Annotated in this window: 48 protein-coding genes (1 of these 48 running past the window's edge); 31 read left to right on the top strand and 17 right to left on the bottom strand. The window is 69.6% G+C overall.

Annotated features, from left to right (window positions below; genetic code table 11):
- Together ACIBJB_RS21700 and ACIBJB_RS21695 are read right to left on the bottom strand one after the other, a co-directional pair.
- On the bottom strand, nucleotides 1–1,008 hold the 5' portion of the coding sequence (locus tag ACIBJB_RS21700) for a Dyp-type peroxidase (protein WP_398932741.1). Its footprint begins 327 nt before the window's first position; the window shows 1,008 of its 1,335 coding nt (coding positions 1–1,008); the start codon lies at nucleotides 1,006–1,008; its stop codon lies beyond the left edge, outside the window.
- Nucleotides 1,009–1,019: 11 nt separating this feature from the next.
- Entirely contained in the window at nucleotides 1,020–1,628 is a 609-nt protein-coding gene (locus ACIBJB_RS21695) for a hypothetical protein (RefSeq protein WP_398932740.1), read from the bottom strand.
- Nucleotides 1,629–2,290: 662 nt separating this feature from the next.
- On the opposite strand from ACIBJB_RS21695, the gene ACIBJB_RS21690 reads away from it, so the two are divergent.
- The 6 genes from ACIBJB_RS21690 (at nucleotide 2,291) to ACIBJB_RS21665 (ending at nucleotide 12,933) form a co-directional block, all read left to right on the top strand.
- Complete coding sequence (locus ACIBJB_RS21690) at nucleotides 2,291–4,177, top strand: ATP-dependent nuclease (RefSeq protein WP_398932739.1); 1,887 nt, start codon at nucleotides 2,291–2,293, stop codon at nucleotides 4,175–4,177.
- Between the two features lie 3 nt (nucleotides 4,178–4,180).
- Nucleotides 4,181–6,088 (top strand): UvrD-helicase domain-containing protein, encoded by a 1,908-nt coding sequence (locus ACIBJB_RS21685; RefSeq protein WP_398932738.1) that lies wholly within the window; start codon nucleotides 4,181–4,183, stop codon nucleotides 6,086–6,088.
- A 717-nt stretch (nucleotides 6,089–6,805) separates the two neighbouring features.
- Entirely contained in the window at nucleotides 6,806–7,354 is a 549-nt protein-coding gene (locus tag ACIBJB_RS21680; RefSeq protein ID WP_398932736.1) for a hypothetical protein, read from the top strand.
- Between the two features lie 36 nt (nucleotides 7,355–7,390).
- Complete coding sequence (locus ACIBJB_RS21675) at nucleotides 7,391–9,676, top strand: hypothetical protein (RefSeq protein ID WP_398932735.1); 2,286 nt, start codon at nucleotides 7,391–7,393, stop codon at nucleotides 9,674–9,676.
- 52 nt (nucleotides 9,677–9,728) lie between these two features.
- Entirely contained in the window at nucleotides 9,729–10,433 is a 705-nt protein-coding gene (locus ACIBJB_RS21670; RefSeq protein WP_398932734.1) for a hypothetical protein, read from the top strand.
- 592 nt (nucleotides 10,434–11,025) lie between these two features.
- Nucleotides 11,026–12,933 (top strand): TniQ family protein, encoded by a 1,908-nt coding sequence (locus tag ACIBJB_RS21665; RefSeq protein WP_398932733.1) that lies wholly within the window; start codon nucleotides 11,026–11,028, stop codon nucleotides 12,931–12,933.
- 190 nt (nucleotides 12,934–13,123) lie between these two features.
- On the opposite strand, the gene ACIBJB_RS21660 is transcribed toward ACIBJB_RS21665, so the two are convergent.
- Genes ACIBJB_RS21660 through ACIBJB_RS21645 form a run of 4 tightly spaced genes read right to left on the bottom strand, consistent with a single transcriptional unit; the run spans nucleotide 13,124 to nucleotide 19,279 of the window.
- Nucleotides 13,124–15,022, bottom strand: a complete 1,899-nt coding sequence (locus ACIBJB_RS21660) for a TniQ family protein (RefSeq protein WP_398932732.1) — start codon at nucleotides 15,020–15,022, stop codon at nucleotides 13,124–13,126.
- A gap of 14 nt (nucleotides 15,023–15,036) precedes the next feature.
- On the bottom strand, nucleotides 15,037–16,320 hold the full coding sequence (locus tag ACIBJB_RS21655; RefSeq protein ID WP_398932731.1) for a TniB family NTP-binding protein: 1,284 nt from the start codon (nucleotides 16,318–16,320) through the stop codon (nucleotides 15,037–15,039).
- The gene (locus ACIBJB_RS21650; RefSeq protein WP_398932730.1) at nucleotides 16,317–18,602 is read right to left on the bottom strand and encodes a transposase; all 2,286 of its coding nucleotides are present in this window, start codon (nucleotides 18,600–18,602) and stop codon (nucleotides 16,317–16,319) included. Before ACIBJB_RS21650 ends, ACIBJB_RS21655 begins: the two co-directional genes overlap by 4 nt.
- A complete protein-coding gene (locus ACIBJB_RS21645) occupies nucleotides 18,602–19,279 on the bottom strand; it encodes a TnsA-like heteromeric transposase endonuclease subunit (protein WP_398932729.1) in 678 nt (225 codons plus the stop codon). Before ACIBJB_RS21645 ends, ACIBJB_RS21650 begins: the two co-directional genes overlap by 1 nt.
- Nucleotides 19,280–19,631: 352 nt before the next feature.
- On the opposite strand from ACIBJB_RS21645, the gene argC reads away from it, so the two are divergent.
- From argC to ACIBJB_RS21620, 5 genes are read left to right on the top strand one after another with little or no spacing between them, the layout of a single operon-like run.
- The gene (argC, locus tag ACIBJB_RS21640) at nucleotides 19,632–20,660 is read left to right on the top strand and encodes an N-acetyl-gamma-glutamyl-phosphate reductase (RefSeq protein WP_398932728.1); all 1,029 of its coding nucleotides are present in this window, start codon (nucleotides 19,632–19,634) and stop codon (nucleotides 20,658–20,660) included.
- The gene (gene argJ, locus ACIBJB_RS21635) at nucleotides 20,657–21,808 is read left to right on the top strand and encodes a bifunctional glutamate N-acetyltransferase/amino-acid acetyltransferase ArgJ (RefSeq protein ID WP_398932727.1); all 1,152 of its coding nucleotides are present in this window, start codon (nucleotides 20,657–20,659) and stop codon (nucleotides 21,806–21,808) included. The genes argC and argJ overlap by 4 nt, the downstream gene beginning before the upstream one ends.
- The gene (gene argB / locus ACIBJB_RS21630; protein ID WP_007380785.1) at nucleotides 21,805–22,713 is read left to right on the top strand and encodes an acetylglutamate kinase; all 909 of its coding nucleotides are present in this window, start codon (nucleotides 21,805–21,807) and stop codon (nucleotides 22,711–22,713) included. The genes argJ and argB overlap by 4 nt, the downstream gene beginning before the upstream one ends.
- Nucleotides 22,710–23,897 carry an acetylornithine transaminase gene (locus tag ACIBJB_RS21625; protein ID WP_398932726.1) on the top strand — a complete coding sequence of 396 codons (1,188 nt, stop codon included), beginning with the start codon at nucleotides 22,710–22,712 and terminating at the stop codon, nucleotides 23,895–23,897. Before argB ends, ACIBJB_RS21625 begins: the two co-directional genes overlap by 4 nt.
- 19 nt (nucleotides 23,898–23,916) lie before the next feature.
- Nucleotides 23,917–24,462: an arginine repressor gene (locus ACIBJB_RS21620; protein ID WP_069761381.1), complete on the top strand. Its 546-nt coding sequence runs from the start codon at nucleotides 23,917–23,919 to the stop codon at nucleotides 24,460–24,462.
- 63 nt (nucleotides 24,463–24,525) lie between these two features.
- Here the strand turns inward: ACIBJB_RS21620 and ACIBJB_RS21615 are convergent, their stop codons facing one another.
- The 5 genes from ACIBJB_RS21615 to ACIBJB_RS21595 all read right to left on the bottom strand — a co-directional run bounded on the left by ACIBJB_RS21615 (nucleotide 24,526) and on the right by ACIBJB_RS21595 (nucleotide 29,403).
- Nucleotides 24,526–25,326, bottom strand: coding sequence for an FAD:protein FMN transferase (locus tag ACIBJB_RS21615; RefSeq protein WP_398932725.1), 801 nt, complete (start codon nucleotides 25,324–25,326; stop codon nucleotides 24,526–24,528).
- The gene (locus ACIBJB_RS21610) at nucleotides 25,319–26,122 is read right to left on the bottom strand and encodes an FMN-binding protein (RefSeq protein WP_398932724.1); all 804 of its coding nucleotides are present in this window, start codon (nucleotides 26,120–26,122) and stop codon (nucleotides 25,319–25,321) included. Before ACIBJB_RS21610 ends, ACIBJB_RS21615 begins: the two co-directional genes overlap by 8 nt.
- A 28-nt stretch (nucleotides 26,123–26,150) precedes the next feature.
- A complete protein-coding gene (locus ACIBJB_RS21605) occupies nucleotides 26,151–27,533 on the bottom strand; it encodes a ferredoxin reductase family protein (RefSeq protein ID WP_307073985.1) in 1,383 nt (460 codons plus the stop codon).
- Between the two features lie 78 nt (nucleotides 27,534–27,611).
- Nucleotides 27,612–28,040, bottom strand: coding sequence for an FMN-binding protein (locus ACIBJB_RS21600; protein ID WP_398932723.1), 429 nt, complete (start codon nucleotides 28,038–28,040; stop codon nucleotides 27,612–27,614).
- Between the two features lie 10 nt (nucleotides 28,041–28,050).
- Nucleotides 28,051–29,403, bottom strand: a complete 1,353-nt coding sequence (locus tag ACIBJB_RS21595; RefSeq protein WP_398932722.1) for a ferric reductase-like transmembrane domain-containing protein — start codon at nucleotides 29,401–29,403, stop codon at nucleotides 28,051–28,053.
- Between the two features lie 150 nt (nucleotides 29,404–29,553).
- Between ACIBJB_RS21595 and ACIBJB_RS21590 the strand changes: the two genes are divergently transcribed.
- Both ACIBJB_RS21590 and ACIBJB_RS21585 read left to right on the top strand, forming a co-directional pair.
- Nucleotides 29,554–30,294, top strand: a complete 741-nt coding sequence (locus ACIBJB_RS21590) for a response regulator transcription factor (RefSeq protein ID WP_398932721.1) — start codon at nucleotides 29,554–29,556, stop codon at nucleotides 30,292–30,294.
- Nucleotides 30,291–31,733: a sensor histidine kinase gene (locus tag ACIBJB_RS21585; protein ID WP_398932720.1), complete on the top strand. Its 1,443-nt coding sequence runs from the start codon at nucleotides 30,291–30,293 to the stop codon at nucleotides 31,731–31,733. Before ACIBJB_RS21590 ends, ACIBJB_RS21585 begins: the two co-directional genes overlap by 4 nt.
- Before the next feature lies 1 nt (nucleotide 31,734).
- On the opposite strand, the gene ACIBJB_RS21580 is transcribed toward ACIBJB_RS21585, so the two are convergent.
- Nucleotides 31,735–32,322, bottom strand: coding sequence for a pyridoxamine 5'-phosphate oxidase family protein (locus ACIBJB_RS21580; protein ID WP_398932719.1), 588 nt, complete (start codon nucleotides 32,320–32,322; stop codon nucleotides 31,735–31,737).
- Between the two features lie 121 nt (nucleotides 32,323–32,443).
- The gene (locus ACIBJB_RS21575; protein ID WP_398932718.1) at nucleotides 32,444–33,361 is read right to left on the bottom strand and encodes a hypothetical protein; all 918 of its coding nucleotides are present in this window, start codon (nucleotides 33,359–33,361) and stop codon (nucleotides 32,444–32,446) included.
- A gap of 198 nt (nucleotides 33,362–33,559) precedes the next feature.
- Between ACIBJB_RS21575 and argH the strand changes: the two genes are divergently transcribed.
- The 4 genes from argH to ACIBJB_RS21555 all read left to right on the top strand — a co-directional run bounded on the left by argH (nucleotide 33,560) and on the right by ACIBJB_RS21555 (nucleotide 38,307).
- Entirely contained in the window at nucleotides 33,560–34,984 is a 1,425-nt protein-coding gene (gene argH / locus ACIBJB_RS21570; RefSeq protein WP_398932717.1) for an argininosuccinate lyase, read from the top strand.
- 181 nt (nucleotides 34,985–35,165) lie between these two features.
- Complete coding sequence (locus ACIBJB_RS21565) at nucleotides 35,166–36,137, top strand: aldo/keto reductase (protein ID WP_398932716.1); 972 nt, start codon at nucleotides 35,166–35,168, stop codon at nucleotides 36,135–36,137.
- Between the two features lie 83 nt (nucleotides 36,138–36,220).
- The gene (locus tag ACIBJB_RS21560) at nucleotides 36,221–36,787 is read left to right on the top strand and encodes a TetR/AcrR family transcriptional regulator (RefSeq protein WP_398932715.1); all 567 of its coding nucleotides are present in this window, start codon (nucleotides 36,221–36,223) and stop codon (nucleotides 36,785–36,787) included.
- Nucleotides 36,784–38,307, top strand: a complete 1,524-nt coding sequence (locus ACIBJB_RS21555) for an MFS transporter (RefSeq protein WP_398932713.1) — start codon at nucleotides 36,784–36,786, stop codon at nucleotides 38,305–38,307. The genes ACIBJB_RS21560 and ACIBJB_RS21555 overlap by 4 nt, the downstream gene beginning before the upstream one ends.
- 82 nt (nucleotides 38,308–38,389) lie before the next feature.
- On the opposite strand, the gene ACIBJB_RS21550 is transcribed toward ACIBJB_RS21555, so the two are convergent.
- A complete protein-coding gene (locus tag ACIBJB_RS21550) occupies nucleotides 38,390–39,061 on the bottom strand; it encodes a lysophospholipid acyltransferase family protein (RefSeq protein ID WP_069761394.1) in 672 nt (223 codons plus the stop codon).
- Nucleotides 39,062–39,432: 371 nt separating this feature from the next.
- Between ACIBJB_RS21550 and ACIBJB_RS21545 the strand changes: the two genes are divergently transcribed.
- The 3 genes from ACIBJB_RS21545 (at nucleotide 39,433) to ACIBJB_RS21535 (ending at nucleotide 41,724) form a co-directional block, all read left to right on the top strand.
- On the top strand, nucleotides 39,433–40,599 hold the full coding sequence (locus ACIBJB_RS21545; protein ID WP_398932712.1) for a glycerophosphodiester phosphodiesterase: 1,167 nt from the start codon (nucleotides 39,433–39,435) through the stop codon (nucleotides 40,597–40,599).
- 75 nt (nucleotides 40,600–40,674) lie between these two features.
- A complete protein-coding gene (locus tag ACIBJB_RS21540) occupies nucleotides 40,675–41,181 on the top strand; it encodes a sigma-70 family RNA polymerase sigma factor (RefSeq protein WP_398932711.1) in 507 nt (168 codons plus the stop codon).
- A 45-nt stretch (nucleotides 41,182–41,226) separates the two neighbouring features.
- Nucleotides 41,227–41,724, top strand: coding sequence for a GNAT family N-acetyltransferase (locus tag ACIBJB_RS21535; protein ID WP_306984122.1), 498 nt, complete (start codon nucleotides 41,227–41,229; stop codon nucleotides 41,722–41,724).
- Nucleotides 41,725–41,787: 63 nt separating this feature from the next.
- Here the strand turns inward: ACIBJB_RS21535 and ACIBJB_RS21530 are convergent, their stop codons facing one another.
- Nucleotides 41,788–42,216: a hypothetical protein gene (locus tag ACIBJB_RS21530; protein ID WP_398932710.1), complete on the bottom strand. Its 429-nt coding sequence runs from the start codon at nucleotides 42,214–42,216 to the stop codon at nucleotides 41,788–41,790.
- On the bottom strand, nucleotides 42,197–42,556 hold the full coding sequence (locus tag ACIBJB_RS21525; RefSeq protein ID WP_359384205.1) for a hypothetical protein: 360 nt from the start codon (nucleotides 42,554–42,556) through the stop codon (nucleotides 42,197–42,199). The genes ACIBJB_RS21530 and ACIBJB_RS21525 overlap by 20 nt, the downstream gene beginning before the upstream one ends.
- 69 nt (nucleotides 42,557–42,625) lie before the next feature.
- Between ACIBJB_RS21525 and ACIBJB_RS21520 the strand changes: the two genes are divergently transcribed.
- The 9 genes from ACIBJB_RS21520 (at nucleotide 42,626) to ACIBJB_RS21480 (ending at nucleotide 54,961) form a co-directional block, all read left to right on the top strand.
- Nucleotides 42,626–43,276: an HAD family hydrolase gene (locus ACIBJB_RS21520; protein WP_398932709.1), complete on the top strand. Its 651-nt coding sequence runs from the start codon at nucleotides 42,626–42,628 to the stop codon at nucleotides 43,274–43,276.
- Nucleotides 43,277–43,600: 324 nt separating this feature from the next.
- A complete protein-coding gene (locus tag ACIBJB_RS21515) occupies nucleotides 43,601–44,632 on the top strand; it encodes a methionine ABC transporter ATP-binding protein (protein WP_398932708.1) in 1,032 nt (343 codons plus the stop codon).
- Entirely contained in the window at nucleotides 44,629–45,354 is a 726-nt protein-coding gene (locus tag ACIBJB_RS21510) for a methionine ABC transporter permease (protein WP_398932707.1), read from the top strand. The genes ACIBJB_RS21515 and ACIBJB_RS21510 overlap by 4 nt, the downstream gene beginning before the upstream one ends.
- Before the next feature lie 67 nt (nucleotides 45,355–45,421).
- The gene (locus tag ACIBJB_RS21505; RefSeq protein ID WP_398932706.1) at nucleotides 45,422–46,252 is read left to right on the top strand and encodes a MetQ/NlpA family ABC transporter substrate-binding protein; all 831 of its coding nucleotides are present in this window, start codon (nucleotides 45,422–45,424) and stop codon (nucleotides 46,250–46,252) included.
- Between the two features lie 146 nt (nucleotides 46,253–46,398).
- Entirely contained in the window at nucleotides 46,399–47,037 is a 639-nt protein-coding gene (locus ACIBJB_RS21500) for a GNAT family N-acetyltransferase (RefSeq protein WP_398932705.1), read from the top strand.
- Nucleotides 47,038–47,156: 119 nt separating this feature from the next.
- On the top strand, nucleotides 47,157–48,368 hold the full coding sequence (gene cbiE / locus ACIBJB_RS21495) for a precorrin-6y C5,15-methyltransferase (decarboxylating) subunit CbiE (protein ID WP_398932704.1): 1,212 nt from the start codon (nucleotides 47,157–47,159) through the stop codon (nucleotides 48,366–48,368).
- Between the two features lie 376 nt (nucleotides 48,369–48,744).
- A complete protein-coding gene (gene cobT, locus ACIBJB_RS21490) occupies nucleotides 48,745–52,671 on the top strand; it encodes a nicotinate-nucleotide--dimethylbenzimidazole phosphoribosyltransferase (protein WP_398932703.1) in 3,927 nt (1,308 codons plus the stop codon).
- A gap of 165 nt (nucleotides 52,672–52,836) precedes the next feature.
- Complete coding sequence (cobA, locus tag ACIBJB_RS21485) at nucleotides 52,837–54,078, top strand: uroporphyrinogen-III C-methyltransferase (protein ID WP_398932702.1); 1,242 nt, start codon at nucleotides 52,837–52,839, stop codon at nucleotides 54,076–54,078.
- A gap of 64 nt (nucleotides 54,079–54,142) precedes the next feature.
- A complete protein-coding gene (locus ACIBJB_RS21480; RefSeq protein ID WP_398932701.1) occupies nucleotides 54,143–54,961 on the top strand; it encodes a TrmH family RNA methyltransferase in 819 nt (272 codons plus the stop codon).
- Nucleotides 54,962–55,015: 54 nt separating this feature from the next.
- Here ACIBJB_RS21480 and ACIBJB_RS21475 read toward each other — a convergent pair whose 3' ends face one another.
- The gene (locus tag ACIBJB_RS21475) at nucleotides 55,016–56,431 is read right to left on the bottom strand and encodes a protein kinase (RefSeq protein ID WP_398933038.1); all 1,416 of its coding nucleotides are present in this window, start codon (nucleotides 56,429–56,431) and stop codon (nucleotides 55,016–55,018) included.
- A 196-nt stretch (nucleotides 56,432–56,627) separates the two neighbouring features.
- On the opposite strand from ACIBJB_RS21475, the gene ACIBJB_RS21470 reads away from it, so the two are divergent.
- Both ACIBJB_RS21470 and ACIBJB_RS21465 read left to right on the top strand, forming a co-directional pair.
- Entirely contained in the window at nucleotides 56,628–56,903 is a 276-nt protein-coding gene (locus ACIBJB_RS21470) for a hypothetical protein (RefSeq protein WP_057614212.1), read from the top strand.
- A 196-nt stretch (nucleotides 56,904–57,099) separates the two neighbouring features.
- Entirely contained in the window at nucleotides 57,100–57,282 is a 183-nt protein-coding gene (locus ACIBJB_RS21465; protein WP_028809711.1) for a hypothetical protein, read from the top strand.
- The last annotated feature ends 389 nt before the right edge of the window (nucleotides 57,283–57,671 follow it).

Genomic DNA, 57,671 nt, shown 5'->3' with positions numbered 1-57,671 from the left:
GATGATCCGGCGGATGTTGACGTCGGAGAGGACCGTCAGCTTCGTGTCGCGCGGGTTCATCCGGCGGATGTGGGAGCCCAGCGGGGTGCGCAGCCCGCGCGGGTCGGCAGCGTAGTCGAAGTCGTTGATCCGCTTCGGGTCCTCGCCGACGGCGGGGTCGTCGCGTTCGGGGGCCAGGGCCAGCGGGGCGCCGCTGCGCCAGCGGCCCACCAACTTGGCGGCCAACAGCTCGCGTTCGTCCTCGGTGCGGGCGTTGTCGTGCAGGAAGGTGTTGAAGGCCGCGACGTGGGAGTGGTATTTGCGGAAGACCACGTACGTGCCGTTGCGGCCGAGGACGTCCGGCGCCGGTACGGGCAGCGGAAGACCGGTCTCGCTCGGGTGGCCCAGGACGAACTCACCGGCCTTGATCGGCCTGCCGTCGCCCGGCAGCGGCTCGGCGCCGCTGCCCTCGACCACCGGCTGGCTGAACCCGTCCCGGTAGCCGAACACGTTGAACCCGTCGGCCGCGAAGTCCTGGTGCGACAGCAGCCGCACCCCAGGCACGTCACCCAACTCCTTCTCGTACGAGGCGACTTCGTGGCGCCAGTCGTCCTCGCTCGCGGCAAAGACACTGACCGCGACGTGCACCCGCGGGCTCCCGAAGGGGAACTCCCAGCGCTCCGGCGCGTTCGGGCCGGTGTCTCGCAGCCGCTCGGCGCGGGCGGCCATCCCGGCACGGAAGTTGGCCGGGAAGGAGGCCAGTGACGCCTGCGGCACGCCCAGCGCGACGAGTCCCTGGTAGCTGAGGGCGAGGGCGAGCCAGGACGGCCGGGGTTCGTCCCAGCGGGCCGCCGAGGTCACCCGCGGGGCCAGTCGGCGCAGGAGTTCCCTGCCCGCGGCCGGCTCGGTGATCTCCAGGATCGCGTGGGTGCCGAAGTAGGGCTCGGGCCGCGCCCGCAGCAGCGTCGCCTGGATGTCGTCGAGATCAAGGCTGGGGTGTCGGCGCAGGCGCCGGAAGGGGGAGGGCATGGTGCGGGGCCTCAGTTGAGCTCGGTGAGGAAGTCCTGCAGTGCGGCGTCCTGCCGCTTGAGCCGGTGGGCCTCGGCCACGGTGAGGCCGGGGTGGGCGACGAACCAAGCCTCGGCCGGGATCTGGTACTTGACGATGAAGTCCTTCACGTCGGGCGAGGTGATGCCCGGCCAGCCCTCGACGTTGCTGAACAGGTAGTCCATGAACTCGGGGATCTTGGTGGCGAAGTCGTCGATGTAGGGGTCCCACTCGCCGTCGAAGGCGGTCGCGAACAGCAGCTTCGTGTCGTTGTCGAGGAACACGAACCGCATGTTGTGCAGCGTGCCGACCTGGCCGGCGCCGACCAGATTTCCGCTCACCAGCTTGAAGAAGTGGCGCAGCCGCTCAGCGCCGCCGGGCTTCAGCGGCAGGATCGTCGTCAGCTCGGACACCTCGCCGCTCTTGGCGCCGACGCGCCCGGCGGTCGTCACGGCATGTTCGGCCGCCTCCTCCTTGTCGGCCAGAATCTCGGCGACACGGAGCTTGAGCGCGATCTTGGCGTCCCCCAGCGCGGAGTCGACCTTCTCACGGACGGCCTCAGGCAGCTTCTGGAATCTCGCGTGCACATCATTCTCGCTCATGGCACCTCTCCTTGGGGTCTGGCGCCCGCCTTGTCGGCCAGCGCCTTGCAGCGGCTCGAACGAGCCGGGCCGACGCGATCGTAATTATTTCATAACGCCCAAAACGGGCGTTTGATGCCTGCATGAGGCGCGATGACGCTCAGTTTCAGAGCATCTCCGCATAACTGATTGCATCATCAGTTTAATGATGCCGTTTGTCAACGCGCTCACTCGCGATCGACCGCACGGCCCAACCTGTGAGTCATCCACGTCCCACAAAAGGTTCGTGCCGCCTCTCACCCCAAGCGGTTCCCGATGGCGGAACACTTCTCCGGACGGGCCTTGCTGATCGGGCCCCGCGAAGGAGGTGCGCACGCACCGTAGAGGTGCTCACTCCGCACGGTGTCGACGCGCCCTGTGCGTAGGAGGCGCCCTGCTGTGGCACCTACCAGTCGTGAGGGTCCATCTCCCCCCCCCGCCGCTGTGCCGCAATGACGGTCGCGCACTGCTGTCTGAAGTTGGGCGACCTGACGTGTCCATTTCCAGCCATGGGGAGGTATTCGTCAAACGAGGCACCAGTGTCGCGGTGAATCGTATGATGCGTCAGAACCGCATGCGGGTGGGGCACTTGAGCGGTTACAACCGCCTGTGTCGTCGAGGGCGCGGGCCTCATCGCTCGGGGGATGTCGGTGTACCTTGCCTGTCTGTATGCGGAGAACTTCCGGATCTTCGGCGCGGCGCCGCAGAAGGAAGGCGACAAGGACGCCAGCCTGAGCCTGGACTTCGGTCCCGCCACGAACGTCCTCGTCGGCGAGAACGACAGCGGCAAGACGGCCATCATCGACGCGATCCGCCTGTGCCTGCTGACGACCGCGGCTGACTTCTACCGCATCACACGCGACGACTTCAACGTCGGGCCCGGCGGCCGCGCGGGCACCTTCAAGATCACCTGCGGGTTCAAGGACCTCACAACGGAAGAACAGGCCGTCTTCCTTGAGTTGCTCACCACGGACGAGGAGGGCAACGTCGCCCTCTACGTCACCGTCAAAGCGGAGTTGATGGACCCGCTGCGTCCCCACCGCGTCGCGATGACCACCCGCACCGGCCGCGATGGGCAGGGGCCAGCCCTGGACGGTGCCGCACGTGAACTGCTGAAGGCCACCTACCTGCGGCCCCTGCGGGACGCGGAGGCGGAGTTGCGCTCCGGCCGCGGATCACGGCTGTCGCAAATCCTGGCCGGCTACCCGGCCATGCGTGCACAAGGTGAGGACGACTTCGACGAGGAGAGCGGCAGCGCCTCCACCTTGGTCGGCATCCTGCGCCGCGCGGAACGGCACATCAGCGACAACGAGGCCATCAAGACGGCCCGGGACGACATCAACACCGGTTACCTGCAGAAGTTCTCCATCGGCTCCGACGTCCTGCGCGGTGAGATCGGCGTTGCGGGTGATGCGACGCTCGCCCGCGCGCTGGAGCGGTTGGAGCTCACGCTGTTCGCGGGTACGGGGGAGTGGACCAGACACGGTCTGGGTTACAACAACGCCCTGTTCATGGCGGCCGAACTGCTCCTGCTCGGCAACAGCGTCATCGCGCCCCTGCTGCTGATCGAGGAGCCCGAAGCCCACCTCCACCCGCAACTGCAGACCCGCATCATGGACCTCCTGCGGGATCGCGCCGAGACCGCGAACACAGTGGAGACGCCGCCGGTCCAGGTCATCCTCACTACCCACAGCCCGAACCTGGCCTCGGCCATCCCGGTCGAACACCTCACCCTCGTCGCCCGGGGATCCACCTTCCGCCTGGCCCCGGGCCTGACCCAGCTCGATGAGGGCGACTACGCCTTCCTCACCCGCTTCCTCGACGTGACCAAGGCCAACCTCTTCTTCGCCCGCAGCGTCGCCATCGTCGAGGGCGACGCCGAAGCCATCGTCCTGCCTGCCCTCGCACAGGCGGTCGGGCGGTCGTTCAGCGAATGCGGCGTCAGCGTCGTCAATGTCGGCGGCGTCGGCCTCTTCCGCTACAGCCGGATCTTCCAGCGCGAGGGCGAGCAGATACCGGTCGCGGTGGCCTGCATACGGGACCGGGACCTGGTTCCCGCCAGCACCTCCGCGGAGATGCGCAAGAAGCTGAAGTGCTCGGTGGAGATGACCAAGCAAGAGATCGAAAAGCACGTCGCAGGGTTGAAAGAGGAGGACAGCGGCCACGTACGCACCTTCGTCTCCGACCACTGGACATTGGAGTACGACCTGGCCGCCGGCTCCTGGACCATGGCGACCCTGATGCACCAGGCCGTTCGTGCCGCTGTCGCCTCCAAGACCACCTGGCCCACCGCGGACAGACTCGCCGACCTGGACCGACTGGCGCAGGAGGAGGTCGAGAAGTGGCGAGAGAGCAACGTTCCCCTGGAAAAGGCGGCCTTGGACATTTATGAGCCGCTGCGCATGGGCCGGGGCAGTAAGCCGATCGCCGCCCATCACGCGGCCCGGCTGCTGCAGAGCACGCCCGTGACCGATGAAGACCTGCCGCCCTACCTCGTGGCCGCCTTCACGTACCTGTGCAGCGAGGCCTGAGCGATGACCTCCCTGTACGCCCCCGACGCCTTCATCAAGGACAGGGTCGAAGCCCTCGCCCGGCAACTCGGCCTCGACCTGCCCCGCCAGGAACAGTGGTACTTCATCCAGAGCCTGGAATCCCTGGACCTCCAGGCAGCTCCCGGCTCGGGAAAGACCAGCCTGATCGGCCTCAAGCTCGCCCTCCTGGGCCAGGCATGGGCCTCGCCCACCCGCGGCATCTGCGTCCTGTCCCACACCAACACGGCCAAGGACGAGATCACCCACCGCCTCACCGTCACACCGGCGGGACGCCGCTTGCTGCAGTACCCGCACTTCATCGGCACGATCCAGTCCTTCACCAACACCTTCCTCGCCCTGCCCGCCCTACGGTCCCGGGGCATTGAAGTCCAGACCGTAGACGACCAGGCCTACGCGGACGAAGCCCTCCGGCTGCTCGAACACCACCCCCGGTTCCGGAAACTCAACACCGCACTCGGGCACCGCACGAACGGCCCCGCACTCGTCGCCGAGGCCCGCTACGTCTGCGACGCCGGAGACCTGATCGCGACAGGACCTGACGGCACCCCTCCCTTCAAAGCATCCAGCGACAGTGGCCAACAATTCGCCGCGTTCAAGGAAACGCTCACCGAGCGAGGCATCTTCCGCTACCACGACATGTTCGCCCTCGCCGAGCACCACCTCTTTCATCACCCCCAGCTCGCACTGGCCGCCGCCCACCGCTTCCCCTTCGTCCTCCTGGACGAAATGCAGGACACCAGCGACCTCCAGCAACGCCTGCTCGACAAGGTCTTCGGCCCGCCGGGCACGGTCGTCCAGCGCGTGGGTGACATCAACCAGCGCATCTTCGCCGACGCACCGGATGCCGCACAGCCCTCGTCGTTCCCCCTGCCGCACGCCGCCCAACTCCCCGTCAGCCGCAGGTTCGGCAGCAAGATCGCGGCACTCGCCAGTGACCTCACGGTCCACCGCCGCCAACGCATCGACGGCGCCGGCCACGACGGGACCGTCGCCCTCCTGCTCTTCGACGACGACACCGTCGCGGAAGTGGTACCGGCCTTCGAACGGATGGCAGCGGCCACGGTCCCCCGCCAGCTGCTGTTGGACAACCCGCCCCGCGTCCTGGGCGCCCGCCTCACGCGGGGAAGCGCCAAGGCCTTTCCGCAATCCCTCTCCTGCTACGTACCTGGCTTCTCGAGCACGCCGCTCCAGACAACCGGCAGTCTCATCACGACGGCACGCGTCGCCCAGGCTCAGCGGCAATCCGGCGACAACCACGCAGCGATCACACTCCTGTGGAACGCAGTCCGTGACGTAGCCCGACTCGCCAGTGTCGGCGGTCTGCCCCCGCTGAGGCGACTGGACCGAGACCCTGCCACCGCCGGAGGCAGGGCACGCCTGCTTCTGCACGATCTGCTGACGAGCCCTCTCAACAGCCACGTTGAATGGGCAGTTCTCACCGCCCGGCTTCTGCGGCTGCTGCCGGACCTGACTCAGAGCCCCTTGAAAGGTGTCGCCCGTCTCGCAGATCCCCTTGCCCACATCCCGTACATCGCCCAGCCAACGCCCGTGCTCGATGCGTCGGCTGATGCGGACCAGGGTGTAGTGGCATCGGTTGCAGGATCGATCCAGAGCGCCAAGGGCGAAACCCACGCGGCCACACTCATCCTCGAATGCTTGGAACGCAGCGGCAAGAAGCACGACGTGCACGAGGTCCTCGGACTCCTGAGCCGACAGCAGGACGCCTCCAAGGCCCTGGTCACCGTCCAGCGCGCGGCACAACTCGTCTTCGTGGGCGCCACCCGCCCCACCCACCTGCTCGCCTTCGCCGCGCACCGCACACGAGCCGAGCCGTACGTCGAGGCGATCACGGCCCGCGGCTGGTCTGTCCACGACATCCACGCCCACTGAGCGACTACTTGCTGCACCGCCGGGGCCGGGCGGGTGGCCAGGGCGCGGCGCCACCGCCCTCGCGGGCTGGCACGGGCCGGAATATGCCCTTGTGCCCCTCGGAAAGCCCGCTCAGGTATTCGCTTCGGATGCGATTTTTGGGGCGCTGCATGTCTGCCGTGAACGAACGGGAGGGTGCAGGGTGCAGGAGGAAAGGACATTGCTCGCCAATATCGCCATGTCTGGTTCGTGATGCCGGAACGTCCTGTGTCCCAAGAGTGCGCGAAAAGCGTCGGCCGACCGGAATCTGAGCGGCCACGCTGAACGGTATGCGTCTGACTCTCACGCGATTACTGCTGTCTCCTGTCACCAGCAGCCGTGCTGCCTGGGCGGCATCCAGGAGCCGCGGCCAGCTTTCCTTCGATGCTGCATGGCGCCGAGAACGCCTGGCCAGGCACCCTGATGAGCTGGTCTACCGCCTCCACGGACACCTCCCGCCACAGGGTCCAGAAGCCGGACGTGACGCAGGGCCTATACACGGACGACCGGGCGCAGAACCAGGCCGCGAATACGAGAAGTGAAGCCATAGCCGTGCGTGCATAGTGACTCCTGATACAGGAGAAACATGTGTGACGGAAGGGAATGTATGCCTTTCAGTCATGTTTTCAATGGGGCGATTTCACGGTCGGTGTACGAGTGAGAATTTCTGGATGAATCGACGCGAGCCAGGGGGAGTTCATGTCTGACTTCGGTGCTCTGTCCGCACTGCTCGGTGCCGGGCTGCCGGCCACCTTCACGTTTCTCTACCAGCGCCTTGAGAACCTGCTGGACCGGCGAGGCGCTCCTGAAACCGACTTGGCGTTACCTGTGCCGCTGCGGGGGGAGTTGGCGCTGCCGCTGACCGTCGGTGAGGAGCAACTCGCGGCGCATCAGGGAGAGTTGGAGCTGCTGCGCGATGCTCTTGGCGCGTACCACCGCGGTGCCGCGCCCGTCGACGCGGACAATCCCGAGCTCCTACGAATGCTGGGGCGGCTGCGCGGCAGGTTAGAGGACCTCTATGGGCAGCGGCTGACGTTCCAGGGGGAGGAGGACCGGCAGCCTTCCGGTCCCTTCTCGCGACAGAAGATCCACACTGTGCGCGGCCAGGTCACCGGCATGCATGCCGACGACACCATCAGCGGAAACGCGGAGACAGACCAGGACATCACCACTGTCGCCGAAGGCGCCACAGTCACCGGCATGCGCGCCCGGAACATCGGCAACCCGCCCAAGCGGTCCCAGCGCTGAACCTCACTGCCCCGACAGCCTCAAGAAGGACCGCCTGTGACCTCCAGCGCCCGAACGCCGCAAACACCGGACGCACTCCCGACCACTGTCCCATCCCCTGCGTCACATCCCCTCAGGGGTCCCGCTCCTGACACAACGACGGCGTCGTCCAACCCGCCCGAACCGAGCTGGCAGAAAGCCCCGCCCGCCCCCGACTTCCCCGACGACGCCTCAACATCACACACTCCGGAGGAAGCGGACGCTCCCGCAGAACAAGAAACCCCTGAAGACCAGGGCAGTTCCCAGGACGCCGACCTCCACGATGAGATCATTGAGCCCGGCTGGGCCGGACAGGTCAGCCAGCGCATCGGTACGAACCGCGGCACCGTCATCGGCACTCTCATCGAGCAAGGATTCCGCCGGCTACGGGGTATTCCACTGCCCCCTGCGGAAGTCGCCGCGCAGTTGAAAACCTACGTCCGTCACGAAGACGACGACCAGGCCATTCACAAGATCCTGGACCAAAGGCCGGTCGTCGTCCTGACGGGACAAGACGGTACCGGCCGCTTCAGCACCGCCCTGGACGTACTGCGCCGTCGCGTTGGCGACACCATCCGCCAAGTGCGCCGGGAACCAGATGCGCCGTTCCACATGGCAGGACTGCAAGAGCCCCATACCGGATGGATCCTGGACCTGCGCGCGGAACAGCCCCCAGCCGGCTTCGGCCGCGAACTGGTCGAGGACGCAGACAAGCTGCCAGAGGGGTCCTGTCTCGTCGTCCTGATGAGCACCACAGCCTGGGCCACATGCGGACGAGGAGCAGCGGAAATCGCCAAGCCCCTGGAAGGACCACCACGCAAGGACATCCTGGGCAGGCAACTCAAACAGGCGCCCTTCGCCATTGACATCAACGACTGGCTCTCATCCGAGCCCATCAGTAGAGGCATCGACTCCCTCCTGCCGGCGCAAGTGGCCGCCTGGGCGAACGCCATCATCACCACCGAGGACATCGAACGCCGCAAAGGCCGCCCCGCATCCGACGGATCGCCCGACACCGACTACTTCAAAGCCCTGGTCCGGGAAGTAGTCAAGGCGGCAGAAGACTGGCGCACCGAACTTCTCAACTGGCACAACACCCACAGCGACAGCGCCTACCGCAACTACCTCCTGGCGGCCGCTGTACTGGAGGGAGCGAGCTCGGACAAGATATACAAGGCATCCGGCAGCCTGGCCACGGCGCTCAACGAGAAGTCCGAGCCCCGCAGTGGCCAACAGGGGCTGGGCGTCGTCGCGCTGACACACACAGCCAACGCCGATCTGCAGCCCGACGGCACCATCCGCTTCCGGTACCACAACTACGCCGAAGCGGTCGTCGACTACTTCCTCGACGACCGACCCCACCTCCTCGAAGAGTTCACCCGCTGGACCGCTGCCCAAGTCACCAAACTGGGCGAAGCAGACCTGACCGCACCACTGGCCCAGCGTGTCAGCCACTGGACCGTGCACTACACCGCACGCCACCGTAGGACGAGCCTCCTGCGCTCCCTGGCCGAGCAATGGTCCTCCTCGCACGCCGACGCCGCATGCGACCTGCTGGTCCTCGCCGCAATCGACGACCACGCCGGCGCACTGGCCCGCAACGCCTACCGGCGATGGGTCAACGAGACGGACACGCTCAGCACCGACTTCACAGTCGTCCTCATCCGGGCCGTCCAGCGTCTCGCCGCTATCTACCCGACCAGCATGCTGAGCAGAATCGCTGAACTGGCCAACTCGGCACAGCAGAACGCTGTCCACAGCGACAAAGTCACCGCTGCGATCAGCCAGGCCCTGAACGTCCTGTGGGATCAGGCCGACCAACGATCAGCCATCCACAAGCAGCTCACCCAGTGGGCTGCTGACCACCGCAAAGCCCAGCAGGCGGCAGCGCAAGGCACGTTCGCTCACCTCGCCACCCGCGGTACGCCTGATGGACCCGCTCTCCTGACAGACCAGCGAACCACGACCGCATGGCTGGCCGACATGTGGCGCAACGCTCTGCCGACGACCACCTGGTCCCCGGTCGTAGCACAGGCATTCGCCTACTGGATGCAGACCGCCCTCGACACACCCGACCTCAGCCCCACCATTCAGCAGATCTTCCTGAACGCCGTACACCGCCCCACCGACCCCCACTACAGCGCGCCACGACTGCTCGCCATGCAGAACCTCCTCTTCAGCTGGGCCCCCGCACCGCCCTCGCCAGTACCCAGCGACGCCGCCCACCTGCGCGACCAGCTCCTGGCCCGCCTGAGGGCCGAAGACCCCGCCGCACCCCCGGGCCCTTATGCGCCGCAACCGTGACCGAGCTGGCTGGCCCGCCCCGCGGGCCGGCCACCTCACCGACAACGACACCATGTACGCGCTGCCCAGCAACGCCCCCGGCTACAACTTCCACGCACACCTGACCGGACGCTGGGAGGAAACACCCGCAGCCCGGCAACACCACGACCCCCGCGCGGCAGCCACCCACCACGCTCTCGAAACAGCCCGCGCCGTGGCACGCCTGTATCCCCTTACTGAACACCAGGCCGCTCAAGCCCACATCAACAGCCGACTCGGCACCTCACACGACCTCGGCCATGCGCCCGTCCGCCTCCTATGGGCCCGAGCGCAGCTGACCGCGGACACCACAGACATCGAGACGGTCGTCTGCATCCAACGCCGGATACACGACGAGGCACTGAACGAACAAACCAACCGCCAACGCCAGCACCAGGCGGAGGAACTGCACCGCGCCTTGTCCACAACACCCACACTGGCTCTCGCCCACTGGCTCATCCACCAGCCACAAGCCGCCGACCCGAACACCATCGAAGCCCTGAGCCGGCTGACGCGCGAAATCACCACCTACGCCCCGCACACCGCTTGGGTCCAAGTCGCCAACCTGCTCCAGACCTTCGTGCAGGACCTCGACACGCCCGCCCGCACAAACCTCGTCGACAGCCTCGCCCAGATCTTCACCCGCTACGACCAGCCAGAACTTGCCCACCGTCTGCGTTCCATCGCAACGCAGATGCAGTCCGTCAACGGACACTCGCCAAGCAGCCCGCCACGCTAACAGCGCCTCGGCGCGAGAAACGCGGCATTTGGTATGCCTGCGCCGACAGCCAGGGTCACATGGCTCACGGAGCTTCGCTGACGCGCCACCGACACGCTCGTCCATGCAGCCCCCGGTCGGCGTCGGCGCCAAGTGGCCATCCCCGGGTCCCAGCGACACTTCGGGGTCAGGCAGCCGCAGAAGACGTGTCGCTGCCCCGGGGGCGGGCTGCGCGTCGGGAAGAGCCGTTTCCGGTGAAGAGGGCGGACACTCGACGGCTCCCGTCTGGAGGGCGGCGTCGGCAATGAGACAACACCGCTGCCTGGCCGTTATGGGCGACTTCGTACAGGTTTGAACCGGATCTGCTGGGGAGTTCTGTGTTAAGTCGCCTGGCCCAGCAGGGGATGAAGGGGTGCCAGTTCCGCGCAATGCAGCGTCGGCTCGCGCTGAACCGTCACCGCTGACAGTGCTACCCCCTACGCTGCTGTAGTAACGGATGCCGCCCGCCGAAGCGGCTGGTCTCCTCCTATGACCCAAACTAATTCGAAGAGTTCGTGAATGCGCCGGCCGCGGCGGCCACGAACATCTTCCGCGCAGAGGGGAGCCCGAGAGCATGCGGCCGCTTCCCCGCAGCCTGGACCCGTTGCCAGGGGAGAGTCTGCCCGGCTTCCTGCTGCGGCTGTCTTACCGACTGGACATCGACCCACTGCATCTTGCCGCTCGCTGCGGCCTGGGAGGCAAGCTGTCGACAACATCCACTTTCTCTTCCCGGCACTTGCTCCAAGTCGATCCCGGCCTTGCGGAGATCGTCGCCAGCAGCCTTCGGCTCACCGTTTCGGAGATCCACAATCTGACCCTAGCCCATCAGGCCCCTGGATTCTCTCCCGTTCAGACCGATTACCTCGGAAAAGAACAATTCATCTCATCCGTGGTTCACGAGGGTTGGGTGTTCACACGTTTCAGTCGATACTGCCCTGAATGTCTTGTTGAAAGGGAGAGCCGCACTTTGGGCAGCGCTTGGCAGGGACGATGGCGACTTCCTTTCGTTTTTACCTGCCCGCTGCATCGTTGTTTCCTCGAATGGTGCTGTCCCGCGTGCGGCAATCCCGCCTTCTCGGCCGGAATCAGTGAGGCCGGGCGATGGCGGCCGGCTCATCTCATTCCCAACCCGCTAGCGGTTCTGCACCCCGCGCAATGCCGTAGCCGTTCCACCGAGAACGGCCGTGTCGGGCCACGAACGGCGCCGACCTGCGGCAACCGTCTCGATGTCCGCCACGGCCCCGTTGCGGTGCCCTCCACCGAGGTCACCGAGCTTCAGGACCGCTTGTCGCGTTTGGCAACGGCATCAGCCACGGCTCCCGCCATGTCGCTAGGCGAGCCGACCACTACTTCGGCCTTTTTCAACGATCTCCGCACAACCATGCTGGTGATCTGCGCAACCTGGCCCGTCGCCGCCGAACTGAAACCGAGTAGGCTGCTGCGGGAAGTCGACGCTATCCATATTGAAGATCAGGTGCGATCCTTGGGCGTCGGAAAGGGGAGTGGACGATTCGTTCTCCCGGCCCGTGCGCAGGCAGCTCCGTCGCCGGATCCGATCGCTGCCGCTGCTCTCATGGGCCTGGCTTCGAACATTCTCGGGGCACCAGAAGCAGCGGATCATCTCGGTTCGCTCGTGGCACACTGCACCAAGCTGTGGCCAGGGCGGGCCAAGCTCCTCGAACTCGAACCATACTGTTCCAACGGTTTCCGAACTGCCATAAAAGACCGTCTCGACGGTCTACGGCCCGGTCCTGATACTCGAGCGGTTTTCCCTCAAACCCCCACGCACCGCGACCGACTTGAAGCTCGCCGAATCCCGCAGCGGCTCCCGGACACGTGGTTCTCGTTGCTGGGAAGGCTTAGCTTTCCACCCAATGCCCTTCGGCGAGACGCCGCGATACGACTCGTCGAGATGGCGGGAGGCTCCACTCGCAGAGCGGCAGCACTCTACCTCGGATTCCATGACGGCACGGAGCTCCGCACCGCTACCCTTCTCCGGAAATGGCAGCACAACGGCGACAACGCCCAGAAATACAGTCGTGCCCTCACCGCGCTGGCCGACAAGATCACCGCTGATCCTCACGGCGTCGACTATCAACTCCGTCGCGAGCAGCTCCGCGCGTGGGTCATCCCGCCAGACGAATGGGAGGCGATCACCGAGAAAGTGACTCAACGCCAGTTGCCGACGATCCGTTCCCTCACTTGCTGGAGTCCAGGCAGGCATCTCGCCGCGTCAGCCGTCGTCTGGGCTTGGGCCACACAGGGCTACTACTGGCTCGCGCCAATGCTCCACCACCAGCGCCACCGCCTACCCGCACCGCAAATGAGTGAGACGAGGCGCGAAGCCGCACGCCTCATCCGCCCCGAGCCCCGCGATGGACAGGGCAGCGTCCGACGGCTTCTAAACGAGACACTGTGGGACTGCTACAGCAGCCTCACCGTACGCATCGACGCCGGACTGCCTGCAACAGGCCCGCCCTAGAGCAGCCTCCCGGGCGGACAACAGTACCTCCTGAAATTCGCCTGGAGAAATCTTCTTCGCTGATTTCGTCAATCGTTCCGGAATTCCGGAAGTCGACGTTCGGAAGCTGCTCAGCAGGGAAGTAATCAGCGAACGAATCTGTATGGAATTGTGGTCGACCTCGCCCGGCTACTCGGACCGATTCATAGCCTCATGGACATGGGTGTTTACTGTGCGTCAGCGTCGGGGAACGGAGTGATCCACCGGCCTTGTCCGCGCGGGTGGCAATGGGGCCGGCGCCTGAGTCGATGTCCCGGGCGAGTCGCTGCGCGTACTCGGAGAGAACGTGGCGCAGGTCGGCATAGTGGCGCAGCGGATCGGGGCGGGCGTACTGGAACCATGCGGTGTTTCGCCGTGCGGCCCAGTGTTGCTGGATTTCGGTGGGTTGCGTGGCTTCGAGCGGGCGCGGAGCGAAAAGATGCTCGCCTCGCGTGACTAACGTCCAGATGAACACGGAGGCGTCCTGACGCTTGCGGTCGTTGGTCAGGGCGCGGAACTGGCCTCGGGCGGGCGGGAGTTCTCCGACCAGGGCATTCCAGGCGTCGATGCTGAGTACCCACTCTTGAAGTGCTTGTCGCCTGCGCCGGTAGTCAACTGGTGGTTGACGTGGTGACTGCAGTTCTGAGGCAAGAGCGCGGAAGGCTCTGTCGAGCTCAAGAGGGTTGCAGCCTGTCCGCACTGAGCGCCGAGTCTCGCGTCCAGTGAGCAGGTGGGTCTGGACGGGTGTGATCCCGAGGAACTCCGCGGCGTCGTCGTACGCTCCACCCATGGCCCACTGGACGAGTCGGACGGCGGCGGCCCTCCGCACGGCCTTGGATGCCGAACCCGCGCAGCTGGCCAAGTAGCGCTGATACCAGTCCGGCTCCAGGAACGCCGGAATGTGTTCGGCTTGGTAGCCGATTCGGAGCGGTGCTCGTGTGCCCCCGCGGCCGCTGACTCGGGGGAACACTCGGGTCGCGGGCTCAGCGACCTGCCGGAGTCGCTCAGAGCAGTCGTTTTTGTACCTGTCATAGAGAACGGCCCACGGTGTCCGGCTTGAAGGGCTGCCGAAGGCGGCGCGCGTGATGTCCGACAGGAGGTCAGGCAGGTCGTCTCGCGAAAGCAGGCGATCTGCGGCCATCAGTAGAGCTCCGCACGCAATGGGATCGCGCGGTGGCGTGTCGCGGACTTGTTGGTTGCGCCTTCCGCCCGAATCGGCGTGCAGTTTCTGCGAATTGGAATCGATTCGCTCAGCGGTCTCGGTATCCAGGAGGTCCCGGCTATGAGGCCATGTCGTGCTGATCAGTGCGGTGGCCAGTCGCAGATCGGTGAAGTACTCGGACGCTTCCGTGGTTCGAGTGGGCGATTTCAGGCGGCCGCGGAGGGATTTCTGAAAGCGGAGGAGGTCCGCAGTCGGTTGTGGCCGGTCACGTGCCGGTGCGGTGCGGTGGTCGAGTCTGCCGGCGCAGGCGAAAGACTTCCTCCTCGGCGTCTGAGCGTCGACCGTCCACCGGCATTGCGTTGGATGCAGCGTATGGTCGTTGGCTCGTTGGACCAGTGGTCCTTGTGTGTCGTGCGGCTGACCGCAGTGCGGGCATGCGGATTCCAGGTAGATCCGATGCTCGGTGCAGGCGAAGACGATGGGCAGGTGCCAGAGCTTGAGCCAGGGCCCGCCGTGCAGTTGCTGGGCTGCAGTGCCGTCGCCTGCCAGGCAGGAGGGGCAGAAGCGTGGTGAGCCGACATAGAGCCATGCGTCTGGTCTCATCAAGCGCCCTGGTTCGGGCAGGGACCGGGCGATCGGAGGATAGCGGTCCCGCCACTGCGCCAGCGTCAGAGCGGAGACTTCTCTGGCAGTCTGTCCCGTGAGCCGGGCGAATGCTTCGGCCTGAGGCTTGGGAAGGTCCAGCAACAGACTGCCGGGGAAGTGATTTGGGTTGCTGTCTTGCTTGATCCAGTCCGCTTCGCGGATCAGGCGCAGAGGCGAGAGGCCAAGACGGTGCCCGAGCCGAAGCAGATAGCTGACCAGGGATTCTCCCGATAGCGGTTCGAGACTCCGGGGCAGTGGATGCATCACGGCTCCATCCGTCAGGCGCCCGCGCGGGCAGCCGGGCCAGGGTCATCGAAAACGGTGTTCCGGGGTCGTTTCGCCTGCGTGGCCTTCTTGACGGCGGTCCGCGGGGCGGCCGGGATGACGGGCTCGTCCGGCGGCTGCTCGGGCTCGTCCCGCCGGAGCACGATCTCGTCCAGCAGACTCTCGTCGATCATTTCCTTCCCGGACTCCATGGCTTCCTGGGCGCCGTCTTCGAGCAGGCGTCCCAGCAGGCCGATGACACCGCCGGTGCGACGCATCAAGTACTCCGGCATACCGCCGCCGGTGAGCATGCCCTGTGTCGCGTTCATCAGCCGCAGGTGCTTCTCGATTCCCTTCAGATGATTGACGAAGGCCGCGATCTGTTTCGGGGTGGTGTAGCGGAACCGGTCGATCTCTATGAGCTCGAAGCGGTGTTCCGTCTGGGTGACCTCCAAACCATGGATGCGGGTCGACTCCAGCGGTGGCATCTCCCATTGCCGGGTCTTCTTGTTCCACTTGGCCTCGCGCAGCAGCCCGATGCCGGAGATGTTGACGCCGGTCAGGATCAGAGTGACGTCCAGGCTCATAAAGGCCCGCATCAGGTCGAGGACGTCCTGGTCGTCGGCTCGGTGCATCCGCAGCCGGCTGATGTCGTCCAGAATCAGAGCTTTGACGCCATGGTCATAAAGGGAGTCGGCGACCTGACGTACCAGTTCCGGCAGCGTGGCCGCCTTGCGGGTCGGGGCCCGGAAGAAGCCCAAGATCGAAGCGCAAAGGCTCCTCGGGGTCGCCGTCACCGGGGTCGAGACATAGACAACCGGCGCGTGGAGATCACGTGTGCCTGGAAGAGCCCCGGGGTTGAGGTGGCTGTGCAGTTCCAGCCACTGGTCTTCGAAGACGGCCCCGGCTGAGCAGACAGACGCGGTCTTGCCGTAGTTGCCCCAGCCGCTGATCATGACGCCGGCGCGAGTCGGGTCATCCTTCTTCCTCGTGTTGCCGCTCAACCGGCGCCGGATCAGCTTGCCGACCTTGTCGTGCATGGTGGTGTCCTGCAGCGGGAGGTTCGCATTCGTCAGCTCCCGGTAGAGGTCGTAGTCGTACCGGCGGCTCTCAGGGAGCATCGACCACTGCTGCGGCGTGACCGTCGCAGCGGGGATGAGCAGGCCGCAGTGGGTGCGGTAGTGCTGCCAGCCGGCGTAGGTGTCGAGCGGCGGGCGGCTGCTCAGGATCAACTCGGCGATCCTGGCTCGCGAAGGCAAACCCTCCAGCGGATCATCGTGAGAGAGGGCTCGGGTCACGTGTCGTCCTCCTGGACAGGTGTATCGGCTTCCAAGTCGTCGGCGGGCGGAAGCCGGAACATGGGACGCCGGTTCAGGGCCTCGTGCAGCATTGCCGGGGCCACGGGCTTGACGTCGGCGAGGGCTTCTTCGCGGCGTCGACGGCGGTCGGCGTCGACCGCGTGGTCGATCGTGCGGGCCTGCTCGGCCCAGGCCGCGGGCATCTCAGCCGGAGCTGGCTCATCCGCGATGGCGGGTGCGGCGGGGCGGTCAGCGGCCGCAGCCTGTGCGCGGGTGATCTCGCGGGCTTGGGCGACGCGCTGCTTCTTTCCGGCCTTCCTCTTGGCCTGGCTGGGCCATTGGTCGACTGGGGTGACCGAGCCGAGGATCCCGAGCAGATGTTCCAGGAGCTCGCTCTCGGAATGGATCCTGATCTTGTTCGCTCTCACGCGTGTCAGCAGGGCGTCGGCAGTCTTGTCCGAGAACGCAGGGATCTCACCTTCGGGCGGCAGTCCTCTCCAGCGCAGAATGTGCCAGGTCTCGTGGTCGGCAGGGTCCTGGAAGAACACCTGCCGACGGTCCCTCCGGTCGCTGCGGACAACCCACTTGCCCGCGTGTTTGCCGCCCCGGGCGGAGGGCTGTTGGAAGCGCGGCTCGTCGAAGACCGGATGGTGATACCAGAGCCCGAGGATCTTCACCCCGCGACGAGGATGGATCTTCACGTGGTGTTTGCGCAGGACCTTGTAGTAGAAGCTCGGTTCGGGGAAGTCCAGGTCGAAGCCGCCCTGTTCCATCGCGGCAGCGAACAGGGTGTTGGGGCTGTGGTCTTCACCCGGCGCCCAACTCGGGGCGTATTCGCCTAGTTTACGGTTCTGCCAGATCTGGACGATCCAGGTCGCGATGATGTGCTCGGCTTGCGCGAGCGTGAGGCTCGCATCGCGTTCCGGGTCGGCCCCGCGGTCCGCGACGTCACCGCCGGTGAATCCCAGCAGGTGCTCGAAGAGCATGGTCTGGATGGTGAGGAACTGACGCTCGACCGCGAACTTGTCGGTCTGCCGCAGGACGCGAGCAGGCAGGATCCGGCAGCCGATCTCCGTTTCGGCTTCCACCAGGTCGTGATTCTTGTAGGGGCTCCCGTGGTCGGTGGTGACCGTCTCCGGGGCGAAGAACGGCAGAGCGGCGACCCGGTGCCCGGTGAACTCGGCGATCACCTCGGCCGGCACCCCTGCGTAGGGCCATTCCATGTCCTCGCCCCAGCCGTCCCGCATCGGAAGCGGCAGCATCACGTCCCGCAGCAGCATCGCGATGTCGACCGAGGTGTCGGACTGGAGCGTGAGCCGGAAGGCCGGCAGCCCGTGCGTGTAGAGATCGAGTGCGAGGGTCAGCGTCGCGGTGATCGCGTCGCCGAACACGGTCTCGCGCAGCTTCACCGGCATCGGGGTCGAGTCCAGCACCAGAACCTGGCCCGGCCGGTGGACCACCATCCGGCCGGAGACCCCGGCCTCCGCGGCCGCCTCCGCCGTCCGCCCGTAACGCGGCCGGGCTCCGCCGGGTCCGAACCACTCCTTCCAGACGGCCGCGAGCGTCCAGCGAGAAGGGATCTTCTCAGTGGGAAACGTCGGGAACCGCTCACGCATGTACTGGTGCACCAACCGGTGCTTGGCACCCTGGCTCAGGCGGGCGCGCGGGCCGCACTCGGCCTTTACTGCGAAGATCGCCTCCCGGACCTCCTTCGTGATGGTGCGGTGCCCGCTGCGTCGCCGCGTCCAGCGCCCGTCCGCGCAGGCCTGCAGGAGACTGTCGCCCGCCAGTCCCGACAGACGTACTAGCGTCCGGTAGCTGAGGTGCTGCAGACCGCACCGGACCGCCTCCGGACGGGGCATCGCCTCTATCTCCGCAGCCTTCGCGTACCGACGCTGAGTCAACGTCGTGCGGTCCGGGTCGTAGGCCGGCCGGGGCTCACCCGGCAGCGCCCGAGCTGGGTGGCCCTCCCGGAACCCCGTCTCAGCCTCCAGCACGTGCGCCGCCCGCAGCCGGACCCGCTCTAACTGGTCCTTGGTCAAGTCGGCCAGTGTCCTCGGCTGCCGGGCGACCGGCGGCAGCTGCCCTGACTCGACTGCCGGAAGAAGCCGGAGGTCAGCATGGTTGATGAGCCAACGGAACGAGCGGGTCTCCGCGCGGCCGTCGTCATCCACGAGAACGAGCCGGCCGAGTTGGCCGTGGACGTCGTCAACCGTCCACTCGACGCCATTGAGCGCGACCCGCCTACCCGGCGCGATCTGCAAGAACCCCCTCGCTGCCATCACACCGCCCAGATCAGTGAGCTTTGGCGCAAGGGACTGCCCAGGTCAACGCCGAGCTCGCGGTGCCAGAGCAGCCGGACGATGTTCGCCCGGCCAACGGCAGGCACGCTGGTTGCCTCCGCCAGGTCGGAGAACGTCATCGCTTGCCCCTGCTGCCCGCTGATAGCGGTGAGCAGCTGCTCGCGCATACCGAGAAGGTCCCTCGCCGGCCGCCGACGCGAGGACAGATGGTCAAGGACGCTCCAGACATGCGGTCGCCAGCCCGCGACCACCGAGTACCGCCAGCCGCAGGCAGCCGCCACTTCCCTGGCCGCCGCGAACTTCAGCGCGTCCTCTTCCTTGATCAGCTCCATCGGGCGGACGTCCAGCAACCACATCCCACCGCCGATCACGGCCAGGAAGTCCGGGATGTGCCAGGCATGCCCGCCCGCATGCTCGAAGTCCAGCCGGAACGGCTGCGACAGCACTTCCGATGCCCCCAAGAAGTCCAGCGCGACCAGCAGACTCACTTCCTTCAGCGACTCGAAGCCATGCTTCCCGCCCGCTGACGCCATCGCCTCCAGGCCCGGGCGGTGCCGCTGCTTCGCCCGCCACGTGAACCCCCGCATCGGCCGGGACGACATCACCGGTACGTGAGCCATGTCCCGGACCGGCCAGCAGACCTGGTCGGCGCCCACCTGCCACGTCGAACTCCACCGACGCGGCCAGTCGTCCCCGAGCCGCAGCCGATCCCACAGTCCGGCGTCCCCGTCGTACGCCGTGACAAGGTGGTCCAGCTGACTTGAATCCGACGGGATCTTCGCTCTTGCTGCCTCGCCCACTCATCCAGAGAAGCACCACTAGACCGGCGACGGGGGCGTTTCACCGCTACTGCCCGCAACACAGCGTGACAGGACCAAGATTTGCCAACCAGCGTTCTCCATGTGCCAACTAAAATTCTCCGTCGCAGACACGGAGGGAGTGGGTATGCATCCGGTTGCATAAACGTGCAACGAAACGTATAGTCATGCCATCCAGGAGGAGGATGACATGGCGGTACGTGCGGCGGTGGCCGGAGCGAGCGGATACGCGGGCGGTGAGGTCCTGCGGCTGCTCCTGGCGCACCCCGAGGTCGAGATCGGCGCCCTGACCGGCAACTCCAACGCCGGACAGAAGCTCGGCGCGCTGCAGCCGCACCTGCTGCCGCTGGCCGACCGGGTACTCCAGGAGACCACGGCCGACGTCCTCGCCGGACACGACGTCGTCTTCCTCGCCTTGCCCCACGGACAGTCCGCCGCTGTCGCCGAACAGCTCGGCCCGGACGTCCTCGTCGTCGACATGGGTGCCGACTTCCGGCTCGAGGACGCTGCCGACTGGGAGAAGTTCTACGGCTCCGCGCACGCCGGCACCTGGCCCTACGGCCTTCCCGAACTGCCGGGTGCCCGCGCCGAGCTCACCGGGACCAGGCGCATCGCGGTGCCCGGCTGCTACCCGACCGCCGTCACCCTCGCCCTCTTCCCGGCCTACACCGCCAAGATCGCCGAGCACGAGGCCGTGATCGTCGCCGCCTCCGGCACCTCCGGCGCGGGCAAGGCGCCCAAGCCGAACCTGCTGGGCAGCGAGGTCATGGGCTCCATGTCGCCGTACGGCGTCGGCGGCGGCCACCGGCACACCCCCGAGATCGTCCAGAACCTCAGCGCGGCGGCCGGTTCCCGGGTGAGCGTCTCCTTCACACCGACCCTCGCGCCGATGCCCCGCGGAATCCTCGCCACGTGCAGCGCCAAGGCGAGGCCCGGCGTCACCGCCGAGTCCGTCCGCGCCGCGTACGAGAAGACCTTCGCCGACGAGCCCTTCGTCCATCTGCTCCCCGAGGGCCAGTGGCCCGCCACGGCGTCCGTCTACGGTTCCAACGGCGTTCAGGTGCAGGTCGCCCTCGACGAGTCCGTGGGCCGCATCATCGCGATCAGCGCCATCGACAACCTGGCCAAGGGCACCGCGGGCGGTGCCGTCCAGAGCATGAACATCGCCCTCGGTCTCCCCGAGGAGCTCGGTCTTTCCACGATCGGAGTCGCACCGTGAGCGTCACGGCAGCCAAGGGATTCCAGGCGGCGGGCATCGCCGCCGGAATCAAGGAGAACGGCAACCCGGACCTGGCCCTCGTGGTCAACACCGGGCCCTGCCGCGCCGCCGCCGGCGTCTTCACCTCCAACCGCGTGAAGGCCGCGCCGGTGCTGTGGTCCGAGCAGGTCCTCAAGACCGGCCGGCTGTCGGCCGTGGTCCTCAACTCCGGTGGCGCCAACGCCTGTACGGGCCCCAAGGGCTTCCAGGACACGCACGCCACCGCCGAGAAGGTCGCCGAGGTGCTGGACATCGGCGCGGGTGAGGTCGCCGTCGCCTCCACCGGGCTCATCGGCCTGCTGCTCCCGATGGACAAGCTCCTGCCGGGAGTCGAGGCCGCCGCGGCTCAACTCTCCGAACACGGCGGTGAGAAGGCCGCCATCGCCATCAAGACCACCGACAGCGTCCACAAGACGTCCGTCGTGACCAGGGGCGGCTGGACCGTGGGCGGCATGGCCAAGGGCGCGGGCATGCTCGCCCCCGGCCTCGCCACCATGCTGGTCGTCCTGACCACCGACGCGGACCTGGAGAGCGAGGCCCTGGACAGGGCCCTGCGGGCCGCCACCCGGACCACCTTCGACCGCGTCGACTCCGACGGCTGCATGTCCACCAACGACACCGTGCTGCTCCTCGCCTCCGGCGCCTCCGACGTCACCCCGGAATACGCGGAGTTCGCCGAGGCCGTACGGCAGGTCTGCGACGACCTCGGCCAGCAGCTCATCCGGGACGCCGAGGGCGCCAGCAAGGACATCAAGGTCGAGGTCATCAACGCCGCGAGCGAGGACGACGCCGTCGAGGTGGGCCGCTCCATCGCCCGCAACAACCTCCTCAAGTGCGCGATCCACGGCGAGGACCCCAACTGGGGCCGCGTGCTCTCCGCGATCGGCACGACGAAGGCCGCCTTCGAGCCCGACCAGTTGAACGTCGCCATCAACGGCGTCTGGGTCTGCAAGAACGGCGGCGTCGGCGAGGACCGCGACAAGGTCGACATGCGCTACCGCGAGGTGCACATCGTCGCCGACCTCGCCGCGGGCTCCGAGACCGCCACCATCTGGACCAACGACCTCACCGCCGACTACGTCCACGAGAACAGCGCCTACTCCTCATGAGCACCACGCGAAAGCACACCGCGCTCCCCAAGGCCCAGATCCTCATCGAGGCGCTGCCCTGGCTGGTCCGGCACAACGGCAAGACCGTCGTCATCAAGTTCGGCGGCAACGCCATGATCGACGAGGACCTGAAGGCCGCCTTCGCCCAGGACGTCGTCTTCCTGCACCACGCCGGACTCAAGCCGGTCGTCGTGCACGGCGGCGGCCCGCAGATCAGCGCCGCCCTCGACAAGCACGGCATCGTCAGCGAGTTCAAGGCCGGCCTGCGCGTCACCACCGAGGACGCCATGGACGTCGTACGGATGGTGCTGGCCGGGCAGGTGCAGCGCGAGCTGGTCAACCTGCTCAACCAACACGGGCCCCTCGCCGTCGGGTTGACCGGCGAGGACGCGCACACCATCAGCGCCACCAAGCACCAGCCCGAGATCGACGGCGAGTTGGTCGACATCGGGCGGGTCGGCGAGATCACCGCGATCGACACGGGCGCCATCCAGGCACTGCTCGCCGACGGCCGGATCCCGGTCGTCTCCTCGATCGCCCGTAGCCAGGACGACGGACATGTCTACAACGTCAATGCTGATACGGCGGCTGCGGCACTCGCTGCTGCTCTTGACGCCGAAACCCTCATGGTCCTCACGGACGTCGAGGGCCTCTACGAGGACTGGCCGCACAGCGACGAGGTGATCAGCCGCCTCACGGCTTCCCAACTGGAGAAGCTGCTGCCGGAGTTGAGCTCCGGCATGGTCCCGAAGATGGAGGGCTGTCTGCACGCCGTACGCAACGGCGTGACCACGGCCCGGGTCATCGACGGGCGGGTCCAGCACTCGATCCTGCTGGAGATCTTCACCGACGAGGGCATCGGCACGATGGTCGTGCCGGATGCGCAAGAGGGGGATGCCGTATGACCGACAATCAGGAGCTCACCCAGCGGTGGCAGGGCTCGCTCATGAACAACTACGGCACCCCGAGGCTGCCGTTGGTCCGCGGTGCGGGCCTCAAGGTCTGGGACACCGAAGGCAGGCAGTACCTCGACTTCGTCGGCGGCATCGCGACCAACGCGCTCGGTCACGCGCACCCGGCGATCGTCGAGGCCGTCAGCAAGCAGATCGCGTCCCTCGGCCACATCTCCAACTTCTTCATGGCGGAGCCCACCGTCGCCCTCGCCGAACGGCTGCTCCAGCTCTTCGGCCGGGACGGCAAGGTCTTCTTCTGCAACTCCGGCGCGGAGTCCGTCGAGGCCGCCTTCAAGATCGGCCGGCTGACCGGGCGCACCCACATGGTCGCCACCGACGGCGGCTTCCACGGCCGGACCATGGGCGCCCTCGCGCTCACCGGCCAGCCCGCCAAGCGGACGCCCTTCCTGCCGCTACCCGCCGACGTCACGCATGTGCCGTACGGCGACGCGCAGGCGCTTGCCGCCGCGGTCACCGAGGACACCGCACTCGTCGTCATCGAGCCGATCCAGGGCGAGAACGGTGTCGTGGTGCCCCCGGCCGGCTACCTCAAGGCGGCCCGGGCGATCACGGCGGCCAAGGGCGCGCTGCTGGTCCTGGACGAGGTGCAGACCGGCATCGGCCGTACCGGGCACTGGTTCGAGTACCAGGCCCACGAGGGCGTCCTCCCCGACGTCGTCACCCTCGCCAAGCAGCTCGGCGGCGGACTGCCGCTCGGCGCGACCGTCGCCTTCGGGCGGGCCGCGGAACTGCTGCAGCCCGGGCAGCACGGGACGACGTTCGGCGGGAACCCGGTCGCGTGTGCCGCCGGTCTCGCCGTCCTCGACACCATCGCGAACGACGGGTTGCTGGAGAACGTCAAGCAGCAGAGCGAGAGGCTGCGGGACGGAATCGAGTCACTCGGGCACCCCTTGATCTCCCACGTCCGGGGTGCGGGGCTCCTCCTGGGTATCGTGCTCACCGAGCCGCTCGCGCCGCAGGTGCAGCAGGCGGCTCAGGACGCCGGTTTCCTGGTCAACGCGCCCGCCCCCGATGTCGTACGGCTGATGCCGCCGCTGAACCTCGGCGACGACGAAGTGGACGCGCTTGTTCAGGCTCTCCCCGGCATCCTGGGTGCCGCCGAGGGAGACGGATGATCCGGAGAATGAGACGACGATGAGCCATGCGCAGGATCACGAGCACAACGGGGTCGCGGGGCCCGCGGTGCCGCAGACGCGTACCGCGCGCCACCGCCGGATCGTGGACATCCTCAACCGGCAACCGGTGCGGTCGCAGAGCCAGTTGGCGAAGCTGCTGTCCGACGACGGGCTGAGTGTCACCCAGGCGACGCTCTCCCGGGACCTCGACGAGCTGAACGCGGTGAAGATCCGCAACAACGACGGGGATCTCATCTACGCGGTGCCCAGTGAGGGGGGTTTCCGGACTCCTCGGGCGCCGTTGGGGGAGTCCGCCAAGGAGGAGCGGATGCGGCGGCTCTCGCAGGAGCTGCTGATCTCCGCGGAGGCTTCGGCGAACCTTGTGGTCCTGCGGACTCCTCCGGGGGCGGCGCAGTTCTTGGCGTCGGCGATTGATCAGGCTGAGCTGCACGACATTCTGGGGACGATCGCCGGGGACGACACGTTGATGCTGATCAGCCGGAACCCTACGGGGGGGCAGGCGCTGGCCGAGCATTTGTTGCGGTTGGCTCAGAACGGGCACTGAGGTTGTGTGTCGGGTGCGGGTGAGTGGGGGCTTGTCGCGCAGTTCCCCGCGCCCCTAAAAGCATCACCCGAGCCTAGCTGCAAGGCCCCCTGTACATCTGACCTCATCGCCCGCCGTGATCAGCAGTGCCTCCACGTGCGGCAGGCTCTCCAGCCAGGCCAGGCCCTCCCGCGAACCCATTGCGAAGGCTGCCGTTGCCCAGCAGTCCGCCCAGGTCACCGTCGGGGCGACCACCGTCACCGCCAGCAGGTCCGTCACCGCGGAGCGGCCCGTGCGGGGGTCGACGATGTGGGCGCCGCGCTCCGCCGTGCCGGAGGTGGCCACGGCCAGCTCGGCCGCGCCCGCCGCCGAGACCACCGCCGCCAGACCGCCTGGGCGCAGGGGGTCCGACACCCCTACCCGCCACGGGCGTTCCGGGCCCGGTACGCCCAACAGCTGTACGTCTCCGCCCCCGTTGACGCTCACCCCGGTCGCCCCCGCGAGAGCCATACGGCGGGCCGCGCGTTCCACCGCCCAGCCCTTGACGATGCCGGTGGGGTCGAGGCGGCCCCCGTAGCGCAGGCTGAACCAGCCCTCGCTCAACCGCTCGGCCTCGGCGCCGAGTTCGAGTACCTCGGCCACTTCCGGGTCGCACTCGGCGACCGTCAGCTCGCCGCGGGCCAGGCGGGAGACCTGGCTGTCGTCGCGGTAGGTGCTGAACACCTCGTTCACACGGTGCAGTTCCGCCACCGCCTCCCGCAGTGCCGTCTGCACGGCAACGGGTTCCCCGCCGCGGACGTCGAAGGAGAAGACCGTCCCCATGACCTCCTCCGCGTGACGCACCGCGGCGGGAGCTTGTGCCGAGTCGGCCACCGTGTCAGCCACCGGCCTGGTCCAGCGCCGACTGCAGCGACTTCTTGTAGCCCTCGCTGGTGTAGGTGGCCCCGGAGACCGAGTCGATGTCCGCGCTGCCGGCCGCCACGGCCTCCTGGTTGAGCTTCGGGATGGACAGCGCCGTCTTCTGGTCGCTCGTCCCGCCCTTCGGCGCCTGCACCGCCTCGGCGTTGGTGATCTTGCCGCCGCTGACCGTGATCCGGACCTGGACCGGGCCGTACTGGGTCTGCGACACGGCACCGGTCACCGTTTTGGCGGCCGACCCGGCGCTGCCGCCCGCGGTCTGGGAGGGCTGCGCCGACGGCTGGGTGGACGGCTGCGCCTGGGAGGCCGCCTCGTTCGCCTTGTCGATCGCCGACTGCAGCGCCTTCTTGTAGCCCTCGCTCGTGTAGGTCGCCCCGGAGACCGTGTCGACCTGCGACGACTGCTTGGCGAGCGTGTCCTGGGTGAGCTTCGGGATGGACAGCGCCGTCTTCTGGTCGCTCTCCCCGCCCTTGGGCGCCTGGACCGCCTCCGCCTTCATGATCTTGTTGCCGCTGACGGTGATACGGACCTGCACGGGACCGTACTGGGTCTGGACCGCGTCCCCGGTGACCGCGCCGCCTGCGGCCGCCCCGGTGCCGCCCTGGGCCGACTCCTGCGCCGCCGCCGTCTGCTGCGGGATCGTTCCGCCCGCCTGGGCGGACGCCGGGTCCGAGGACGGCTTCAGCGACAGCATCAGCACGACACCGGAGACGGTGGCGGCGGTCGCGAGCACGACTCGACGGACGGGGTGACTCTTCCTCATCGCTTCAACAGCTCCTGAATTCCCGTCGTCACATCTCGAACGACTCGTGATGGATGCGGCGGGCGGGCACACCCGCGCCGCGCAGTGCTTCGTACACGGACTGCGCGAAACCGTTCGGCCCGCACATGAACACGTCGTGCTTGTCGATGTCGGGGAGCTTGCGCTGGAGGGACTCCGCGGAGATGTCCGGGCGCTCCCCGTCCGGACTGTTGACCGCGTACATCAGCCGGGCGCCGCGCTCGTCCGCGATGGCGGCGAGCTCGTCCCACAGGGCCAGGTCCTGGGTGGTGTTGGCCCGGTACAGCAGGGTGATGTCACCGGCCGCGCCCGGCAGCGTCTCGAACAGGGCCCGCATCGGCGTGATGCCGACCCCGCCGGCCACCAGCAGCACCTTGCCCCGGCTGCGGCGCTGGGCGGTCAGCGCGCCGTACGGTCCCTCGGCCCACACCTTGGTGCCGGGCACCAGCTCGCGCAGCCGTTCGCTGTGGTCGCCGATCGCCTTCACCGTGATCCGCAGCATGCCCGGCCGGGGCGCCGCCGACAGCGAGTACGGGTGGGAGCTGAACCGCATGCCCGGCGCGAGGAAGCGCCAGCGGAAGAACTGGCCGGCCTCCGCGCCCATCCGGTGCAGCTTGCGCCCGCCGATCAGCACGGACACGACGCCCGGCGTCTCCTCGACGACCGCCTCGACATACATCCGGTGGCGCAGGTTCAGCCGGATCGGCGTGAGGATCCGGTACCAGAGGACCAGCGCGGTGACCGAGCCGTACAGCGCGTACCAGACGGTCTTGGCGACCGGCTCGACCGCGAAGTCGTTGCCGGTGGTCAGCTGGTGCCAGAAGGTCAGGAAGACCGCCGCGTACGTCAGCAGGTGCACGTGGTACCAGGTGTCGTACGGGATCCTGCGGCGCACCCCGCCGATCGACATCAGCCCGATGAGGAACAGCAGACCGGTGCCGATGGCCGCCTTGCCCATGTCCGGCAGCTGGTTGATGGAGTCCATCGTCTGCTGGACGATGTCACCGAGCCCCTTGCCGGCCTGCAGGGCGTAACCCCACATGATCAGGAAGACGTGGGCGACGACCAGGCAGAGGGTGTAGCGGCCGGTCATCGCGTGCCAGCGGGCGACCCGGTCGGAGCCCACCCGGCGTTCCAGCGCGGGTACCCGGGCCATCTGCAGCACGACGAGCGCCATCAGATAGCCGGCCAGCAGACCGGTGATCCGGCCCGCGTTGAGGATCTTGCTGTTGTCGTCGGCGACGGACGGTGTGTTGTGCCACCACAGCCACAGCACACCGGCCGCGCCCGCCCATACGGCGAGCAGCAGGACGGTCGCCGGGGAACGGCGCGGGCGGATGCGGCGCATCGTCTGGCGGCGGGCGGCGCGGCCGCCTGCGAGCGTCGTGGTCACGTTTCCTCCGGGGACGGGGGCAAGGGGGGGTGGGCGTGGTCCCTTGGTCCTCAGATACGTGCCGTGACGCCGGTGTGTTCAGCTGCCCGCGGAGTCCAGTGCGGACTGGAGTGACTGGCGGTAACCATCGCTCGTGTAGGTGGCCCCCGAGACCGTGTCGATCTCCGCGCTCTGTGCCTGCAGCGCTTCGGTCCGCAGCCGCGGGATCGCGTAGCTGTTGATCTCCTGGTCCCGGGGGTTCTCCGTGGGGTAGACGACGGCGGTCACGTCGGTGAGCTTGCCGTTCTTCACGGTGACCCGGACCTGTACGGGACCCCAGCGGGTCTGGACGGAGTCGCCGGTGACGGTTCGGGTTCCCGTGACCGCGGGGGCGGTCGACCCGGACGTCACCGCGAGGGCCGGCGAGGTGTGCGGCTTCAGCGACAGCAGCATCACCATGCCGGAGACGGTCGCGGCGCTCGCCAGCACGATCCGGCGCAGCGGGCGGTTCTTCTTCAACGCGTTCACGGGTGAGGCCTCACAGCTCGAAGGATTCGTGGTGGATACGGCGATCGGGCACTCCCGCGGCGCGCAGCTCCTCGTACAGCTCCCGGGCGAACCCGTGCGGGCCGCAGAGGTAGACGTCGTGACCGGCCAGGTCGGGGACGGCCGCCCGCAGCGACTCGGCGGTGATACGCGGCCGTTGCCCCTCGGGCCCGTTGAGCAGGTAGTGCACCTTCGCCCCGCGCCACCGCGCGACGGCCTCCAACTCCCCGCCCAGCGCGAGGTCCTCGACCGTGCGCGCCCGGTACAGGAGGGTGACCTCGCCCGGCAGCGTCTCGAACAGCGCCCGCAGCGGGGTGATGCCGACCCCGCCCCCGATCAGCAGGGACCTGGGCGAGGTCTGCCGCTCGGCGGTCAGCGATCCGTACGGCCCCTCCGCCCACACCCGCGTGCCCGACCGCAGCAGGGCCACGGCCGTACTGTGGTCGCCGAGCGCCTTGACCGTGATCCGCATGCGGTCGGGACGGGGCGGTGCCGACAGGGAGTACGGCGTCGACGTCCACCGCAGGCCCGGGGCGAGGAACCGCCAGCGGAAGAACTGCCCTGCCCGCGCGCCGACTTGGTCCAGATCGCGTCCGTGCACGACGACCGACCACACGCCCGGCGCCTCCTGGTGCACGGACTCCACCCGCAGTCGGTGCCGCAGGTTCAGCCGCACCGGTGCGAGGATCCGGAACCACAGCACGAGGGCGGCCACGCCCAGGTACAGCGCGTACCAGGCGCCCGTGGCCACGGCGTTCCCGCTCAGGTCGTTCCCGAGGGCCAGTTGGTGTCCGAAAGCGAGGAACACGGCTGCGTAGGTGAGGAGATGGACGTAGTACCAGAACTCGTGGCCGGTACGGCGGCGCACCGCGCGCGCCGAGGTGACGCCGACCGCGAGGAGGATCACCGTGCCGGCGCTGGCCTTGAGCATCTCCGGATAGTCCAGGACCACCGTGACGGTCTCGTGCCACAGAGAGGCGCCGTCCTGAGCCGCGTACCCGGAGAGGATCAGCCCGATGTGCGCGAGCAGCAGACAGACGGTGTAGCGCCCGGCCATCGCGTGCCAGCGGGCCACCCGGTCCGAACCCACCCGCCGCTCCAGCACCGGCACCCGTGCCATCAGACCCACCAGCACCGCGCAGGCGTACCCGCACAGCAGCCCGGCGATCCGCCCGGCGCCGGTCAGCCACCCGGCCGTACCGACCACGGAACCGGTGTCGGCCCACCACAGGGCGAGCACGGCCGCCGCCCCGGCCCACAGGAGGGCCAGCACGGCACCCGCGGGGGAGCGTCGGGCGGGCGGCGCCACGGCCGGTGCGGCTCGCCGCTCGTAGACGGTGGTCATAGGTGCGTCCTTTCGTCTGTCCGGGACGCAACTGTGCAAGGGGAACTTCTCAGGACCCTCTGAACGGGCACCCCGCAGAGCGCACTCAGAGGAAACTCAGAGCTTTCCGGGGCCCCCGCCGCCCCGGCCAGGGGTGATCCTGGAGAGGTCATGAACACCGCACGCTCCGGCCGCCCCGCCCTCACCCGCCCCGACGGCACCCCGCTGCGCGTCCTCGTCGTCGACGACGACCCGGACCTCGCCGAGGTCCTCTCCGGCGCCCTGCGCTACGAGGGCTGGCAGATCCGCACGGCCGGCGACGGCGCCTCGGCGGTGGCCGCGGCCCGGGAACTGCTGCCCGACGCCGTCGTCCTGGACGTGATGCTCCCGGACACCGACGGCTTCACGGTCCTGCGCGCCCTGCACACCGTGAAGGCGGACGTGTGCGTGCTCTTCCTGACCGCCCGGGACACGGTCGAGGACCGCATCAAGGGCATCACGGCGGGCGGCGACGACTACGTCACCAAGCCCTTCAGCCTCGAGGAGGTCGTCGCCCGGCTGCGCGGACTGCTGCGCCGCGCGGGCATGGCCCGGCAGCTCGACGAGGGCCCCCGGCTGACCGTCGGTGACCTGGTCATGGACGAGGAGGCCCGCGAGGTCGCCCGCGGCGGCGAGCTGATCGAACTGTCGCCGACCGAGTTCGAGCTGCTGCGCTTCCTCATGCGCAACCCGCGCCGCGTGCTCAGCAAGGCACAGATCCTCGACCGGGTGTGGTCCTACGACTTCGGCGGCCGCGCCCATGTCGTCGAGCTGTACATCTCGTACCTGCGCAAGAAGGTGGACGCGGGCCGCGAGCCGATGATCCACACCGTGCGCGGGGCCGGGTACGTGATCAAACCGGTGACGCCATGAGAAGCCTGCGGCCCCACACACTGCGGGCCCGGCTCACCCTCGGCCTCCTGGTGCTCCTCGCGGTGAGCTGTGCCGCTGTCGGGCTGGCCGCCGTGCTGGAGCTGAACGGCTTTCTCACCAGCCGGCTCGACGAGCAACTGACCGAGGCCGGGAACAGGTTCGCGGTCAGCCTGGAGCACAAGCAGGACCTGAAGAAGGACGATCACGACGGCGACGAGCACGCCGACACCCGTAGGCAGGCCACGGGCACGTTCGGTGCCCGGCTCGTGGACGGCACGGTCACCAACGCCGCGGTGGTCCGCCCCACCGGCACCCTGAACGTCGGCCTGACCGCCGCCGACCGGGAGCGGCTCGAGGATGTCCCGGTGGACGGCCGGGGCCACAGCGTCGGCCTCTCCGCCCTGGACGAGTACCGGGTGATCGCCACCCGGGGGCTGGACGGCGACGTCCTCATCACGGGGATGCCCCTGGAGCCCGTCGAGGCCGCCGTCCACCGCCTGGAGCTGGTCGCCGGGATCGTCTTCGGCGCCGCCCTCACCGCCGCCGGTGTCGCCGGCGCGCTGTGGGTGCGCTGGTCCCTGCGCCCGCTCAGCCGGGTCGCCGCCACCGCCACCCGGGTCAGCGAACTCCCGCTGGCCAGCGGGGAGGTGGCCCTTCCGCCCCGCGCCCCCGAGTCCGACCCGCGCGGCGAGGTGGGCCGTGTCGCCGGCGCCTTCAACCGCATGCTCGGCCATGTCGAGGACGCCCTCACCAAACGCCACGCCAGCGAGGAACGGCTGCGCAGCTTCGCCGCCGACGCCAGCCACGAACTGCGCACCCCGGTCGCCTCGGTGCGCGGCCACGCCGAACTCGCCCTGCTGCACCCCGGCCCGCTGCCGCCGGAGATCACCCGGGCCCTGCAACGCATCGCCGCCGAGTCGACCCGCATGGGCGCCATGGTCGACGACCTGCTCCTGCTGGCCCGCCTGGACGCCGGCCGCCCCCTGGAGAGAGCCCCCGTCGACCTCACCCGCCTGGTCCTCGACGCCCTCACGGACGCGCGGGCCACGGCGTCCGGTCATCGCTGGGAACTGGACCTCCCCGAGGACCCGGTCACGGTGACGGGCGACGCACACCGCCTGCACCAGGTCCTGGCCAACCTGCTGTCCAACGCCCGCCTGCACACCCCGGCCGGCACCAAGGTGACGGTGACCCTGGAGACCGACGCCAACGCCGCGCTGTTGAAGGTCCACGACGACGGCCCCGGCATCCCCGAGGACATCCAGCCGGGCGTCTTCGAACGCTTCACCCGCGCCGACCGCAGCACCAAGGCGGAGACCGGCGGCGCGGGCCTGGGCCTGTCGATCGTGGCCGCGGTGGTGGAGGCGCACGGCGGCAGCGTGACGCTGGAAAGCGGGCCGGGATCGACGACCTTCACCGTCCGGCTCGGGTACGCCTGAGTCAGACCACGGACGGCGGCAACGGCAACGGCAGCCCGGGCAGCCCGTCCAGGCTCGTGGCGATGTGGTCCTTCTTGGCGAAGTACGCGCTCAGCGACTCGTCGTCCTCGCGCGCGAACCGTTTGCCGTGCAGCTCGCGGTCACCCTCGTATGCCATGAACGGCACCGCGTAACCACAGGAGTCACGGATCAGTTCGGCCGTCACGACGACGATCGCCCGCAGTCCGTGCCGGGACGGGTCGATGTCCGGGAAGTGCGGGAGCAGTTCCTTGAAGCGCGGGTCGTCCCGGAAGACCGGCTCACCGCGTCCATGCACCCGGACGATGTTGGGCGGCCCCTGGAACGCGCACCACATGAGGGTGATCCGGCCGTTCTCCCGCAGGTGCGCGACCGTCTCGGCGGTGGACCCGGCGAAGTCGAGGTAGGCGACCGTGAGTTCGTCGAGGACCGCGAAGCAGCCGCGCAGCCCCTTGGGGGAGAGGTTGACCGTGCCGTCGCCCGACAGGGGAGCGGTCGCGGTGAAGAAGAGGGGCTGCGCCTCGATGAAGGAGCGGAGCCGGCCGTCTATGCGCTCATAAGTCTTTCCCATGTCTAAGCATTATGGGTGCAGACCTTTCGCCTGTCTAAGGAATTCGGGCGTCCCCTCGGGGGAGGACGCCCGTGGCCGCCCCGGCCGGCGCTCACACGGGGCGGCCACAGCGCCTGTCACGTCACTGGGTGAGCGTGCAGGCGGCCAGGGAGTCGAGGCCCTGCGGCTTCTCCGCGGTCCGGCCGATGGAGATCGCGATGCGGTCGATGGTCGAGTTCCGCTTGTCGGCCAGCGGGCCGAGGATCGCGTTCTGGACGAAGTTCGGTCCGCCCTGGCCGACGGTGTCGACGAGCCGCTTGTTCGCCTCGGCGAGCTGCGTGTCGAGCAGCGCCAGGTTGCGGTCCACCTCGGCCTGCGCGGTGGCCGGGATCGCCGGCAGCTGCGAGGCCACGTCCGGGCAGGAGATGGCACCCGCGCCGGCGGCCTCACCCGCGTCGCCCGCACCCTCCGCGTTCCCGGTGTCCTCGGCGCCGCCGGCCGCCTCCGAGGCCGCCTCGCTCGGTGTGGCCCCCGCCTCCGCGCCGGCCCCGGCCTCCTCGCCCGCGCCCGCCTCCTCGCCCGCGCCCGCCTCCTCACCCGTGCCGGCGGCACCGCCGGCGTTGAGAGTGCAGGGAGCCAGGGCGTCGAGGCCCTGCGGCTTGTCGGCCGTACGGCCGATGGCGGTGGCGATGCGGTTGACCGTGGCGATCCGCTTGTCCTCCAGCGGGCCGAGGATGGCGTTCTGGACGAAGTTCGCCCCGCCCTGGCCGACGGTGTCCACGAGCCGCTTGTTGGCCTCGTCGATCTGGGTCTGCAGCAGGGTCAGGTTGCGGTCGACCTCGGCCTGCGCGGTGGCCGGGATCTCCGGCAGCTGCGAGGCCACGTCCGGGCACGTGATGCTGCCGACGTCGGCCAGCGTGCGGGCGGTGGGGGTGCTGCTCTTGGAGGTCTCCCCGGCGAGGGCGGTACCGGCGACGATCGCCCCGGTCAGTGCCACGGCGGCGGCGCCGCCGATGATCGCCACGCGGCGCTTGTTGTACTTAGGAAGAGCCCTGGACATGCGGATGCCTCACTCGGGGTCGGGAGTGGTCTGTGGTGACAAACGCGGCGCCTGCGTTCGGCGGGAAGTACGGGCAAGCGGTTTCCGGTGTTCAAAGGGAGCGCAAATTCCTCGCCGCGTGGACCCCGGATTGACGAATCATGCAGGACTCTGCATAATCATGCATAACGTTGAGTGCAGCCGTGAGGAGCAACGCAAGTGAGCAGCAACAGCGGTGACGTCCGGCTCTGGGGCGGCCGTTTCGCCGACGGTCCCGCCGAGGCCCTGGCCAAGCTGTCCGCGTCCGTCCACTTCGACTGGCGGCTCGCGCCCTACGACATCGCCGGTTCGCGTGCCCACGCGCGCGTGCTGCACAACGCGGGACTGCTGAGCGAGGACGAACTCCAGCGCATGCACGCGGGGCTCGACCAGCTCGAAGCCGACGTGGCCGACGGTTCCTTCGTCGGTACGATCGCCGACGAGGACTGCCACACGGCCCTGGAGCGGGGCCTGCTGGAGCGCGTCGGCCCCGACCTCGGCGGCAAGCTGCGCGCGGGCCGCTCGCGCAACGACCAGATCGCGACCCTCTTCCGCATGTACCTGCGGGACCACGCCCGCATCATCGGGGGCCTGATCGCCGAGCTGCAGGACGCGCTGGTCGGCCTGGCGGAGGCCCACCCGGACGTGGCGATGCCCGGCCGCACCCACCTCCAGCACGCCCAGCCGGTCCTGTTCGCCCACCATGTCCTGGCCCACGTCCAGTCCCTGTCCCGGGACGCGGAGCGGCTGCGCCAGTGGGACGAGCGCACGGCGGTCTCGCCGTACGGCTCGGGCGCCCTGGCCGGTTCCTCCCTGGGCCTGGATCCGGAGGCGGTCGCGAAGGACCTCGGCTTCGAGCGCGGCAGCGTCGGCAACTCCATCGACGGCACGGCCTCCCGTGACTTCGTCGCCGAGTTCGCCTTCATCACCGCGATGATCGGCGTCAACCTCTCCCGGATCGCCGAGGAGATCATCATCTGGAACACGAAGGAGTTCTCCTTCGTGACCCTGCACGACGCGTTCTCCACCGGCTCGTCGATCATGCCGCAGAAGAAGAACCCGGACATCGCGGAGCTGGCGCGCGGCAAGTCCGGCCGCCTGATCGGCAACCTGACGGGCCTGATGGCCACGCTCAAGGCCCTGCCCCTCGCCTACAACCGCGACCTCCAGGAGGACAAGGAGCCCGTCTTCGACTCCTGCGACCAGCTGGAGGTCCTGCTCCCCGCCTTCACCGGCATGATGGCGACCCTCACCGTCAACCGTGAGCGCATGGAGGAACTGGCCCCGGCCGGCTTCTCCCTCGCCACCGACATCGCCGAGTGGCTGGTCAAGCAGGGCGTCCCCTTCCGCGTGGCCCACGAGGTGGCCGGCGAGTGCGTCAAGGCGGCGGAGGCCGAGGGCAAGGAACTGAACGACCTGACGGACGACCAGTTCGCCAAGATCTCCGCCCACCTGACCCCGGAGGTCCGCACAGTCCTCAACGTCCCGGGCGCGCTGGCCTCCCGCAACGCCAGGGGCGGCACGGCCCCGAGCGCGGTGGCGGTCCAACTGGCGGAAGTGAAGGCGGACCTGGCAGCTCAGCACCGGTGGGCAGAACGCAGTTAAGGGGCGCGGGGCTGTATCGATGTGCGGCTCCGCCGCGTGAGCGCGACAAGCCACGACGGACCCGCGCCCGCCCACAAGCCGGTACCCACCGAGCTCTTGGGCGCACGGTCCCTTCACCGAAGGTCATCGCGGGATACGTTGGTCGGACAGCCGTACCGGACCCGACCGAACGGAGCCCGCGATGCCCTTCGCCCGACTGGCCGCAGCGACAACCCCCACCTGCCACATCGGACTCGGCCTCGCCGCCGTCGGACGCCCCGGCTACATCAACCTCGGCCGGGACGAAGACCTCGGAGACGACCGCAGCGTGGAGACCCTCCGCACCCGTACCCACGAACTCCTCGACGCCGCCTACTTCCAGGGCGTCCGCTACTTCGACGTGGCCCGCTCCTACGGCCGCTCCGAGGAGTTCCTCGCGGACTGGCTCGACAAGAACCCGCACATCGACGACGTGGTCGTCGGCAGCAAGTGGGGCTACACCTACACCGCCGACTGGACCACCGACGCCGAGCACCACGAGGTCAAGGACCACAGCGTCCAGACCTACGACCGCCAGCGCGGCGAGTCCGCCGAACTGCTCGGCGACCGCCTCGACCTCTACCAGATCCACTCGGTGACCCCGGACAGCCCGGCCCTCACCGACAAGGAACTCCACGCGAGGCTCGCGGAGGCGGCCGCCCAGGGCACCTCGATCGGCTTCTCCACCAGCGGCCCCGCCCAGGCGGACGCGATCCGCGCCGCCCTCGCCGTGACGGTCGACGGCGAGCCGCTCTTCCGTACCGTCCAGTCGACGTACAACGCCCTGGAGACCTCGGCCGCCCCCGCCCTCGCCGAGGCCCACGACGCGGGCCTCACGGTGATCGTCAAGGAGGGCATGGCCAACGGCAGGCTTGCCGAGCCGCACGCCCCGGACGCGCTGAAGGCCGTAGCGGCGGAAACCTCGCTGGGCTGTGACGCCGTGGCCCTCGCGCTCGTCCTCCGCCAGCCCTGGGCCGGGGTCGTCCTCTCGGGGGCCGCCACCACCGTCCAGCTCGCGTCCAACCTGCACGCGGCCGTCGTGGACCTCGACGACGAGCAGCTGTCCCGGCTGGCAGGCCTGGCGGAGGAGCCGGGCGCGTATTGGGAGCACCGCCGCCGACTGCCCTGGCACTGACGAGACCCCTGATCAATGGTCGTCCATGAGACAGTCATGCCCCCTGTGAGACGTTGATGTCTCATATGGTCTATGCTTGTCTCATGGCTGTCGACCGTGACCACGTGCTGCGCAGTGCCGCGGCCCTGCTGACCCGCCGATCCACCGCGACCATGGACGAGGTCGCCAAGTCCGCCGGGATCAGCCGGGCCACGCTGCACCGCCACTTCGCCGGACGCGACGCGCTCGTACGGGCACTGGAGTCGCTGGGCATCGAGGAGTGCGAGAAAGCGCTCGACGCCGCCCGCCTTGACGAGGGGCCGGCGAGCGAAGCCGTGCGGAGGCTGGTCCGCGAGGCCGAACCCGCGGCCGGACTCCTCGCCTTCCTCTACACGGAGAACCAGCTCTTCGAGGGCGAGGAGCAGAACGACGGCTGGGCCCGGATCGACGCCCGCATCTCCGCACTGTTCCGGCGCGGCCAGCAGAGCGGCGAGTTCCGCATCGACCTCACGCCGGTCTGGCTCACCGAGGCCCTGTTCGGCCTGCTCGCCTCCGCCGTCTGGCTGCTCCAGAGCGGCAAGGGCGCCCCCAAGGACTTCCACCACATGACCGTCGAGCTGTTGCTCGGCGGCGTACTACGTCATCCCGTACGACCGAGAGAGGAATCATGACCAGCACCCGGCAGCCGGCGACCGTGACCGAGGCGGTGAAGCGTCCCGGCCGTTGGCTCGCGCTGTCCGTCCTGGTGCTCGCCGTGCTGCTGGTGGCCGTCGACGCGACCGTCCTCGGCCTCGCGACCCCGTACATCAGCGAGGATCTCGAGCCGACCGGCACCCAGCTCCTGTGGATCGGTGACGTCTATTCGTTCGTCATCGCGGGCCTGCTGGTGTCGATGGGCAGCCTCGGTGACCGCATCGGCCGCAAGCGGATCCTGCTGCTCGGCGCGACGGCGTTCGGCGCGATGTCGGTCCTCAACGCCTATGCGACGACACCGGAGTTGCTGATCCTGGCGCGGGCGCTGCTCGGCGTCGCCGGTGCCACCCTGATGCCCGCCACCCTGGCCCTGATCCGCAACCTCTTCCACGACCCGCGCGAACGCAGTCTCGCCGTCGGCATCTGGGGCGCGGCCGCCTCCGCCGGTACGGCGATCGGCCCCATCGTCGGCGGCTTCCTGCTCGAACACTTCTGGTGGGGCTCGGTCTTCCTGATCAACCTGCCCGTGATGGCGGTCCTGGTCCTCGTCGGCATCAGGTTCCTGCCCGAGTCCCGCGACCCGAACCCGGGCCCCTGGGACATGACAAGTGTCGTGCTCTCCCTGGTCGGCATGATCGGAGTGGTCTACGCCGTCAAGGAGACCGCCGCACACGGCATCACGTGGGAGCCGGTCGCCGCGGGAGTCCTCGGAGCGGCAGCCCTGTACGCCTTCGTCCGCCGCCAACTCACCCTCCCCGCACCCCTGCTGGACATGCGTCTCTTCCGCAACCGGGGCTTCAGCGGCGCCGTCCTGGCCGACCTCCTGACCATCCTCGGCCTCTCCGGGCTGGTCTTCTTCCTCTCCCAGTACCTGCAACTCGTCCAGGGCAGAGGCCCGTTGGAGGCGGGCCTGGCCGAACTCCCGGCGGCGGTGGGCGCGGTGGCGGCGGGCCTGGTCGCGGGTACGGTGGCCCGCCGTTACTCGGTGCGCGCGGTGGTCGCGGGCGGCCTCGCGGCGGTGGGCCTCGCCCTGGCCGCCCTGACCACGCTGGACCAGTCGACTGGCTACCCGCTCCTCGGCGCCGCGTTGCTGGTCGTCGGGGTGGGCGCCGGCTTCTCCTTCACGGTGACCGCCGACGTCATCCTCTCCTCCGTACCGAAGGAACAGGCGGGCGCGGCCTCTGCAGTCTCGGAAACGGCGTATGAACTGGGCGCGGCCCTCGGAATCGCGATCCTGGGCTCGATCGTGACAGGGATCTACCGCGGCTTTGCTGCTCCGGCGGGGACGCCGGAAGGGGCCCACGAGTCACTGGGCGGCGCGGTGGAAGCGGCGGCGGGCATGTCGCCGGACAAGGCACAGACGATGCTGTCGGCGTCCCGAGAGGCTTTCGTCGACGGCCTCGCAATCGCGGCGGGAGCAGGCGCAGCCGTACTTCTGGCAACGGCGATTGCGGCATGGTTCATGCTGCGAGCGCAACGGTTGGACAACGCCGCTTAAGGGGCGCGGGGCTGTATCGATTTGCGGCTCCGCCGCGTGGGCGCGACCAGCCACAACCCACCCGCACCCGACGACGAAGACGCTACGCGGCCTTCGCCTTGGTGGCGTACATGTCCACGTACTCCTGCCCCGACAACCGCATGACCTCGGTCATCACGGAGTCCGTCACGGCCCGCAGCACATACCGGTCCCGGTCCATGCCCTCGTACCGCGAGAACTCCATCGCCTCACCGAAGCGAACCGTGACCCGCCCCGGGCGGGGCATCCCCGCACCCCCCGGCTGCAGCTTGTCCGTGCCGATCATCGCGAAGGGAACCACCGGCGCCCCCGTCATCAGCGTCAGACGGGCGATACCGGTGCGCCCCCGGTAGAGCCGGCCGTCGGGCGACCGCGTTCCCTCGGGGTAGATCCCGAAGACCTTGCCCTCCTCGAGCACCCGCCGGCCGGTCATCAGCGCGGCGACTCCGCCGCGGCCGCCGTCGCGGTCCACCGGGATCATCCCGACGCCGGTGAAGAACCAGGCCATGAGCCGGCCCTTGAAGGTCTTGCCGGTGACGTACTCGTCCTTGCCGATGAAGAACACCTGCCGGTCGCACACCAGCGGAAGGATCATCGAGTCGATGAAGGTGAGGTGGTTGCCGGCCAGGATGACGGGACCGTCACCCGGGATGTGCTCCGCGCCCTCCACCTGTGGGCGGAACATCAGGCGCATGATCGGTCCGAGCACTGCCTTGATGAGCGCGAAGCGGGACAACGGGCCCTCCGGTGTCAAGAGAACGGCCAGGGAAACTGTATGAGTCTGTGCAGGTGAGGACATTACTCGCGGCCCGGGGGATCGTGCACATCGGGCGCTCGCGGTTCACCGAGGTCTTACGCAGTGTTGACACTCGTTTACCTGCGGTTGAACCCCGTTGCCTCCCGGAAACCCGGGCGGAACGATGTGACGGAGGTCGCCCCGTTCGACGCGTACCCCGGCCTCCGGTCCCGAAGCCGACGAGTCGTCAGACATCTGTTCCCATGCGACATCCCACGTCACCCGCGTGTTCCGCCGGAGGTCTCCCGTCGGTCATGGACACGCACCTACGATCGGCCCGCATCGAAGAGGCGACGGCAGGAGGGGTCCCCATGGGATCGCAGGACGAGCACACGGACGGCACCGGACGACGGGCACTTCTCGGGGCCGCGATGTTCGGCGCCGGGGGAGCGGTCCTGGGGCTGTCCGGTACGGCGAGAGCCGCCGGGGCCCGGTCCGCCGGGCACGGCGGCGGGTTGAAGAGCCTGCCCGTGCCGACGGTTATAGGCCACCGGGGCGCCAGCGGCTACCGCCCCGAGCACACCTTCGGCTCCTACCAGCTCGCTCTCGACCTGGGCGCCGACATCGTCGAGGCCGGCGACCTCGTCCCCACCAGGGACGGTCACCTGGTCTGCCGCCACGAGCCGGAGATCGGCGGCACCACGAACGTCGCCGACCACCCCGAGTTCGCCGACCGCAGGACCACCAAGGTCCTCGACGGCGTCTCCACGACCGGCTGGTTCACCGAGGACTTCACGCTCGCCGAGCTCAAGACGCTCCGCGCGATCGAGCGCATCCCGGCCAACCGCCCGCACAACACGCTCTACAACGGCCGCTGGTCCATCCCCACCTTCGAGGAAGTCCTGAAGTGGCAGGACGAGCAGACCCGCAAGCGCGGCAAGCAGGTCTGGATCTACCCCGAGACCAAGCACCCCACCTACTTCCGGGGGCTCGGCCTCGGCCTCGAGGAGCGGGTCGCGAAGCTCCTGCACCAGTACGGCAAGGACAAGCGGAACTCCCCGGTCATCCTGCAGTCCTTCGAGCCGACCAGCATCCAGCGCCTGAACAAGCTGGTCGACAACCCCCTCGTCGTGCTCCTGTCCGCCGCGAACACCCGGCCCTGGGACTTCGTCGCGACGGGCGACCCGCGGACCGTCGCCGACCTGATCACCCCCAAGGGCCTCCGGGAGATCGCGGGCTACGCCCAGGGCATCGGCCCGACCCTCGACCTGGTCATCACGAAGAAGGCGGACGGCAGCCTCGACAAGGAGACGACCCTCGTCGCCGACGCCCACAAGGTCGGGCTGATCCTGCACCCCTACACCATGCGCAACGAGAACCCCTTCCTGCCGGCGGAGTACCGCAGGGGCACGGACGCGGACGCCTACGGAGACGCCTTCGGCGCCTTCAAGAGGTACTTCGCCACCGGCATCGACGGCGTCTTCACCGACAACGCGGACACGGGCGTCCTCGCCCGCGCGGACTTCGTCAACGGCTGAGCCACCGTGCCCCGATCGGGGTGACTTACCGCCGCCCGGGCAACCCGGAGCCCGGGCGGCCGTGTCGTACCGCATATGACGCACGACTTGGTCACCACCCTGCGCCCGCTGCTGACCGCCGAGGCCTCCGCGGAGGCACATGCCACCGGTACGGAACCGGCCGACCTGGAGCAGGCGGTGTGGCTCCGCCTCCTGGAGCATCTGGAAACCCAGGGCCCGCCCCTCGACCCGCCCGGCTGGCTCCGCCACGCCGTCCGTGCCGAGTCCCGCCGCAGCCGTCGTACGACCCGCCTGGAACGGCCGTACGACACCGAACCCGCGGCCGACGACGACCGCACCCCCGAACAGCTCACCCTCGCGGCGGCCCGCCGCCGGGCCCTGCACGACGCGGTGCGCCGACTGCCCGGCCGCTGCCCCTCCCTCATGGCGGCCCTCCTCTCCCCGCGGGACCTGACCTACCGGGAGATCGCGGGGGAGTTGGGTATCTCACAGGGCAGTCTTGGTCCTGAACGTTCCAGATGTCTGGGATGTCTTCGCCGATTGCTCACGCCGGAGGTTGCGACACGCCGGGGGCGGGGATAGGAGTGAGGAACAACAGGCGATCAGGTGAGCGGGAGGCGTGCGCACATGGGCATGAGCGTGACCATCTCTGCGGCGGCCGAGCAGGACGCGGAGCAGATCTTCAGGCTGCAGTACCTGTGCTTCCAGAGTGAGGCGGCGCTGTACGGCAACTACCGCATCGATCCGCTCGTCCAGAGCCTGGACTCGGTCCGCGCGGAGGTGGCCTCCGACTGCGTCTTCGTGGCACGCCTGGGCGACGAGGTGGTCGGCTCGGTCCGCGGCCGCGTCACCGAGGACGGCTCGGCCGCCATCGGCAAACTCTGCGTCCACCCCCGCCTCCAGGGCCACGGCATCGGCGCCCGCCTTCTCCGAGCGGCCGAGGCCGCCCTGGCGGAAGAGCGCGGCGCCACCAGCTTCCGCCTCTTCACCGGCCACCGCAGCGAGGGCAACCTCCGCCTCTACCGCAAGGTCGGCTACCAGACGGTGGGCACGTCGGAGGGCGCGGACGGAGTCCCGATGATCGTCCTGGAGAAGCCCGCAGGCACATACGCGGCAACCGCATGAGTCTTTAGGGGCGCGGGGAACTGCGCGACCAGCCACTGACGGCCCGGATGCCGCCCGACAACCTCAGGCGGCATCCCCCGTAGGCGCACCCTTCCGCAACCAGTAAATGGCGGAAAGCGGCAAAAGCACGGGGATGAACAGATACCCGATCCCGAAGTCCGACCACACGGTCGCGTCCGGAAACGCGGACGGCTCGACCAACGTCCAGGTGCCCACGGTCAGCACACCCAGCAGCTCCACGACACAGCACACCAGCGCCGCCTTACGGGCAGTCTCCCCGCCGCGCACCAGTGAATACGTGATGAACCCGTAGACGACACCCGCCACCGCGGACAGCGAATACGCCAGCGGCGCCCGGTCGAACTCGGTAGAGATCTGCACCGCGGACCGCGACACCGCCCCGACCACCATCACGCCGTACAGCCACACGAGCAGCGTCCCCGGCCCGCTGGTCAGCCGTCGCCGACGCACGTCAGCCTCCCCAGATGTCATAGAGCCGCACCTCCAGAACGGCCAGCACCACACCGCCGGCGGCGACCGTCACCGATCCCCACCGCGTCCGCTCCGTGAGCGACATGAACCCCGCCGCCGGCACACACGCGAATGCCCCCAGCAGATAGGCGACGAAGATCGTCGTCCCCTGCTCCGGCTTCTCGCCCCGCGCGAGCTGCACGATCCCGATCACCAGCTGGACCAGCGCCAGCACCGACACCACGGCCATCCCGATGAAGTGCCAGTCCTTGGTCGGCTGATCACGGTACGCGGCCCAGCCGCACCAAGCGGCCAGCAGCAGCGCGGCGACGCCGGTCACCAGCGTCAGGGCATCAAACATGCGGCGAGCCTATTACGGTCCAAAAGGCCTGATGCGGCCGCCCCCGCACGGCACCGTAGGGTCGACGGCATGAAGATCCCTGCCGAAGCCCTCCTGTTCGACAACGACGGAACCCTCGTCTCCTCGCTCGAATCGGTCCACCGCTGCTGGACGCGCTGGGCCGAGGAGTTCGGCATCACCGCCGAGGAGTTCGCCCGGGTCGAACTGCATGGGCGACCGGCCGTCGAGATAGCCGCCGACCTGCTCCCCGCCGACGTCGTACCGCAGGCCCTCGCGCGGATCGAACAGCTGGAGGTGGAGGACGTACCCAACGGCGGTGTCCATCTGCTCCCCGGCACCAGGGCCTTCCTCGACGCCCTGCCCGCCGACCGCTGGGCCGTCGTCACCTCCGCCACCCGCCGGCTCGCCGAGGCCCGGCTCGAAGCGGTCGGCATCCTCCCCAAGACGCTGGTCGCCGCCGACGACGTCACCCGCGGCAAGCCGGACCCCGAGCCCTATCTGCTCGCCGCTCGCGAACTCGGCGTCGACCCCGCCCGCTGTGTCGTTTTCGAGGACGCCCCCGCGGGACTGCGCGCCGGCCGGGCCGCCGGAATGACCACCGTGGCCTTGACCACAACCCATCGGGCCCACGAGCTCGACGCCGACTTGGTGGTCGAGGATCTGTCGGCCTTGTCGGCCCTGGTCACCGACGGGAACGTGGAGATCTCCGTCCGGACCTGAAACGTGTCCACCGGTGTCCGTCATGCGGACAACGGGTTCTTGGCCGCTCCCATACGTCTGCTTTACTGATCGCATGACCACGACGAGCTGCCGCACCCTTGCGACCGAGGCGACCCTGACGCCCGGTGCTCGTTGTATGTGTCGAATGTGCGCCTGTTAGAGGGCCCCCGCACCACCTTCTGAGCTCGCGCCCCGAAGCGAGCCGCCCCGGCACGTCCGTACGCCGTGAACGCCGTACGTGACCCATGTGCCCGCGCACGACTTCGACTTCTCCCGTACCGGGGCACACCCACGCCCGCGTACTCGACAGTGACGGAAACCCCAGTGATCACGACAACAGGCCTCACGAAGGTCTACCGCTCACGCGGGCGAGAGATCACCGCCCTCGACGGCGTCGATCTCCACGTCCGCGAAGGCGAGGTGTACGGCGTCATCGGCCAGTCCGGCGCCGGCAAGTCCTCGCTCATCCGCTGCGTCAACCTACTCGAGCGCCCCACCGCCGGCACGGTGACCGTCGCCGGACAGGACCTCACCGCCCTCGCGGGCCGCGGACCCCGCGCCGGCAGGGAGCTGCGGCAGGCGCGCAGCCGGATCGGCATGGTCTTCCAGCACTTCAACCTGCTGTCCACCCGGACGGTCCAGGACAACGTCGAGCTGCCGCTCGAAATCCTCGGCAAGTCCGGCAAGGAGCGCTCCCGCAAGGCACTTGAGCTGCTTGACCTCGTCGGACTCGCCGACCGGGCGGGCGCCTACCCGGCCCAGCTCTCCGGCGGCCAGAAGCAGCGCGTCGGGATCGCGCGTGCCCTGGCCGGCGACCCCAAGGTGCTCCTGTCCGACGAGGCCACCAGCGCCCTCGACCCGGAGACCACCCGCTCGATCCTCCAGCTGCTGCGCGACCTGAACCGGCAGCTGGGCCTCACCGTCCTGCTCATCACCCACGAGATGGACGTCGTGAAGTCGGTCTGCGACTCGGCCGCCCTGATGGAGAACGGCCGCATCGTCGAGTCCGGCACGGTCGGCGAACTGCTCGCGACCCCCGGCTCCGAGCTGGCCTCCGCGCTCTTCCCCGTCGGCGGCGAGGCCACCGGCGAGGACCGGACCGTCATCGACGTCACCTTCCAGGGCGAGGCCGCCACCCAGCCGGTCATCTCCCAGCTCTCGCGCACCTACAACATCGACATATCGATCCTCGGCGCCGCCATCGACACCGTCGGCGGCCTCCAGGTCGGCCGGATGCGGATCGAACTGCCCGGCCGCTACGAGGACAACGTCGTGCCGGTCGGGTTCCTGCGCGAACAGGGCCTTCAGATCGATGTCGTCGGCGAGCCCCAGCCGGTGAAGGAAGGTGCCAAGTGACCTGGTCCGAGATGCGGCCGCTGCTGGAGCAGGCGTGTTGGGACACCCTCTACATGGTCGGCTGGTCCACGCTCATCGCCGTCGTGGGCGGCCTTCCGCTCGGTGTCCTGCTCGTCCTCACCGACCGCGGCGGGCTCCTGCAGAACGTCGTCGCGAACAAGGTCATCGGGCAGGTCGTGAACGTCGCCCGCTCGATGCCGTTCATCATCCTGATGGTCGCGCTGATGGGCTTCACCCGCTCGATCACCGGGACGACCATCGGCCGCGAGGCCGCCATCGTGCCGCTCGCCATCGGCGCCATCCCGTTCTTCGCGCGCCTCGTCGAGACGGCTGTCCGCGAAGTGGACGGCGGGCTCGTGGAGGCCGTGCAGTCGATGGGCGGGAACACCTGGACGATCGTCCGCAAGGTCCTCGTACCGGAGGCGCTGCCCTCGCTCATCGCCAGCACCACGACCACGATCGTCGCCCTCATCGGCTACTCCGCGATGGCCGGCACGGTCGGCGCCGGCGGTCTCGGCGACATCGCCATCCGCTACGGCTACCAGCGCTTCGAGACCCAGCTGATGTGGATCACCGTCGCGATCCTCGCCGTCGTGATCTCGCTCATCCAGTTCGCCGGCGACTACGCGGCCCGCTCCCTGCACAGCCGCGGCGGACGCTCCGGCCCGGCACCGAAACTGCGGCTGCTGAAGGCCTCCACGGCGGACACCAAGACCGTCTGAGACACCTCCGATTTCCCCGTGCACCCGTACGCGGGGTTCGCTGCACCCAAAAGGAAAGGCACTTTTCGTGCGTAACACCGCAAAGCTCACCACCGCCGTCCTCGCCGCCGGAGCCCTCACCCTCGGGCTCGGCGCCTGCGGTTCGTCCGGCTCGGACTCCGCCTCCGACACCAGCGGACCGCTGGTCGTCGCCGCGAGCCCCACCCCGCACGCCGAGATCCTGAACTACGTCAAGGAGAACCTGGCGAAGAAGGCGGGCCTCGACCTGGAGGTCAAGGAGTTCACCGACTACGTGACCCCGAACACGGCGACGGAGGACGGCTCCGTCGGCGCCAACTACTTCCAGAACCAGCCGTACCTCGACGACTTCAACAAGAAGCGCGGCACCCACATCGTGCCCGTCGTCACGGTCCACCTGGAGCCGCTCGGCCTCTACTCCCACAAGGTCAAGAGCGCCGACGCCCTCAAGAGCGGTGCGACGATCGCCGTCCCCAACGACAGCGTGAACGAGGCCCGTGCCCTCAAGCTGCTCGACGCCAACGGGATCATCACGCTCAAGGACGGCGTCGGCAACGAGGCGACCCCCTCCGACATCGCGAAGAACCCGAAGAACCTCACGTTCAAGGAGCTGGAGGCGGCCCAGACCCCGCGCTCCCTGGACGACGTCGACGCGGCCGTCGTCAACGGCAACTACGCCATCGAGGCCGACCTCAAGCCCGCCACCGACGCCCTCGTGCTGGAGTCCGCCAAGAACAACCCCTACGGCAACTTCCTCGCGGTCAAGGACGGCAACCAGGACGACCCGCGCGTGAAGAAGCTCGCCAAGCTGCTCACCTCCGCCGAGGTCAAGAAGTTCATCGAGGACAAGTACGCCGGTTCCGTCCTCGCCTCCTTCTGATCACCGGCGCGTATACGACGTATCGCCACGCACGGGGTCCACTCCGTCACCAGGTGTGGGCCCCGTGATGCGGTTCGGTGCTTTCATGCTGCATGCTGGGCAGTTCACCAGGCCCTGCAGGTTTTCCGACGGTTACGGAGTGGCGCATGACTGGCACCTTCCCCAACATCTCCATCAGCACGGAGCGGTTGGTGCTGCGCCCTCTCGACGAGGACGACGTGCCCGCGCTGGCCGAGATGATGAACGACGAGCAGGTCGGGGCCTGGACCGACGTCCCCCAGCCCTACAGCGAGGAACAGGCGCGCGGCTGGATCACGCGGTACGCGCCGACCGAGCGGGAGGCCGGCCGCGGACTCGACTTCGCCGTCACCGAGTTCCTCACCCAGCGTCTGGTCGGCATCGTCCAGCTCGCCAGGACCGACTGGCACGTGCGCTCCACGGAGTTGTCGTACATCATCGCTCCCTGGGCCCGCGGCGAGGGCTATGCCTCCGAGGCCGCGCTCGCCACCGCCCAGTGGCTGTTCACCGACCAGAAGATCGAGCGGATCGAGCTGCGCACGGCGGCCGGCAACACCGCCTCCCAGCAGGTCGCCCAGAAGCTCGGCTGTATCAGCGAGGGTGTCCTGAGAAACGCCTGCATAGCGCGCGTCCGCGCCGAGGACGGCACCTGGAGCGACGTCCGCACCGACTTCATCGTGTGGAGCCTGCTGCCCGAGGACCTCGACGGAGCGGGCGATCAGCTGGCCGACTCGGACGGCTTCACGACGTACTCCGACTGGAACTGACCGATTCGAACTCAGGCCGGCGAAAGCGCTTCCGAGGCGCAGCGGGTACCCTCACGGAGCCGCCCGCGGGCTGCCCACCGACGACGGCCTGCGCACACCCCCCTGGAGACTGAGAGACGATGGCCGACCGGGTCACGGTGATCGGCTGGGACGGCTCGCCGCTGACCGCCGCGGCACGCTCCGCCCTCGGCGCCGCCACGCTGGTCGCGGGCGCCGCCCACCATCTGGCACTCCCCGAGGTACCGCCCGCCGCCGAACGCATCCGCCTCGGCAGCGTCGCCCTCGCCGCCCGCCGCATCACCGGCCACCGCGGCACCGCGGTCGTGCTCGCCGACGGCGATCCCGGGTTCTTCGGAGTCGTACGGACCCTGCGCGCACCCGAGTTCGGCCTGGAGGTCGAGGTCGTCCCCGGCGTCTCCTCGGTCGCCGCCGCCTTCGCGCGGGCCGGCATGCCCTGGGACGACGCCCAGGTGGTCGTCGCCCACCGGCGCACCCTGCGACGCGCGGTGAATGTGTGCCGAGCCCACACGAAGGTCGCCGTCCTCACCTCGCCCGGCGCCGGACCCGCCGAACTCGGCCTGCTGATGGAGGGCGTCCACCGCACCTTCGTCATCTGCGAGGAACTCGGCACCGACCGCGAACAGGTCACCGTCGTCACCTCCGACAAGGCCGCCGACCACACCTGGCGCGACCCGAACCTCGTCATCGTCATCGGCGGCACGGCCGCCGTGACGGAAGGCGGCGGATGGATCGCCGGGCGCGACCCGTCCGCCGGGCCGCGCGGCTGGACCCTGCCCGCCGAGTCCTACGGCGGCCTCATGGGCGAAGGCGAACTGGAACCGCTGCGCGCGGCCCAACTCGCCCGGCTGGGACCGCGCGTCGGGGACCTGGTGTGGGACATCGGCTGCGGCAGCGGCGCCTTCGCCGTCGAGGCGGCCCGGGCCGGAGCGGCCGTCATCGCCGTCGACCGCGACCTCAGGGCGTGCGAGCGCACCGAGGCCAACGCGCGCGCCTTCGGACTCCAGGTCCAGATCGTCCCCGGCACCGCCCCGCACGTCCTGGAGAACCTGCCCGAACCGGACGTCGTCCGCGTCGGCGGCGGGGGAGTGGCCGTGGTCTCCGCGGTCGCCGACCGGCGTCCGCAGCGCGTCGTCGCCCACGCGGCCACCCGCGACGAGGCCGAACTCGTCGGCCGGGACCTCACCGAACACGGCTACCGCGTCGAGTGCGCCCTCCTCCAGTCCGTCGAACTCGACACCCGGGCCTGGACGGAGACGGAACGGAGTGTCGCGTTCCTGCTCAGCGGGGTCCTCCCGGACCGTACGGCCTGACGCTGCCGGTCGTTGCTTCGCCGTCCCCGTGATCCTGTTGTCGTACTGCGCGCGGTAGGCTGGCCGACTGTTGTACCGCTTCTGGCTGACCGGCATTCGTTCGTCAATGTCCGGAAAGCGCGCCCGTTTTGGGGTGGGTGTGGTACGGCGGAACCGGAGGACGCGCAACGTGGCGCAGTCCACAGCGGGCTGTCGCGGATCAACCTGTCGCGACGGAGCAACGGCCGGGACAATGCCAGTTAATGGCTTTGTCGTCTTTCTCGGCGGGCCGTTCGTGCCGCTGGGCACGCACGCTCGTTCTTCACTGCGGGGCGGTCGGTGCGCCGTCCCCGGCGAGCTGGTCGTAGAAGCACTAACCGATGGGCGAGGGGTACGCATGACCGACACCGGCCAGGTCCCGGGCGAGGGGCTGCCGGAGAACGCAGGCATGGTGGAACAGCCGGGCGTCCCTGGTGCGTACACCTACCTCTCCGAGACCACCGCCGAGGACGAAGACCTGTTGCTGCTGCCGGGCGCCCAGAGCCCGTGGGGCAACGAGGTCGCCCCGCCCACCCCGGAGCCCGTCGTCGAGACCGTCCACGAGCCGGGCCCGCACGAGATGTCCGGCCGTGACAGCGGCGTGCATGATCTCAGCGCCGTCCGCACGCCCCAGCCGCAGGCCCCCTCGATGCCGATCCCGCCCATCACGCCCCGCCGGCCGCTGCACCTCGGTCCGCCGATCCCCGACGCCTCCGCGAGCCCGGTCCGCTCCCTCGCCGACCGCGGCCCCGCGGGCGCACCGGTACGGCAGCCGGCCGCGGCCGTGCCCGGCGCCGACTACTTCGACGCGCCGCAGCCACAGGGCGCGGTCCCGTGGGGTGCCCCGGCCCAGGCCGCAGTCCAGACGCCGGTGAGCACGGTGGCCCCGGCTGCCGAAACGGTTGTTCCGGCCCAGGAGCCGGTGCGCGCCGCCGAGGCCCCGGTGCCCCCCCTCGCCTCCGAGGCGGAGGCCGCGGGGTACGAGGCTCCCGAGGCCCCGGTGCCGGATGCCGTACCGGGCCCGGAGGCCATGTACGCGCCGGAGCCGGTGCAGACTCCGGTCGCCGAGGCGGGGCAGGTCCTGTCCGACGGTTCCGGGGCTGACGGAGTTCAGCCCGGGGAAGCCGAGCCCGCATCCGTCGTCGGCGCCGACCTGGGCGGGGGACAGCTGCCCGGTGGCTCGCTGCCCGACGGTGTTCAGCTCGCTCCGGCTGCCGGTGCGGAGGCGCCCGCGGACCAGGTCCCGGCCGACGGGTCGGTGGCCGAGGTGGTCCCGGGTTCCGGTGCCGACACCGCGCCGGCGCCGGCGCCGGGCAGCGGACCGGTTGTCGGTGCCACTGAGGACGCGGTCGCCGTGCCGGACCCGGTCGACGCCGCTGAGGCCGAGCCGATGCCCGCGCCCGAGGCCGTGCCTGTCCTGGAGACGTCCGCTGCCGCAGTGGACGCCGAGGCCGGCACGCCGGTCGCCGAGGACGTAGTGGCCGAGGACGTAGTGGCCGAGCCGCAGGCCGTCGCTGTCCAGGAAGCGGTCGCTTCGGAAGCGGTGATCGCGGAGGATGCCGAAACCGGCACGGCTCAGGAAGCGGACGCGGCTCACGAACCGGACGCCGCCCACGAAGCTGCCGTAGCTCCGGAAGCCGAAGCCGCCCCGGAGGAAGCCGCACCCCTCGTCGATGAAGCCGCCGCCGTGGCAACCCCGGAGGCCGCCGAAGCCGTAACGCTCCAGGAACCCGTGGAGACCGAGCAGGCCCCGCAGCCGGCGGAAGCCGTCACCGCACCCGACGAAGTCCCCTCCGCCCCCGCGGAGGACGACCTCGCGGCGGAGGCTTCCGAGCCACTCGCCGTCGAGGAGGCAGTACCGGCGCCGGAGCGGATCCAGGAGCCGGCCGCCGCCGCTCTGCCCGCCGAGGTCCCGCAGGCTCCCCACCTCGTCCCGGCCCCGGACCTCGCCCAGCCCGCACCGCAGGGCCCCGTCGCAGGGCCGGCCGACGCCTTGGCCCAGGAAGCGCCGGAGCCCCTCGCGGCGGACGTGGCCGACACCGACGTACCGGCGATGGACCCGGCGGTTCCGGCAGACGAGGTCCAGCCGTCGGACCCGGTCGCGCAGGAGGAGTTCCTGTCCGCCCCGGACCAGGCGCCGCAGGGCCCGCAGACGCCGGCGGCCCAGCCGCTCGCGGTGGAACTCGGCGATGCGCAGACCCCGTTCGCGTACCCCGCGCCCGCCGAGGCCCCCGCCGTGCTGCCCGCCGGAGTCCCCTTGGAGCCCCGACCGGGTGAGCCCTTGGGCGAGTTCGTGCCCGTGGACGGCTCGGTGCCGACCACCCCGCACCTCGCGCCGACTCCGCCGCACCCCCTGTCGCTCCCCACGGACGACGCACAGCAACCCGTGGTCCCGGCCCCGCGTGAGGCGGGCGGCGACCCCGAACTCGCCCAGCAGGCGGACGATCTGGACACCCGGGCGGCCGATCAGGAAGACCGGGAATTCCCGGAAGTCCAGGAAGTTCAGGAAGAAGTGAGCACGGCCGCCGTGGACGAAGTACGACAGTCCACGGGTCCCGCCGCCCCCGCCTACGACGACGCCGAGCGCGAGGCCGTCCTCAAGGTCATGCGGGAGCGCCGCGACATCCGCAACGGCTTCCGCAGCGACCCGATCCCGCACGAGGTGCTGCTCCGTGTCCTGGAGGCCGCCCACACCGCGCCCTCCGTCGGTCACTCGCAGCCCTGGGACTTCGTCGTCATCCGCTCCGCGGAGACGCGCGCCGCGATGCAGGACCTGGCCCAGCGCCAGCGCGAGGCGTACGCCAAGTCGCTGCCCAAGGGCCGGGCCAAGCAGTTCAAGGAACTGAAGATCGAGGCCATCCTCGAGACCCCGGTGAACATCGTCGTCACCGCCGACCCCACCCGCGGCGGCCGCCACACCCTCGGCCGGCACACCCAGCCGCAGATGGCCCCGTACTCCGCCGCGCTCGCCGTGGAGAACCTCTGGCTCGCGGCCCGCGCCGAGGGCCTCGGCGTCGGCTGGGTCAGCTTCTTCGACGAGCGCGAGATGGTCCGCGCGCTGGGGCTCCCCGAGCACCTGGAGGTCATCGCCTACCTGTGCGTCGGGTACGTCGACGAGTTCCCGGACGAGCCCGAGCTGATGCAGGCCGGCTGGTCCAAGCGCCGCCCGCTGTCGTGGGTCGTGCACGAGGAGACGTACGGCCGCCGCGCCCTGCCCGGCGAGGAGCCGCACGACCTGCTCGGCGAGACCGTCGCCCAGATCCGCCCGCTGGACGCCAAGGCGCTCGGCGAGGCCTGGGAGCGGCAGAAGCGGATGACCAAGCCGGCTGGCGCGCTCGGCATGCTGGAGATCATCTCCGCCCAGCTGTCCGGGCTCTCGCGGCAGTGCCCGCCGCCCATTCCGGAGCCCGCGGCGGTCGCGATCTTCGCCGGTGACCACGGCGTGCACGCCCAGGGCGTCACCCCCTGGCCGCAGGAGGTGACGGCCCAGATGGTCGCCAACTTCCTCGGCGGCGGGGCCGTCTGCAACGCCTTCGCCGCTCAGGTGGGCGCCGAGGTGTGTGTGGTGGACGTCGGCGTGGCATCCGAACTCCCGGCCACGCCCGGCCTGTTGCCCCGCAAGGTCCGTGCCGGTACGTCCGACATGACCACCGGCCCCGCGATGACCCGCGAGGAGGCCAAGCAGGCCATCGAGGTCGGCATCGAGACCGCGCGTGACCTGGTGGCCGCCGGCAACAAGGCCCTCCTCACAGGCGAGATGGGCATCGCGAACACCACCGCGTCCGCCGCCCTGATCTCCGTCTTCACGGGTGTTGACGCCGCCGAGGTCACCGGCCGCGGCACCGGCATCAACGACGAGACCCTGGCCCGCAAGACCGAGGTCGTGCGCCGCGCGATCGACCTCCACCAGCCGGACCCCGCGGACCCGATCGGCGTCCTGGCGGCGATCGGCGGCTTCGAACACGCCGCGATGGTGGGCCTGCTGCTGGGCGGCGCCTCCCTCCGCACACCGGTCATCCTGGACGGCGTCAGTGCGGGCGCCGCCGCCCTGGTGGCCCGCGCGATCGCCCCGGAGGTCCTCGCGGCCTGCATCGCGGGCCATCGCAGCGCGGAACCCGGCCACGTGGCCGCACTGAACAAGCTCGGCCTGCGCCCCCTGGTCGACCTCGACCTCCGCCTCGGCGAGGGCACGGGCGCCCTGCTGGCCCTCCCCCTGGTCCAGAGCACGGCGCGGGCCATGCATGAGGTGGCGACCTTCGATTCCGCAGGCGTGACCGAGAAGTAGTCGCCGCGAGGGGGCCCGGGGACGCGCTCCCCGGGCCCCCTCGCACGTGGGTCCGTGCCCGGCAACGACGCCCGGCCGACGGACACCTGAGCCGCCCTCCCTGTCCACCCCGTAAAATCCGCACGTCAGGGCCACCGCACCGCCGTAAAGAGGAGCCGCACCCTCATGGCCGAAAACCCCGCCTACCCCGTAGGCCTCCGCCTCACCGGCCGCAAGGTCGTCGTCCTCGGCGGCGGCCAGGTGGCCCAGCGCCGCCTCCCGGCGTTGATCGCAGCGGGCGCGGACATCGTCCTGGTGTCCCCCTCGGCGACCCCCTCCGTGGAGGCGATGGCGGACGCGGGCGAGATCACCTGGGCCCGGCGGCCTTACCAGGAAGGCGACCTGGCAGACGCCTGGTACGCCCTGATCGCCACCGGCGACACGGAGGCGAACACCCGTGCCTCGGCCGAAGCGGAGCGCCACCGCGTCTGGTGCGTCCGTTCCGACGACGCCGACGCCGCCACCGCCTGGACCCCGGCGACGGGCCACAGCGAGGGCGTCACGGTCGCCGTGCTCACGACGAACGCGAAGGGCCGGGACCCCCGCCACACGGCGGCCATCCGGGACGCGGTGGTCGAGGGCCTCCGCGACGGCACCCTCGTCGCCCCCCACCACCGCACCCGTACTCCCGGCGTCGCCCTCGTCGGCGGCGGTCCCGGCGACCCCGACCTGATCACGGTCCGCGGCCGCCGTCTCCTCGCCGAGGCCGACGTCGTCATCGCCGACCGCCTCGGCCCCCGCGACCTCCTCGCCGAGCTCCCGCCGCACGTCGAGGTCATCGACGCGGCGAAGATCCCCTACGGCCGTTTCATGGCCCAGGAGGCCATCAACAACGCCCTGATCGAGCACGCCAAGCAGGGCAGGTCGGTCGTACGGCTGAAGGGCGGGGACCCCTATGTCTTCGGCCGGGGCATGGAGGAGCTGCAGGCCCTCGCCGAGGCCGGCATCCCCTGCACCGTCGTCCCCGGCATCTCCAGCTCGATCTCGGTCCCGGGCGCGGCCGGCATCCCGGTCACCCACCGGGGCGTGGCTCACGAGTTCACGGTGGTCAGCGGCCATGTCGCCCCCGACGACGAGCGTTCCCTGGTCGACTGGCCCTCGCTCGCCAAGCTCACCGGCACCCTCGTGATCCTCATGGGCGTCGACAAGATCGGCCGGATCGCCGAGACCCTGGTGGCCCACGGCAAGTCGCCCGACACCCCGGTCGCCCTGGTCCAGGAGGGCACGACGGCTGCCCAGCGCCGGGTCGACGCCACCCTGGCGACCGTCGCCGACGTGGTCGTCGCCGAGGAAGTGAAGCCGCCGGCCGTCATCGTCGTCGGCGAGGTCGTCGCCGTGGGACCGCGGATGTCGGAGTCCTCGGAGTAACCCGGGGTAACACAACCTGTTCCCAGCCGTTGGCACCGCTCCCAGGACAAGGCAGTATCACCCTGTGGCCGATCTCATCACCGTCGAGGACCCCGACGACCCGCGCCTGCACGACTACACGGGCCTGACCGACGTCGAACTGCGTCGCAAACGCGAGCCGGCCGAGGGCCTGTTCATCGCCGAGGGCGAGAAGGTCATCCGCCGGGCGAAGGACACGGGCTACGAGATGCGCTCCATGCTGCTCTCCGCGAAGTGGGTCGATGTCATGCGTGACGTCATCGACGAACTCCCGGCCCCGGTCTACGCCGTCAGCCCGGAGCTCGCCGAACAGGTCACCGGCTACCACGTGCACCGCGGCGCGCTCGCCTCCATGCAGCGCAAACCCCTGCCCACGGCCGCCGAGTTGCTCCAGACCGCCCGCCGGGTGGTGGTCATGGAGTCGGTCAACGACCACACCAACATCGGCGCGATCTTCCGCTCGGCGGCGGCGCTCGGCATGGACGCGGTGCTGCTGTCGCCCGACTGCGCCGACCCCCTGTACCGCCGCAGCGTCAAGGTCTCGATGGGTGCGGTCTTCTCCGTCCCCTACGCCCGCCTCGACTCCTGGCCCAAGGGCCTGGAGTCGGTCCGCGAGGCCGGCTTCACCCTCCTCGCCCTCACTCCGGACGCCAAGGCGAAGACCCTCGACGAGGCCGCCCCGCACAGGATGGACCGGGTCGCGCTGATGCTCGGCGCCGAGGGCGACGGCCTGACCACCCAGGCCCTGGTCGCCGCCGACGAATGGGTCCGCATCCCGATGGCCCACGGCGTCGACTCCCTCAACGTGGGCGCGGCGGCCGCGGTCGCCTTCTACGCGGTGGCCACGGGGCGCCCGCAGGGCTGATCAGCGGTCGTCTCCTGCTCCGGCACATCGCCTACGGCGGTCCCGGCGGCGCCCTCAGTCCGTGCTGTCGCCGCCCGGCCGCGGCGGCTGTGCCTGGTCCGGGGACGCGTGCACCTGTCCCTGCCGCTGTTCCCGTACGACACCGCTGTCGCCGCCGAGTCCGCGCGGCGGCCCCTGGCAGCCCTGGGCCGCGGCGATGCCCAGGGCCACGAGCAGCGTCACCACGACGAACACGAACAGTCGCTGACGCAGAAGACGGGGGTTCGCGGGGCGCAGTCCGGTCTTGGTGTTTCTGGGGGAGGGCCGACCGGTACCGCTGCGCGGCGCGGGGCGGCCGCCGCTGCCGGACCGGGTCGTGTTCCGCGAGGAGGCCGGGGTGGACCGGGGGCCGGGGCGGGAGGGGGGCACGCCGTTGCCGCGCGGGGTGCCGCCGCCGCGTGACGGGGCCCCGCCGCGCGCGGGGGCCTGGCCCCGTACCTGCCCGGAACCGCGGGCGGGAGGGGTTCCCTGGGAGCCGGCCGTGCCCGGCTGACCCTGGGGGCGTCGTTGGACGGTCCGCTCCGGATAGGTCTCGGCGATGCGTCCGGTGGGCCGGTCCGCCTCGCCGGCGCGCGGGGCCGGCGGCCGCAGATCCGGCAGGTCCTGTGCCTCGCGGGCCGCGATCTCCTTGAGCCGCAGCGACAGTTGGAGGGTGCTCGGCCGCTCCTCGGGGTCCTTCGCCAGACAGGCGCGGATGAGGGGGGCCACCGCGTCGGGCACGCCGTGCAGCTGCGCCTCCTCGTGCACCACGCGGTACAGCATCACCTCGGAACTGCCGTGCCCGAAGGGCGAGTCGCCCATCGAGGCGTACGCCAGGGTCGCGCCCAGGGAGAACACGTCGGTGGCCGGCGTCACCGCGGCGCCGCGCACCTGCTCGGGCGCGAGGAAGCCCGGAGAGCCGACGGCGGTGCCGACATGGGTGAGGGTGGAGGCTCCGGTCGCCCAGGCGATACCGAAGTCGATGATCCGCGGGCCCTTGGGGGACAGGAGGATGTTCGACGGCTTGAGGTCGCGGTGCACCACCCCCGCCTCGTGCACGGCGACCAGCCCCTCCGAGAGGGCGGCCCCGATGGCGGCGACCTCGGCCGCGCCCAGGGAACCCTCGTCGGCGACCTTGTCGTGGAGGGAGGGGCCGGGGACGTACTGGGTGGCGAACCACGGACGGTCCGCATCCAGGTCCGCTGCCACGAGCCGGGCCGTGCAGCCGCCGCGGATCCGCCGCGCGGCGGAGACCTCGCGCGCGAAGCGCGACCGGAACTCCTGGTCCTCGGCGAGATCGGGGCGGATGACCTTCAGCGCGACCCGCTGCCCCTTGCGGTCGGAGCCCAGGTAGACGACGCCCATTCCGCCCGCGCCGAGCCGTCTGTGAAGCTTGAACGAGCCGACGACGCGCGGGTCCTCGCGCCTCAGGCGCATCATCGCCATGTTCATCCCCGCTGCCCGGTCCGTGTGACGAGCCACAGCTTACGTTTCCGCGGGCCGCCGCGCGCAGAGGCCGCGCCCTCTCGTCCCGATGGATTGTCAGTGCCGGGTGGGAGACTTGAGGGGTGGTCAGGGAGCTGGAGGACGGGCGGACTTCGGCGCGGATGTGATCCCAACCACCCGTCGCAGAAGGGGGATTGAACCCGTGAAGGGTGATCGCGTGGAGATAGTCGTGGACGCAGGGGACACGACTCGCACCTACGAGGTGGTGGCGAGCAGGGCGGGCCGCCGGGTGGAGACGGCGGTACGACGAGGTGTCGTGGAAGTGAGCGAAGTCACGCGGAACGGATCGGTGGTGCGGACGGCCCGGTTCATGGCGACCCGGGTGCTCGCTCTGGTGGAACAGCCGGTGCCGCGTGAGGACGGCTCGGAGAAAGCCGGGCAGACCGGACGACCCCTCCGGGAAGACCCGGAGACCTAGGTCCCCGTCTCCACCCACGGGAGTACTCCGCTCGTCACGGCTCATCCTCGGGGAGGCCCGGCAATCGGTACGAGGGCATGACGTGCGGAGAGCGCCTGACGCCTAGATTTGAGGTCAAGCGGCGGGTGCAGCACTCGTCCCCCGAGGTCAGACACCCGCCGCTGCCAACCACAACAGAACGGTCAGGAGAGGGACCATGGCTCTTACGGCACCGCGGACACTGTCCCGCACACGTCAGCCCCGCCGTACGGGCCGTCGACACCCGTTGGTGGCGACGCTGATGGCCCTTCCTCTGGCGGTCCTGCTCCTCGTCGTCTTCGACGGCTGGGAGACAGTGGCCACACAGGCGTCGTCCGTGGGAGTGATGCTGGGGCGCTGAGCGGCGACCCCAGGCCCGGAAGAGCGGTCCGGGCGGGGACATCAGCCCATGAAACCCCGTGGGGACGGGGGTGCGGCGGACGGCAAAATGCCGGCGCAGCTGGGGAGCTGCGCCGGCATTGCGTTTCCCTCCGGGCGTGGGGCGGATTCGGATTCGGGTGCGGGTTCGGTGGGGGCGGGCGTTTTTGCGCAGTTCCCCGCGCCCCTGGATGCCTGCGGCGGCCCGTTTCGGCTCCGGTGGGGGCTTGTGTAGCGCGTGCGGGTGTGTTGTGGGTCGGGGCCGGGGGGGGGGGGGGGGGGGGGGGGGGGGGGGGGGGGGGGGGGGGGGGGGGGGGGGGGGGGGGGGGGGCGGGGCGGGGGGGGGGGGCGGCCCCCCCCCCCCCCCGCGGC

Source organism: Streptomyces sp. NPDC050759 (assembly GCF_044456945.1).
In the GTDB taxonomy this organism is placed as follows: Bacteria; Actinomycetota; Actinomycetes; order Streptomycetales; family Streptomycetaceae; genus Streptomyces.
This window is presented reverse-complemented; position numbering and strand designations above follow the sequence as displayed.

Coding starts and splice junctions, on each gene's coding strand:
- argC (WP_398932728.1), top strand. CDS start 19,632: ATGGCGGTACGTGCGGCGGTGGCCGGAGCGAGCGGATACGCGGGCGGT.
- ACIBJB_RS21555 (WP_398932713.1), top strand. CDS start 36,784: ATGACCAGCACCCGGCAGCCGGCGACCGTGACCGAGGCGGTGAAGCGT.
- cobT (WP_398932703.1), top strand. CDS start 48,745: ATGACCGACACCGGCCAGGTCCCGGGCGAGGGGCTGCCGGAGAACGCA.
- ACIBJB_RS21475 (WP_398933038.1), bottom strand. CDS start 56,431: ATGAACATGGCGATGATGCGCCTGAGGCGCGAGGACCCGCGCGTCGTC.
- ACIBJB_RS21500 (WP_398932705.1), top strand. CDS start 46,399: ATGACTGGCACCTTCCCCAACATCTCCATCAGCACGGAGCGGTTGGTG.
- ACIBJB_RS21590 (WP_398932721.1), top strand. CDS start 29,554: ATGAACACCGCACGCTCCGGCCGCCCCGCCCTCACCCGCCCCGACGGC.
- ACIBJB_RS21580 (WP_398932719.1), bottom strand. CDS start 32,322: ATGGGAAAGACTTATGAGCGCATAGACGGCCGGCTCCGCTCCTTCATC.
- cobA (WP_398932702.1), top strand. CDS start 52,837: ATGGCCGAAAACCCCGCCTACCCCGTAGGCCTCCGCCTCACCGGCCGC.
- ACIBJB_RS21545 (WP_398932712.1), top strand. CDS start 39,433: ATGGGATCGCAGGACGAGCACACGGACGGCACCGGACGACGGGCACTT.
- ACIBJB_RS21665 (WP_398932733.1), top strand. CDS start 11,026: ATGCGGCCGCTTCCCCGCAGCCTGGACCCGTTGCCAGGGGAGAGTCTG.
- ACIBJB_RS21585 (WP_398932720.1), top strand. CDS start 30,291: ATGAGAAGCCTGCGGCCCCACACACTGCGGGCCCGGCTCACCCTCGGC.
- ACIBJB_RS21520 (WP_398932709.1), top strand. CDS start 42,626: ATGAAGATCCCTGCCGAAGCCCTCCTGTTCGACAACGACGGAACCCTC.
- ACIBJB_RS21530 (WP_398932710.1), bottom strand. CDS start 42,216: ATGACATCTGGGGAGGCTGACGTGCGTCGGCGACGGCTGACCAGCGGG.
- ACIBJB_RS21670 (WP_398932734.1), top strand. CDS start 9,729: ATGTACGCGCTGCCCAGCAACGCCCCCGGCTACAACTTCCACGCACAC.
- ACIBJB_RS21525 (WP_359384205.1), bottom strand. CDS start 42,556: ATGTTTGATGCCCTGACGCTGGTGACCGGCGTCGCCGCGCTGCTGCTG.
- ACIBJB_RS21565 (WP_398932716.1), top strand. CDS start 35,166: ATGCCCTTCGCCCGACTGGCCGCAGCGACAACCCCCACCTGCCACATC.
- ACIBJB_RS21535 (WP_306984122.1), top strand. CDS start 41,227: ATGGGCATGAGCGTGACCATCTCTGCGGCGGCCGAGCAGGACGCGGAG.
- ACIBJB_RS21650 (WP_398932730.1), bottom strand. CDS start 18,602: ATGGCAGCGAGGGGGTTCTTGCAGATCGCGCCGGGTAGGCGGGTCGCG.
- argB (WP_007380785.1), top strand. CDS start 21,805: ATGAGCACCACGCGAAAGCACACCGCGCTCCCCAAGGCCCAGATCCTC.
- ACIBJB_RS21620 (WP_069761381.1), top strand. CDS start 23,917: ATGAGCCATGCGCAGGATCACGAGCACAACGGGGTCGCGGGGCCCGCG.
- ACIBJB_RS21690 (WP_398932739.1), top strand. CDS start 2,291: ATGTCGGTGTACCTTGCCTGTCTGTATGCGGAGAACTTCCGGATCTTC.
- ACIBJB_RS21660 (WP_398932732.1), bottom strand. CDS start 15,022: ATGCATCCACTGCCCCGGAGTCTCGAACCGCTATCGGGAGAATCCCTG.
- ACIBJB_RS21685 (WP_398932738.1), top strand. CDS start 4,181: ATGACCTCCCTGTACGCCCCCGACGCCTTCATCAAGGACAGGGTCGAA.
- ACIBJB_RS21540 (WP_398932711.1), top strand. CDS start 40,675: ATGACGCACGACTTGGTCACCACCCTGCGCCCGCTGCTGACCGCCGAG.
- ACIBJB_RS21595 (WP_398932722.1), bottom strand. CDS start 29,403: ATGACCACCGTCTACGAGCGGCGAGCCGCACCGGCCGTGGCGCCGCCC.
- ACIBJB_RS21610 (WP_398932724.1), bottom strand. CDS start 26,122: ATGAGGAAGAGTCACCCCGTCCGTCGAGTCGTGCTCGCGACCGCCGCC.
- ACIBJB_RS21465 (WP_028809711.1), top strand. CDS start 57,100: ATGGCTCTTACGGCACCGCGGACACTGTCCCGCACACGTCAGCCCCGC.
- ACIBJB_RS21575 (WP_398932718.1), bottom strand. CDS start 33,361: ATGTCCAGGGCTCTTCCTAAGTACAACAAGCGCCGCGTGGCGATCATC.
- ACIBJB_RS21625 (WP_398932726.1), top strand. CDS start 22,710: ATGACCGACAATCAGGAGCTCACCCAGCGGTGGCAGGGCTCGCTCATG.
- ACIBJB_RS21680 (WP_398932736.1), top strand. CDS start 6,806: ATGTCTGACTTCGGTGCTCTGTCCGCACTGCTCGGTGCCGGGCTGCCG.
- ACIBJB_RS21560 (WP_398932715.1), top strand. CDS start 36,221: ATGGCTGTCGACCGTGACCACGTGCTGCGCAGTGCCGCGGCCCTGCTG.
- ACIBJB_RS21695 (WP_398932740.1), bottom strand. CDS start 1,628: ATGAGCGAGAATGATGTGCACGCGAGATTCCAGAAGCTGCCTGAGGCC.
- cbiE (WP_398932704.1), top strand. CDS start 47,157: ATGGCCGACCGGGTCACGGTGATCGGCTGGGACGGCTCGCCGCTGACC.